This is a genomic window from Aliiroseovarius sp. (assembly GCF_030148435.1).
Lineage (GTDB): Bacteria > Pseudomonadota > Alphaproteobacteria > Rhodobacterales > Rhodobacteraceae > JASBTN01.
Genome location: NZ_JASBTN010000003.1, coordinates 1 through 55,593, shown reverse-complemented (window position 1 = coordinate 55,593; position 55,593 = coordinate 1). Strand labels below are relative to the sequence as shown.

General features: G+C 64.4%; 52 protein-coding genes and 1 tRNA gene (1 of these 53 only partly in view). 22 read left to right on the top strand and 31 right to left on the bottom strand.

What is annotated here, in order from left to right:
- Window positions 1-1,203 carry the 5' portion of a glucose-6-phosphate dehydrogenase gene (zwf, locus tag Q1V43_RS01270; RefSeq protein ID WP_300513123.1) on the bottom strand. Its footprint begins 252 nt before the window's first position, so 1,203 of the gene's 1,455 nt are visible here — the first part of the coding sequence; its start codon is at window positions 1,201-1,203; its stop codon lies beyond the left edge, outside the window.
- 160 nt (window positions 1,204-1,363) lie between these two features.
- Between zwf and Q1V43_RS01265 the strand changes: the two genes are divergently transcribed.
- Window positions 1,364-2,314, top strand: coding sequence for a radical SAM protein (locus Q1V43_RS01265; protein ID WP_300513121.1), 951 nt, complete (start codon window positions 1,364-1,366; stop codon window positions 2,312-2,314).
- Window positions 2,315-2,389: 75 nt separating this feature from the next.
- Here the strand turns inward: Q1V43_RS01265 and Q1V43_RS01260 are convergent, their stop codons facing one another.
- From Q1V43_RS01260 to Q1V43_RS01245, 4 genes are all read right to left on the bottom strand, one after another.
- On the bottom strand, window positions 2,390-3,337 hold the full coding sequence (locus Q1V43_RS01260) for an agmatinase (RefSeq protein WP_300513119.1): 948 nt from the start codon (window positions 3,335-3,337) through the stop codon (window positions 2,390-2,392).
- 267 nt (window positions 3,338-3,604) lie between these two features.
- A complete protein-coding gene (locus tag Q1V43_RS01255) occupies window positions 3,605-4,189 on the bottom strand; it encodes an HNH endonuclease (protein ID WP_300513117.1) in 585 nt (194 codons plus the stop codon).
- A gap of 243 nt (window positions 4,190-4,432) precedes the next feature.
- Window positions 4,433-5,116 (bottom strand): prolyl oligopeptidase family serine peptidase, encoded by a 684-nt coding sequence (locus Q1V43_RS01250; protein WP_300513115.1) that lies wholly within the window; start codon window positions 5,114-5,116, stop codon window positions 4,433-4,435.
- A complete protein-coding gene (locus Q1V43_RS01245; protein ID WP_300513113.1) occupies window positions 5,116-5,745 on the bottom strand; it encodes a DNA-3-methyladenine glycosylase 2 family protein in 630 nt (209 codons plus the stop codon). Before Q1V43_RS01245 ends, Q1V43_RS01250 begins: the two co-directional genes overlap by 1 nt.
- Before the next feature lie 74 nt (window positions 5,746-5,819).
- On the opposite strand from Q1V43_RS01245, the gene cobA reads away from it, so the two are divergent.
- The gene (cobA, locus tag Q1V43_RS01240) at window positions 5,820-6,683 is read left to right on the top strand and encodes a uroporphyrinogen-III C-methyltransferase (protein ID WP_300513111.1); all 864 of its coding nucleotides are present in this window, start codon (window positions 5,820-5,822) and stop codon (window positions 6,681-6,683) included.
- Between the two features lie 197 nt (window positions 6,684-6,880).
- Complete coding sequence (locus Q1V43_RS01235) at window positions 6,881-8,104, top strand: MFS transporter (RefSeq protein WP_300513109.1); 1,224 nt, start codon at window positions 6,881-6,883, stop codon at window positions 8,102-8,104.
- 157 nt (window positions 8,105-8,261) lie between these two features.
- Here Q1V43_RS01235 and Q1V43_RS01230 read toward each other — a convergent pair whose 3' ends face one another.
- Genes Q1V43_RS01230 through Q1V43_RS01220 form a run of 3 tightly spaced genes read right to left on the bottom strand, consistent with a single transcriptional unit; the run spans window position 8,262 to window position 11,809 of the window.
- Window positions 8,262-8,558 carry a hypothetical protein gene (locus tag Q1V43_RS01230; protein ID WP_300513107.1) on the bottom strand — a complete coding sequence of 99 codons (297 nt, stop codon included), beginning with the start codon at window positions 8,556-8,558 and terminating at the stop codon, window positions 8,262-8,264.
- A gap of 41 nt (window positions 8,559-8,599) precedes the next feature.
- Window positions 8,600-11,383, bottom strand: coding sequence for a glutamine-synthetase adenylyltransferase (locus tag Q1V43_RS01225; protein ID WP_300513105.1), 2,784 nt, complete (start codon window positions 11,381-11,383; stop codon window positions 8,600-8,602).
- A 51-nt stretch (window positions 11,384-11,434) separates the two neighbouring features.
- Window positions 11,435-11,809 (bottom strand): nuclear transport factor 2 family protein, encoded by a 375-nt coding sequence (locus tag Q1V43_RS01220; RefSeq protein WP_300513103.1) that lies wholly within the window; start codon window positions 11,807-11,809, stop codon window positions 11,435-11,437.
- 69 nt (window positions 11,810-11,878) lie between these two features.
- On the opposite strand from Q1V43_RS01220, the gene Q1V43_RS01215 reads away from it, so the two are divergent.
- Window positions 11,879-12,349 carry a YbaK/EbsC family protein gene (locus tag Q1V43_RS01215; protein WP_300513101.1) on the top strand — a complete coding sequence of 157 codons (471 nt, stop codon included), beginning with the start codon at window positions 11,879-11,881 and terminating at the stop codon, window positions 12,347-12,349.
- On the opposite strand, the gene Q1V43_RS01210 is transcribed toward Q1V43_RS01215, so the two are convergent.
- Window positions 12,325-12,780, bottom strand: coding sequence for a MarR family transcriptional regulator (locus Q1V43_RS01210; RefSeq protein ID WP_300513099.1), 456 nt, complete (start codon window positions 12,778-12,780; stop codon window positions 12,325-12,327). The two genes, Q1V43_RS01215 and Q1V43_RS01210, sit on opposite strands and share 25 nt — an antisense overlap.
- 101 nt (window positions 12,781-12,881) lie before the next feature.
- Between Q1V43_RS01210 and Q1V43_RS01205 the strand changes: the two genes are divergently transcribed.
- The 6 genes from Q1V43_RS01205 (at window position 12,882) to ilvN (ending at window position 18,433) form a co-directional block, all read left to right on the top strand.
- Complete coding sequence (locus Q1V43_RS01205) at window positions 12,882-13,415, top strand: cytochrome b/b6 domain-containing protein (protein WP_300513097.1); 534 nt, start codon at window positions 12,882-12,884, stop codon at window positions 13,413-13,415.
- A gap of 180 nt (window positions 13,416-13,595) precedes the next feature.
- Window positions 13,596-14,066 (top strand): DUF2852 domain-containing protein, encoded by a 471-nt coding sequence (locus tag Q1V43_RS01200; protein ID WP_300513095.1) that lies wholly within the window; start codon window positions 13,596-13,598, stop codon window positions 14,064-14,066.
- Window positions 14,067-14,157: 91 nt separating this feature from the next.
- Window positions 14,158-14,649, top strand: coding sequence for an RDD family protein (locus Q1V43_RS01195; RefSeq protein ID WP_300513093.1), 492 nt, complete (start codon window positions 14,158-14,160; stop codon window positions 14,647-14,649).
- A gap of 188 nt (window positions 14,650-14,837) precedes the next feature.
- Entirely contained in the window at window positions 14,838-15,665 is an 828-nt protein-coding gene (locus Q1V43_RS01190; protein WP_300513091.1) for an arginyltransferase, read from the top strand.
- A 424-nt stretch (window positions 15,666-16,089) separates the two neighbouring features.
- Window positions 16,090-17,847 carry an acetolactate synthase 3 large subunit gene (locus Q1V43_RS01185; RefSeq protein ID WP_300513089.1) on the top strand — a complete coding sequence of 586 codons (1,758 nt, stop codon included), beginning with the start codon at window positions 16,090-16,092 and terminating at the stop codon, window positions 17,845-17,847.
- A 13-nt stretch (window positions 17,848-17,860) separates the two neighbouring features.
- Window positions 17,861-18,433, top strand: coding sequence for an acetolactate synthase small subunit (ilvN, locus tag Q1V43_RS01180; RefSeq protein ID WP_300513087.1), 573 nt, complete (start codon window positions 17,861-17,863; stop codon window positions 18,431-18,433).
- 59 nt (window positions 18,434-18,492) lie between these two features.
- Here the strand turns inward: ilvN and Q1V43_RS01175 are convergent, their stop codons facing one another.
- The 6 genes from Q1V43_RS01175 to pdxH form a co-directional block, all read right to left on the bottom strand.
- Window positions 18,493-18,780 (bottom strand): hypothetical protein, encoded by a 288-nt coding sequence (locus tag Q1V43_RS01175; protein ID WP_300513085.1) that lies wholly within the window; start codon window positions 18,778-18,780, stop codon window positions 18,493-18,495.
- 452 nt (window positions 18,781-19,232) lie between these two features.
- A complete protein-coding gene (locus Q1V43_RS01170; RefSeq protein WP_300513083.1) occupies window positions 19,233-22,919 on the bottom strand; it encodes a vitamin B12-dependent ribonucleotide reductase in 3,687 nt (1,228 codons plus the stop codon).
- Window positions 22,920-23,466: 547 nt separating this feature from the next.
- Window positions 23,467-23,543: transfer RNA gene (locus Q1V43_RS01165), tRNA-Pro, on the bottom strand.
- A gap of 41 nt (window positions 23,544-23,584) precedes the next feature.
- Complete coding sequence (locus Q1V43_RS01160) at window positions 23,585-24,073, bottom strand: DUF192 domain-containing protein (RefSeq protein ID WP_300513081.1); 489 nt, start codon at window positions 24,071-24,073, stop codon at window positions 23,585-23,587.
- Between the two features lie 11 nt (window positions 24,074-24,084).
- On the bottom strand, window positions 24,085-24,621 hold the full coding sequence (locus Q1V43_RS01155) for a cold-shock protein (RefSeq protein ID WP_300513079.1): 537 nt from the start codon (window positions 24,619-24,621) through the stop codon (window positions 24,085-24,087).
- 112 nt (window positions 24,622-24,733) lie between these two features.
- On the bottom strand, window positions 24,734-25,351 hold the full coding sequence (gene pdxH / locus Q1V43_RS01150; RefSeq protein WP_300513077.1) for a pyridoxamine 5'-phosphate oxidase: 618 nt from the start codon (window positions 25,349-25,351) through the stop codon (window positions 24,734-24,736).
- A 128-nt stretch (window positions 25,352-25,479) separates the two neighbouring features.
- Here pdxH and fabI point away from each other — a divergent pair, with 128 nt between their 5' ends.
- Together fabI and gpt are read left to right on the top strand one after the other, a co-directional pair.
- Window positions 25,480-26,304: an enoyl-ACP reductase FabI gene (gene fabI, locus Q1V43_RS01145; protein ID WP_300513075.1), complete on the top strand. Its 825-nt coding sequence runs from the start codon at window positions 25,480-25,482 to the stop codon at window positions 26,302-26,304.
- Complete coding sequence (gene gpt / locus Q1V43_RS01140; RefSeq protein WP_300513073.1) at window positions 26,304-26,810, top strand: xanthine phosphoribosyltransferase; 507 nt, start codon at window positions 26,304-26,306, stop codon at window positions 26,808-26,810. The genes fabI and gpt overlap by 1 nt, the downstream gene beginning before the upstream one ends.
- A gap of 87 nt (window positions 26,811-26,897) precedes the next feature.
- Here the strand turns inward: gpt and Q1V43_RS01135 are convergent, their stop codons facing one another.
- The 3 genes from Q1V43_RS01135 to prfA form a co-directional block, all read right to left on the bottom strand.
- Entirely contained in the window at window positions 26,898-27,581 is a 684-nt protein-coding gene (locus tag Q1V43_RS01135; RefSeq protein WP_300513071.1) for a DUF4167 domain-containing protein, read from the bottom strand.
- Between the two features lie 227 nt (window positions 27,582-27,808).
- Window positions 27,809-28,642: a peptide chain release factor N(5)-glutamine methyltransferase gene (prmC, locus tag Q1V43_RS01130; protein ID WP_300513168.1), complete on the bottom strand. Its 834-nt coding sequence runs from the start codon at window positions 28,640-28,642 to the stop codon at window positions 27,809-27,811.
- Window positions 28,643-28,669: 27 nt separating this feature from the next.
- Window positions 28,670-29,725 carry a peptide chain release factor 1 gene (prfA, locus tag Q1V43_RS01125; protein WP_300513068.1) on the bottom strand — a complete coding sequence of 352 codons (1,056 nt, stop codon included), beginning with the start codon at window positions 29,723-29,725 and terminating at the stop codon, window positions 28,670-28,672.
- A 62-nt stretch (window positions 29,726-29,787) separates the two neighbouring features.
- Between prfA and Q1V43_RS01120 the strand changes: the two genes are divergently transcribed.
- Window positions 29,788-30,066, top strand: a complete 279-nt coding sequence (locus Q1V43_RS01120; protein WP_300513166.1) for a hypothetical protein — start codon at window positions 29,788-29,790, stop codon at window positions 30,064-30,066.
- On the opposite strand, the gene Q1V43_RS01115 is transcribed toward Q1V43_RS01120, so the two are convergent.
- The 3 genes from Q1V43_RS01115 to Q1V43_RS01105 all read right to left on the bottom strand — a co-directional run bounded on the left by Q1V43_RS01115 (window position 30,019) and on the right by Q1V43_RS01105 (window position 32,782).
- Window positions 30,019-30,429, bottom strand: a complete 411-nt coding sequence (locus Q1V43_RS01115; protein ID WP_300513066.1) for a DUF1499 domain-containing protein — start codon at window positions 30,427-30,429, stop codon at window positions 30,019-30,021. The genes Q1V43_RS01120 and Q1V43_RS01115 overlap by 48 nt on opposite strands.
- Before the next feature lie 162 nt (window positions 30,430-30,591).
- Complete coding sequence (speB, locus tag Q1V43_RS01110) at window positions 30,592-31,557, bottom strand: agmatinase (RefSeq protein WP_300513064.1); 966 nt, start codon at window positions 31,555-31,557, stop codon at window positions 30,592-30,594.
- 64 nt (window positions 31,558-31,621) lie between these two features.
- Window positions 31,622-32,782: a M20 aminoacylase family protein gene (locus tag Q1V43_RS01105; RefSeq protein ID WP_300513062.1), complete on the bottom strand. Its 1,161-nt coding sequence runs from the start codon at window positions 32,780-32,782 to the stop codon at window positions 31,622-31,624.
- A gap of 63 nt (window positions 32,783-32,845) precedes the next feature.
- Here Q1V43_RS01105 and mazG point away from each other — a divergent pair, with 63 nt between their 5' ends.
- Both mazG and Q1V43_RS01095 read left to right on the top strand, forming a co-directional pair.
- On the top strand, window positions 32,846-33,673 hold the full coding sequence (gene mazG, locus Q1V43_RS01100) for a nucleoside triphosphate pyrophosphohydrolase (protein WP_300513060.1): 828 nt from the start codon (window positions 32,846-32,848) through the stop codon (window positions 33,671-33,673).
- Window positions 33,674-33,769: 96 nt separating this feature from the next.
- A complete protein-coding gene (locus tag Q1V43_RS01095; protein ID WP_300513058.1) occupies window positions 33,770-34,783 on the top strand; it encodes a Fe(3+) ABC transporter substrate-binding protein in 1,014 nt (337 codons plus the stop codon).
- Between the two features lie 51 nt (window positions 34,784-34,834).
- On the opposite strand, the gene Q1V43_RS01090 is transcribed toward Q1V43_RS01095, so the two are convergent.
- The 3 genes from Q1V43_RS01090 to uvrA form a co-directional block, all read right to left on the bottom strand.
- A complete protein-coding gene (locus Q1V43_RS01090) occupies window positions 34,835-35,746 on the bottom strand; it encodes a hypothetical protein (RefSeq protein ID WP_300513056.1) in 912 nt (303 codons plus the stop codon).
- Window positions 35,747-35,906: 160 nt separating this feature from the next.
- Window positions 35,907-36,317: an NUDIX hydrolase gene (locus Q1V43_RS01085; protein WP_300513054.1), complete on the bottom strand. Its 411-nt coding sequence runs from the start codon at window positions 36,315-36,317 to the stop codon at window positions 35,907-35,909.
- Window positions 36,314-39,196: an excinuclease ABC subunit UvrA gene (gene uvrA / locus Q1V43_RS01080; protein WP_300513052.1), complete on the bottom strand. Its 2,883-nt coding sequence runs from the start codon at window positions 39,194-39,196 to the stop codon at window positions 36,314-36,316. Before uvrA ends, Q1V43_RS01085 begins: the two co-directional genes overlap by 4 nt.
- A gap of 164 nt (window positions 39,197-39,360) precedes the next feature.
- On the opposite strand from uvrA, the gene Q1V43_RS01075 reads away from it, so the two are divergent.
- On the top strand, window positions 39,361-39,729 hold the full coding sequence (locus Q1V43_RS01075) for a rhodanese-like domain-containing protein (protein WP_300513050.1): 369 nt from the start codon (window positions 39,361-39,363) through the stop codon (window positions 39,727-39,729).
- 82 nt (window positions 39,730-39,811) lie between these two features.
- On the opposite strand, the gene lpdA is transcribed toward Q1V43_RS01075, so the two are convergent.
- The gene (lpdA, locus tag Q1V43_RS01070; RefSeq protein WP_300513048.1) at window positions 39,812-41,206 is read right to left on the bottom strand and encodes a dihydrolipoyl dehydrogenase; all 1,395 of its coding nucleotides are present in this window, start codon (window positions 41,204-41,206) and stop codon (window positions 39,812-39,814) included.
- 267 nt (window positions 41,207-41,473) lie between these two features.
- On the opposite strand from lpdA, the gene Q1V43_RS01065 reads away from it, so the two are divergent.
- Entirely contained in the window at window positions 41,474-42,751 is a 1,278-nt protein-coding gene (locus Q1V43_RS01065; RefSeq protein WP_300513046.1) for a flavin-dependent oxidoreductase, read from the top strand.
- A gap of 78 nt (window positions 42,752-42,829) precedes the next feature.
- Here the strand turns inward: Q1V43_RS01065 and Q1V43_RS01060 are convergent, their stop codons facing one another.
- From Q1V43_RS01060 to Q1V43_RS01045, 4 genes are all read right to left on the bottom strand, one after another.
- The gene (locus tag Q1V43_RS01060; protein WP_300513044.1) at window positions 42,830-43,435 is read right to left on the bottom strand and encodes a DUF924 family protein; all 606 of its coding nucleotides are present in this window, start codon (window positions 43,433-43,435) and stop codon (window positions 42,830-42,832) included.
- Window positions 43,436-43,528: 93 nt separating this feature from the next.
- Window positions 43,529-44,803 (bottom strand): MFS transporter, encoded by a 1,275-nt coding sequence (locus Q1V43_RS01055; protein WP_300513042.1) that lies wholly within the window; start codon window positions 44,801-44,803, stop codon window positions 43,529-43,531.
- A gap of 302 nt (window positions 44,804-45,105) precedes the next feature.
- Window positions 45,106-46,158, bottom strand: coding sequence for a tRNA preQ1(34) S-adenosylmethionine ribosyltransferase-isomerase QueA (gene queA / locus Q1V43_RS01050; protein WP_300513040.1), 1,053 nt, complete (start codon window positions 46,156-46,158; stop codon window positions 45,106-45,108).
- Window positions 46,159-46,193: 35 nt separating this feature from the next.
- Window positions 46,194-49,484: an AsmA-like C-terminal region-containing protein gene (locus Q1V43_RS01045; protein ID WP_300513038.1), complete on the bottom strand. Its 3,291-nt coding sequence runs from the start codon at window positions 49,482-49,484 to the stop codon at window positions 46,194-46,196.
- A 123-nt stretch (window positions 49,485-49,607) separates the two neighbouring features.
- On the opposite strand from Q1V43_RS01045, the gene bcp reads away from it, so the two are divergent.
- The 4 genes from bcp (at window position 49,608) to Q1V43_RS01025 (ending at window position 52,851) form a co-directional block, all read left to right on the top strand.
- Window positions 49,608-50,093, top strand: coding sequence for a thioredoxin-dependent thiol peroxidase (bcp, locus tag Q1V43_RS01040; protein WP_300513036.1), 486 nt, complete (start codon window positions 49,608-49,610; stop codon window positions 50,091-50,093).
- The gene (locus Q1V43_RS01035; RefSeq protein WP_300513034.1) at window positions 50,090-50,917 is read left to right on the top strand and encodes a ferritin-like domain-containing protein; all 828 of its coding nucleotides are present in this window, start codon (window positions 50,090-50,092) and stop codon (window positions 50,915-50,917) included. The genes bcp and Q1V43_RS01035 overlap by 4 nt, the downstream gene beginning before the upstream one ends.
- A gap of 130 nt (window positions 50,918-51,047) precedes the next feature.
- Window positions 51,048-52,364 (top strand): M23 family metallopeptidase, encoded by a 1,317-nt coding sequence (locus tag Q1V43_RS01030; RefSeq protein WP_300513032.1) that lies wholly within the window; start codon window positions 51,048-51,050, stop codon window positions 52,362-52,364.
- Window positions 52,354-52,851, top strand: a complete 498-nt coding sequence (locus tag Q1V43_RS01025) for a polymer-forming cytoskeletal protein (protein ID WP_300513030.1) — start codon at window positions 52,354-52,356, stop codon at window positions 52,849-52,851. Before Q1V43_RS01030 ends, Q1V43_RS01025 begins: the two co-directional genes overlap by 11 nt.
- Window positions 52,852-53,045: 194 nt before the next feature.
- On the opposite strand, the gene Q1V43_RS01020 is transcribed toward Q1V43_RS01025, so the two are convergent.
- Window positions 53,046-53,834 (bottom strand): DUF2189 domain-containing protein, encoded by a 789-nt coding sequence (locus Q1V43_RS01020; RefSeq protein ID WP_300513028.1) that lies wholly within the window; start codon window positions 53,832-53,834, stop codon window positions 53,046-53,048.
- A 111-nt stretch (window positions 53,835-53,945) separates the two neighbouring features.
- Between Q1V43_RS01020 and Q1V43_RS01015 the strand changes: the two genes are divergently transcribed.
- Window positions 53,946-54,266, top strand: a complete 321-nt coding sequence (locus Q1V43_RS01015) for a DUF1992 domain-containing protein (RefSeq protein WP_300513026.1) — start codon at window positions 53,946-53,948, stop codon at window positions 54,264-54,266.
- Between the two features lie 59 nt (window positions 54,267-54,325).
- Here the strand turns inward: Q1V43_RS01015 and prfB are convergent, their stop codons facing one another.
- Window positions 54,326-55,450 carry a peptide chain release factor 2 gene (prfB, locus tag Q1V43_RS01010; RefSeq protein ID WP_300513024.1) on the bottom strand — a complete coding sequence of 375 codons (1,125 nt, stop codon included), beginning with the start codon at window positions 55,448-55,450 and terminating at the stop codon, window positions 54,326-54,328.
- Between the last annotated feature and the right edge of the window lie 143 nt (window positions 55,451-55,593).

The following is a 55,593-nucleotide window of genomic DNA, read 5'->3' as shown; positions in this document are numbered from 1 at the left end:
GGCCTCGGCGAATGTCATGTCCAGCGGCACGTCGATCAGGCGCATGCCGCCCGGTCCTGGCTCCTTGATCGTGACCCGCAGATCCATGCCCTCATTCGGCTGAAGACGGATGGACAGTTCGTTGGCGCTCTGCCCGGTATCGTCCTCGAAGATCGAATGGGGGGGCTCCTTGAACCGCACGACGATCTCGGAAACCCGTGTTTTCAAACGCTTTCCGGTGCGAAGATAGAAGGGCGTGCCATTCCAGCGCCAGTTGGCGATATGCACACGCATGGCGATGAAGCTTTCGGTGCGGCTGTCGGGGTTCTCCGCCTCGTCCACGTAGGCCTCCGTGTCAGCCCCCGACAAGTACTGGCCGCGCACGATGTCCTCCGGGTCAACCGGATCCAGCGCCCGGATCACCTTGAGTTTCTCGTCGCGGACAGCGTCAGGGTCGAATTTCGACGGCGGCTCCATCGCGGTCAGACAGAGAAGCTGCATCAGGTGGTTCTGCACCATGTCCCGCATCGCGCCGGACTTGTCGTAATAGTCGCCCCGCCCCTCGACCCCGACGCTTTCGGCGACGGTGATCTGGATGTGGTCGACATACTGAGCGTTCCACAATGGTTCGAACAGCATGTTGCCGAAACGCACCGCCATCAGGTTTTGAACGGTTTCCTTGCCCAGGTAATGGTCGATGCGATAAATCTGTGTTTCGTCAAAGTGTTGCGCGAGAGTGTTGTTCAATACGCGCGCCGTGTCCAGGTCGTGACCGAAGGGTTTTTCGACGACGATCCGCGCTTCGGCACCGGCGCATTCATGGGTGTGCAACCTCTCGGCAATCGGGCCAAACAGGCTGGGGCCGACCGAAAAATAGAAGGCCTGGACCATATTCTTGCGCATCTTGGTTTTCAGTTCTTCCCATCCGTCGGTGCCAAGGGCGTCGATGGTCACATAGGACAGTCGTTCGAGGAAATCGGCCAGCACGGCGGGGTCGCATTTGCGCTCCGATACAAATTCGCGCACGGCGCTGGCGACGAAATCGCGAAACCCCTGGTCGTCCATCTCGCTGCGGGCCGCACCGATGATGCGGGCCTCTTCAGGCATCTGGCCGGCCCAGAACCTGCGGTACAGGCCAGGCAGGATCTTGCGCCGGGCCAGATCGCCGGTGCCGCCGAAGATGACGAGGTCGAAAGGATCGACCGGAATGACGCGCGCAACCATGTGTTACAGCTCCCGTTAGCGCTAACGCAGCCCTTCTAGCCGAGTATGAAAACAAAGTCTAGCACCCTCGCGAAACTTCACAACCGCGTCAAACTGCGGGTTGGGGGTTTTCGATGGGAAAACACTCGGTTAGGTCTGGTCGTCACGAACAGGAGGACCGATGGACCAGCGTATCGCCAACCCGAATGCCGGCAAATTCATTGACCCGAAACTGACCGCCGACGGGTCGAAACGCGCCAGCGTGGAGCTAAGCAACCCACAGACGCTCTGGTTCAATACGGGTACGCTGTGCAACATCACCTGCGTGAACTGCTACATCGAAAGTTCGCCGTCAAACGATCGGCTGGTCTATATCACGGCGGGCGAGGTCGAAGCCTATCTCGACCAGTTGGACACCCGCAAATGGGGGGTTTCCGAAATCGGGTTTACCGGTGGTGAACCCTTCATGAATCCCGAGATCATTGCCATGTTGCGCGTCAGTTTATCGCGTAATTACAAGGCCTTGGTCCTGACGAATGCGATGCGACCGATGCAACGCAAATCGGTGCGCGAAGGGCTCTTGTCCCTGCGCGACGCCTATGGCGACCGGCTGACCCTGCGGGTCTCGCTGGATCATTGGAACGCGGCCAGACATGACGAGATTCGCGGCAAGGGGTCCTACGCAAAGACACTGGAGGGCATGATCTGGCTGCGTGACAACGGGTTTCGCATGGCGGTGGCGGGGCGTGCGCTCTGGAGCGAGGACGAGGCGGAAGCGCGGGCGAAGTATGCCGAATTCTTCGCTCGTCACGACTTCAAGATCGATGCACAAGACCCTGCCATGACAGTGATTTTTCCGGAAATGGATGACATGGTATCGGTGCCCGAGATCACCACCGCCTGCTGGGACATCCTTGGCAAGTCGCCCGACAGCGTCATGTGTGCAAGCTCGCGCATGGTGGTGAAACGCAAGGGCGCGGCGCGACCGGCGGTGCTGGCCTGTACGCTCCTGCCCTATGAGGATGAATTCGAGCTGGGCGAAACCCTGGAAGAGGCCGAAGGCCCGGTGGCCCTGAACCATCCGCATTGCGCGAAATTCTGCGTGCTGGGCGGGGCGAGCTGTTCGGCTTAGATGTTAAAGGCTTCACCGCCGCAACAGGCAAAGTTTAACGTCTTTAAAGGGCTCTAAGGGTCAATCTTAAAGTATTTAAACCATCACGCAGAGCAGTTCGAACATGATCGAGGCGCCCAGATAGGCGGTCGCCCCGGTCGGATCGAACGGCGGGGAGACCTCGACCAGATCGGCGCCGATGATGTTCACGCCTTTCAACTCGCGTACCACCTGAATCGCCTGCCACGAGGTCGGCCCGCCCACTTCGGGCGTTCCCGTGCCCGGCGCAAAAGCGGGATCGACGAAGTCAATGTCATAGCTGACATAGGTCCCGCCCTGCCCGACGATATCGCGGGCCTCGGCCATGACGTCGGCGACACCACGGGTATGAAACTCCTCGATCGCGATGACGCGGATGCCCTCGCTTTCGGCAAAGTCGCGGTCCTCGCTGTCATAGGCGGTGCCCCGAATGCCGATCTGCACCACGCGGGCCGGGTCCAGAAGCCCCTCTTCGACCGCACGGCGGAACGGGGTGCCATGGGTGAACATGGTGCCGTCGAAATAGCTGTGAAACAGGTCCGTGTGGCTGTCGAAATGCACCATGCCGACCGGCCCGTCCTGGGCCAGCGCGCGCAGGATCGGCAGCGAACAGAGGTGATCTCCGCCCCCGGTCAGGGGCCGGATCCCGGCCCGTTTCACGCGGCCATAGAAGGCCTGCATGCGTTCCAGCGAATCGAGCACATCGGCCGGGTTCGGCCCGACGTCGCCAAGGTCGGCGCAATTGGCCGCCTCGAAGGGGCGCACACCGGTGGCACCGTTCTGGGCGCGGATCATGGTGGACATGTCCCTGAGCTGCCGGGGCCCGTGGCGCGGCCCGGGCCGGTTGGTGGTGCCGCCATCCCAGGGCGCGCCGATCAGGCCGATATTCACCTCGCCGAAACGCGGATGATCGAAATCGACCAGCGGCAGGCGCATGAAGGTCGGGACACCGGCAAAACGCGGCAGGTCGAAACCGGAAACGGGGGTGAAGAACGGGTCGGACATGGGCGCTCCCTGGGTGTTTTGCTCAGGTCAGGGGAATTTGCGGGGCGGGTCAAGCGATAATCGATGGCGCAACGCCCTTCGAGCGAAGGCGAAGAAGACACTTACGCACCGCGCAGCGGGGCGGCGCCCGACCCTCCCCAAGGGAGGGCGCTTTTGCGACGTTTCAAACAGAAATGCTGGTTCGGGTGGGGCAATCCTGTCGCCCTACGTCCCGGTTCCCACGCGCCCACCCAGGGTCGGGCGCCACCCCGCAGCTTCCCATGGTGATCAAGCCTCCAGTTCGGCATCCCAATAGAGGAAATCCATCCAGCTGTCATGCAGATGCCCCGGAGGGAACTTGCGGCCCATGTTGCGCAGCTCCTCTGCCGTGGGTTGGCGGGGCGGTTTTCTGAGCGCAAGCCCGGTCTTGCGCAGCGGTTTCGAGCCCTTCCTGAGGTTGCAGGGCGAACAGGCCGCCACCACGTTTTCCCAGCTGGTCACGCCACCCGCCGCGCGCGGCACCACGTGATCGAAGGTCAGATCGCCGCGCGAGCCGCAATACTGGCAGCAGAATTCGTCGCGCAGGAAAAGATTGAAACGCGTGAAAGCCACGCGCTTTTGCGGTTTGACATAGTCTTTCAGGACGATGACAGAGGGAATTCTCATTTCAATCGAAGGACTTCGCACCAACTCGTCATATTCGGCGATGATATGGACCCGGTCCAGAACCGCCGCCTTGACCGCCTCCTGCCAGGGCCAGACCGACAGCGGATAATAGGACAAGGGCCTGAAATCCGCATTGAGCACCAGCGCGGGATGCTTGCGTATCCCGGCGGGGTTGCGTGTGAATTCGGTTCTGAAATCTCCGTCCATGGGTGCAGCCGTCCTCGCCCTGCTCTTGCCGTCAGGGCGGGGAACCCGCCCCGTCTTGCCTCAACCTTGACTATATATGGCGTGAGGCATCTGGCAACCCCCACGATCTGGGGCGCTCGGAGATGTGATACGGCGCGAAGCTGACGGGTGTGTGACGAACGGCAAAAGCCCGGCGCAAAGGCCGGGCTGTCTGGTTGGGTCTGGGAGCTGGCTTACCGGGGTTGCGCCTCGATCAGGCCCAGCTTACTGCGGCTGGGTCTCCAGAAGGCCCAGCTTGTCCAGCATGAAGCTCAGCGCGACGGACAGCCCGTCATTGGCGATGCCGTGGCCGGTGCCCTTCTGAATGTGGCCGTAGACCTCGAAACCCGCGGCCTGCAGCGCCTGGCCCGCCTCGTCGAAATGGGCGATCGGCACCATGTCGTCGGCGTCGCCGTGGATCAGGATGATCGGCAGTTTCGACACAACGGTCTCGCCAAAGCTTTCCGGGTCCAGCATGCGGCCCGAGAAGGCGACCAGACCGGCCACCGGTTCGGCACGCTTGGGCAGGGTGCGCAGGGACATCATCGTGCCCTGCGAGAAGCCGAAGATGATCAGCTGCGCGGGCGAGATGCCCTCGTTTTCCAGCACCATGTCGATGAAACCGTTGATGTCGGCCTCGGCCATTTCGGCGCCGCGCGCGGCGTCCTCTTCCGAGGAGCCGTCGAGCCAGGGGATCGGAAACCACTGGTAGCCCATCGGGTTGCCCAGGCTCTTTTCCGGCGCATCGGGGGCGTAGAACGCGGTGTCGGGCAGATGTTGCCCCAGCGGATCGGCAAGGCCCAGCAGGTCGGCCCCGTCCGCGCCGTAGCCGTGCAGGAAGATGACCACCGATTTCGTCTCGCCCGACTGGGCGGCGCGGTGTTTGAATTCGAGTGTGCGCGTTGTCATCAGCGGATCCCTTCCCTGGCTGTGCTGACCCGGTAATAGGCCCAGAGCAGCCGGGCCGCAACGGCCCTTTGCGGGGCCCAGCCGGCGGCGAGGCGGCGCAATGCGGTTTCGCCGGGACGTTCGGGCAGGTCGAACAGGCGGCGCGCGCTTTCCTGCAGCGCCACGTCACCGGCCGGAAAGACATCGGCCCGGCCGAGCGCCTGCAGCGCGTAGACCTCGGCGGTCCAGAGGCCGATGCCGGTGATGCAGGTGAGAGTGGCGAGCAGCTGCGCATCGGGCAACCCGGCCAGCCCTGCGTAGTCCAGCCGGGCCCCGGCCAGGGCCCGCGCATAGCGCATCTTGGGGCGCGACAGCCCCACCGCGCGCAACTCTTCGTCACCGGCCCTGCGAAGCGCCGCTTCGTCGCAGAGCCCCGCCATCTGCATCCGCGCCCGGATCGCCGCGGCGGAGGCGGTGGAGACCTGCTGGCTGATGATCGCATCAAGAAGCGTGACGAAGCCCTGCGGCTTACGGCGCAGCGGCAAGGGGCCGGTCAGGGCAAGCGCGGCGGCAAAGCGCGGCTCGGCCCCGGCGAGCCAATGCGCCGCGCGGTCCACGTCGGCCTGGGTTTCAATGATCGCCCGCGTCATGATCGGACCCTAGCGGGCCGAAAAGGCAAGGGAAAGCGCTTCCCCCTGCCCCCACTTCGCGCCATAACAGGCAGATGACCAGGACACCGACTTCTCTGCCGAAATTTCCCGAGGGCGACTGGCCCGAAATGCAACCCGGCTGGGTCTGGTTCTGCGGCGCCGGCCCGGGCGATCCCGGCCTTCTGACGCTGCATGCGCTGAACGCGATGGCCCAGGCCGATGTGGTCGTGCACGACGCGCTGGTGTCCGGGGGCATTCTGGCGATGGCCAACCCCGGGGCGCGGCTCATTCATGCGGGCAAGCGCGGCGGCAAGCCCTCGGCCCGGCAGAAGGATATCTCGCTGAAACTGGTGGATCTGGCGCGCGAGGGCAAACGTGTGCTGCGGCTGAAGGGCGGCGACCCGTTCGTGTTCGGGCGCGGCGGCGAGGAAGGCCAGACGCTGGTCCAGCATGGCGTTCCGATTCGCATCATTCCCGGCATTTCGGCCGGGATCGGCGGGCTGGCCTATGCGGGCATTCCCGTCACCCACCGCGACGTCAACCAGGCCGTGACCTTCGTCACCGGCCATGACCAGCGCGGCGAGACCCCGCCGGTCGACTGGGAGGCGATCGCGAAGGGCAGCCAGGTGATCGTGATCTACATGGGCATGAAGCACCTCGACAGGATTTCTGCCGCTCTGATGGCGGCCGGTCGCAGCGCCGATGAACCGGTGGCGCTTGTCACCAACGCGACCGGGCCGGACCAGGAGGTGCTGGAGACAAGCCTGGGGGCTTGCGTCGCCGACGTGGAAGCCTCGGGCATGCAGCCTCCGGCGATGATCTGCGTGGGCCGCGCGGCGCTTCTGCGCCAGGCGCTGGACTGGCAATCGATGGCGGCAGGCGAAGTGCCGCGCAATCCCGATCCGCTGGGGCGCGGGCGGCCTGCCGAGGAGAGGTAGCCCGGAATTTCCGAAAACCCCGATCCGTTCGCGCGGGAAACGGGTATCAGGTGGCGCGAAATCCTGACGACCTGTGACCGGATCAGCGTGAACGACGCCACCGGATGATGAGACCGGTCCTTCACGCTCGGTTTCCGACCCGTTCGCGCGGGAATTTGCCCCTTTCAAATCGCCCCGCCCCGCTATACGCATTCAGCATGAGCGATATTACCATGCCCCCCGCTGTCGGCCAGAAGGCCTGGCGCAACGTGACCATTCTGGTTTTGGCCCAGGCGATCCTGGGCAGCCAGATGCCGATGATCTTTACCATCGGCGGGCTGGCGGGGCAGTCGCTGGCGTCAAATGTCTGTTTCGCGACCCTGCCGATCTCGATGATCGTGATGGGGTCGATGATCTGGGCCACGCCGATGAGCGCGGTAATGCAGCGGTTCGGCCGGCGGGTCGGGTTCTTTGTCGGCACCGGGGGCGGGACGCTGGGCGCGATGATCTGCGCCTACGCGCTGATGCAGTCGAATTTCACGCTGTTCCTGATCGGCTCGTTCCTGACCGGGATCTACATGTCGGCGCAGGGCTTCTACCGGTTCGCCGCGGCGGATACGGCCAGCCCGGCGTTCCGCCCCAAGGCGATCTCCTATGTGATGGCGGGGGGGCTGGCCTCGGCGGTGATCGGCCCGCAACTGGTCAACGCCACGAACGAGGCCACCGTCGTGCCCTTTCTGGGCGCCTATCTGACGGTGATCGTGATCAATGTGGCGGGCTCGGCCCTGTTTCTGTTTCTGGACATCCCCAAACCCGCCGCGCCGGAACCCGACGCGCCCCGGGGACGCACGCGCAGGGAGATGCTGCGCGATCCGGTGATCGCGGTGGCGATCATCTGCGCCATGGTCTCCTACGCGCTGATGAACCTGGTCATGACCTCGACCCCGCTGGCGGTGGTGGGCTGCGGCTATGAACAGGACATGGCGGGCAATATCGTCACCGCCCATGTGCTGGCGATGTTCGCCCCCAGCTTCTTTACCGGACACCTGATCGCGCGGTTCGGAACCCGGGCGATCGTCGCCACCGGCCTGTCGATCCTGGCCGCCGCGGGAGTGGTGGCGCTGCAGGGGGTGGAGCTTGGGAATTTCTTCGTCGCGCTGATCCTGCTGGGGCTGGGCTGGAACTTCGGTTTCATCGGCGCGACCACGATGCTGGCCTCGGCCCACAGCCCGGAAGAGCGCGGGCGGGTCCAGGGGCTCAACGACATGATCGTCTTTGGCTGCGTGACCGTGGCCTCGCTGGCATCGGGCGGGCTGATGAACTGTTCGGGCGGCAATGCGGTGGAAGGCTGGAACGCGGTGAACCTGGCGATGATCCCCTTCCTGGCACTGGCGGGAGCTGCGCTGATCTGGCTGATGCTGCGCCCGAAGGAGGCGTTCTGAGCGGACCTGCGCGCGCCCCGTCGGGCGCGGGAGCCGCTGCGCGGCGTTTTCTTGCCTTCGGCGAGGATATTTCCGGCAAGATAAAAAGGTGTTGCGACAGGCTCGCCCCGGTCCATCCGGCGGAACAGGCGCGATGTGGCGGGCTGTCTGCCCGAGTTCAGACCCCAGTGCGCCCTGCCCGTCCGCCGCGGCGTTTGCGCGGGATGTCCTGTTCGGCCAGCCCTTCGCGCAGCAGGTCGGTCATCGGGTGGTCGGGGTGCAGCGGGCCGTAATGGTCCAGGAGCGCCTGGAGCCGTTCCTTCTGAGAGAACGTCACCTCGTCGAACAGCGCCCAGTCGAGAAAGATCGACCGGCATTCGCCCGGGTGGATCCCGGCAATGTTGTAGCTTTCACGGATCAGCCCGCGCGGATCGAAACGGTCGATCCCTTCCGGTGTTCCCACGCCGCGCGCCATGGCGCTCCTCCCTTTTTCACCGGCCCCTTCGGGCCGCCCGTTCAGACCGGCGGGCGGGCCAGCACCGCCTCGATCGCCGCTTCGGCCGCGCGCCCGCGGGCCTGGATTTCCGCGACCAGGGCCGCCTCGCCGTCAACGCCGGTTTCGCGCAGCACCAGCTCCAGCCCGCCACGCCCGACTTGCTCCAGGTCGAGCGGCCCGTCGGTCAGGAGCTTGGCCGTGGCCTGCATGCGCCACATCAGATCATGTGAGGCGGCAAGGGCTTCGGCTTCTGCGGCGTCGAACCAGCCAATTGCGACACCCTGGGCAATCTGATCGGCCGGCAGGCGCGGGGTTTCGGGGGCCAGCAGCGCGGCCGCCTGGGCCACCAGTTCGACATCCTGAAGGTGGCCGGGGCCGAGCTTTGCCTCCAGGGCGCCCCCTGCCCCCTTTGCCCCGGCAATGCGCGCGCGCATGTCGATGACGTCCTGAACCACCTTGGCGGCGTCACGGGGCCGCGACAAGAGGTCGAGGCGGAAGGTTTCCAGTTCCGCGCCCAGCTCCGGGTTGCCCGCCACGGCGCGCGCGCGGGTGAGCGCGAGGTGTTCCCAGGTCCAGGCCTCGTCACGCTGATAGGCGGTGAAACTGTCGATCGAGGTCGCCACCGGTCCCTGCCGGCCCGAGGGGCGCAGGCGCATGTCGACCTCGTAGAGCCTGCCCTCGGACATCGGCGCGGTCAGCGCGGTGACGAAGGCCTGGGTCAGACGGGCGTAATAGGGCCGTGTCGCCAGCGGGCGGCGGCCATCGGACATGTCCTGGCCATCCGGGTCGTAAACCACGATGAGGTCGAGGTCCGAGGTCGCCGACAGTGTCCCCGCCCCCATCGACCCCATGCCCAGAACCGCCGCGCCACGCCCGGGCTGCGGCCCGTGTTTGCGGGCGAAATTCACCGCAACGCAGGGCCACAGCGCGGCCACCACCGCGCGGGCAAGGTCTGAATATTGTGCCGAGGCTTCGCGCGCATGGGTCAGCCCGCGCAGGAAATGCACGCCAACGCGGAAGTGCCATTCCTTCATCCAGCGCCGCGCGGTGTCGAGCTGCGCCTCGTAATCGCCGGCAGCCTCCAGCCGGTGGGTCAGTTCGGCCTCAAGCGCCGCCTCGCCGGGCCAGTCGGCGAAGAACCCACCGCCGATCACCGCGTCCAGCACCTGCGAGTTGCGGCCCAGATAGGTGGCCAGCGCCGGGGCCGTGGCGGCAATGTCGACGATCAGGTCGACAAGCTGCGGGTTGGCGTCGAACAGCGAAAACAGCTGCACCCCCGCCGGCAGCCCCTTGAGAAACCCGTCAAACTGGATCAGCGCATCATGGGGCCGCGCGGCCTCGGAGAGGCGGGTCAGGAGCTCGGGTTTCAGACGGTCGAAGATCTCGACAGCCCGGGCCGAGCGCAGCGCCGGGTAGCTTTTCCAGCGGGTAATGACCTCTTCGGCATCTTCGCCGAGGCTGGGGGCCTGTTTTGTCGAGGCATCCGGCGCGAAGAAGCCTTCGGTCACGTCATGAACCTCCGACAGCGCGCTGTGGATGCGGGTTTTCAACGTTTCGGGATCACCTTCGGCCATCATGCAGGCCAGACGGCGGAACTCGTCGTCCGTGGTGGGCAGCTTGTGGGTCTGGGCGTCCCGGAACTGCTGCACCCGGTGTTCGACTTCGCGGTGGAACCGGTAATGGCGGATCAGCACCTCGGCGGCCTGTTCGGGCACCCAGCCCTTGGCGGCCAGCGTGGCCAGCCCGGGCACGGTCTGGTTCGATCTGAGCTCCGGGTCGCGCCCGCCCGCGATGATCTGGCGGGTCTGGGTGAAGAACTCGATCTCGCGAATGCCGCCGCGGCCGAGCTTCATGTCATGGCCGGGCAGGGTAATGTCGCCATGCAGCCCCTTGTGGCTGCGGATGCGCAGGCGGATGTCATGGGCGTCCTGGATCGCGGCAAAGTCGAGATGCTTGCGCCAGATGAAGGGGCTGAGGCGTTTCAGATAGGCCTCGCCTGCCGCGATGTCGCCGCCGCAGGGGCGCGCCTTGATATGGGCGGCACGTTCCCAGGTGCGGCCCAGGCTTTCGTAATAGCGCTCGGCCGCTTCCATGGCCACGCAGACCGGGGTCACGGCGGGGTCGGGGCGCAGGCGCAGGTCGGTGCGAAACACGTAGCCGTCGGCGGTCAGTTCGGACAGCATCGCCGACATGCGCCGGGTCGCGCGGATGTGGCTGGCGCGGGCCTCGTGGTAATCGTCATCGGAAAACCGGCTGTCGTCGAACAGCATGATCAGGTCGATGTCGGAGCTGTAGTTGAGCTCATGCCCGCCCATCTTACCCATGGCCAGCGCAACCATGCCGCCCGCTGTCGCAATATCGTCTACGGTGGCGCCGGGCAGTTTCTTGCGGCGGATTTCCTGCCCGACCTGGAATTTCATCGCGGTGTCGGTGGCGTGGTCCGCGAAATCGGTCAGCGCGCCTGTTACCTGCTCCAGCCCCCAGACCCCGGCCACATCGGCCAGGCCGGTGAGCAACGCGATCCGGCGCTTGGCGATGCGCAGCGAGGTCCGCAGGGCGCTGTCGGTGTCGCCCTCGACCCGCATGGCGGATTTGAACGCGTCTTCGGGGGTGCCGGAAAGCGCCTCGCGCAGCCAGTCCGGTTCCTGTTCCATCAGCCCCTTCAGATAGGGGCTGCAGCCGGCGGTGCCTTCAAGAACCGCGACCAGCTCGGGCGGCAGGTCCGCAAAGGCGGCGGCGATGTCAGCGCCCTGATCGGTGTCGAAGGGGATCGGCGTGCGGGTGATGCGGCTGGCGAAATTCATGTCGCGAAGATGCGGCGGCGCGGCATGGGGGTCAAGCGGCGAAATGGTCGGTCAGACCGGCGCAGCGGCTTCGGTGGAGCTGTCCTGGCTGAACGTATTCAGCCATTGGCCGTCGCGTTCCTCCCAGATCGACGAGACATACATCGCCTCCGCCGCATGCGCCCCCTTGCGCAGGTAATCGGCGCGGTAGGCCAGCAGGACGCGGCCTGGACCAAGCTCGATCAGCCGGGCTTCGGAGAGCAGGAAACGTATCACCGTGGGACCGCCCGCCAGTTGATCGGCATGGTCCGCGCGTTTGGCGAAGCCGGTGGAATAGACGCCCAGAAAGTCCGGCGCCAGCAGGGCGCGATCGGCGGTGGCATCGCCCGCCACCAGCGCCTCCCAGACCCGGGTTTCCAGCGCGGTGAAGAAAGTCAGATCAGCCATGGGACAAGCTTGCACCGGGCGGGCACATGCGTAAAGTGCCTTCGACCCAAGACGTTACGGAACGACAAGATGAGCAAATCCCTGAAGCGCGTGCGCGCGGCCCTGGAAGCGGCGGGCGAGCCGGTGGAGATCCTGGAGATGGCCGAGGGAACGCGCACGGCCGCAGATGCGGCGCAGGCGGCGGGGTGCGAGATCGACCAGATCGTCAAGTCGATCATCTTCAGGGGCGAGGCGGACGGGCGCGTGGTGCTGTTCCTGACCGCGGGCGGCAACAGGGTCGATGGCGCGAAGGCCAGCCATGTGGCCGGCGAGGCGCTGGGCAAGGCGGATGGCAAGCTGATCCGGGCGCAGACCGGGTTTGCCATCGGCGGGGTCGCGCCGATCGGCCACACCAGCCCGATCCGCGCCTTCATGGACCCGCGCCTGATGGAGTTCGCCATGGTCTGGGCCGCCGCAGGAACGCCACGCCATGTCTTTGCGCTGAGCCCCGGCGAAATCCACCGCCTGTCCGGCGCTCAGCTCGCCGAGTTCACCAGCTGAGAAAGCACCCGGGCGAAGGCGTCACGGTCCTCTGGCGGCAGCGGGGCCAGAACCTCGTCATTGACCGCTTGGACCGCGTCGAACAGACGCGGCGCCAGCGCCCTGCCCCGGTCGGTCAGGAATATGCGCCGCGATCTGCGTGACGCCGCATCGGCGCGCCGTTCGACCAGCCCGAGTTCCTCCAGCCCGTCCAGCGCACGAGTCACCGCATAGTTGGCAATACGCACGCGCTGACCCAGCTCCGTCTGGGTCTGGTTTTCGGCCTCGGCAATCGCCATCATCAGGATGAATTGCTCCAGCTTCAGGCCGAGCGGGTCGAACTGACGCCGGGCGACCTCGTAATATCGGGACGAAAGCTGCTGGATCATCCAGCCGCAGCTGGTGGTGCGGGTCAGGAAGGCCTGTTCGGCCAGGGAAGGCGTGTTGCTCATGACGCAGCTTTATCACGCGATATTTGCGCTTGCAACTATTGCTGGTGCAATTTACTACAGTTGCAGATGCAAGTATTACGGCCGCAGCAAGGAGCCCCGCCATGACCCGCTATCATCCCCTTCTTGTTACCCTGCACTGGCTGATGGCCGTGCTGATCATTGTCGCCCTGCTGGCTGGCAATTTCATTCTGGCCCCGGTCGAAAACAGCGACCCGGCCAAGATGTTCAGCTTTCGCGCCCATATGTCGATCGGCCTGACCCTGGGGCTTTTGGTCGTGCTGCGCCTGATCACCCGGCTGACCACCGCCAAACCGCCCCATGCGGATACCGGCTCGCCAGGTCTGAACCTCGCCGGACAGGCCGCGCATTGGGGGCTTTATCTTCTGATCTTCGTCATGGTGGGCAGCGGTGTGACCCTGTCGCAGATGTCGGGGCTGGGTGAGATCGTGTTCTTCGGCGCCGACACCCCCATGCCCGCGGATTTCGACACCTATGCCTCGCGCCGGGTGCATGGCGCCGCCTCGACCCTGCTCGGGCTTCTGATCCTGGCCCATGTGGCCGGCTGGGCCTATCACCAGATCGCCCTGCGCGACGGGTTGATCCGGCGCATGTGGTTCGGAAACCGCGGAGCCTGACCACCGAAGATCAAAAAAAACGCCCCGATCCATCTGGGCGTTTTTCTATTAGGTACAGACTCTTACGCAAGTAATGTAAAAAACATTCACATCACCTCTTGTACCACGGCCACCAATCCCCATCTGCTGTAATGTGAAGCGCATTCACATTGAAACAGACACACCAGACCGGAGAATACCATGAGCACCGTTGCCTATACCGAAACCTCCCCCCGTTCCGGCGGTTGGTTCTCGCGGGCCGAGGCATGGCTGGACGACCGTGGCAAGGGCGCCTGGATCGCCGCCATGGTTCTCGGCTTCATCCTCTTCTGGCCGATCGGCCTTGCCCTTCTTGCCTACATGATCTGGAGCAATCGCATGTTCTCGAAATCCTGCCGTTCCCACCGCCATGGCCACGAGGCCGCCCGCATGGGCCGCCGCCACGGGTTCCGCAGCTCGGGCAATACCGCCTTCGACGCCTACAAGGCCGAGACGCTGAAACGCCTGATGGACGAGCAGGAGCAGTTCGAAGCCTTCCTCGAACGGCTACGCGCCGCCAAGGACAAGTCGGAGTTCGACGAGTTCATGGACGAACGCGCCACGGCTGCCCGTGCGACCGATGACGAGGAGGATGAAGGAGACGACGCGGACGAGGTCGAGCTGAAGGCCTGATCCCGCCCCCTGCCCTCCTTGACGGCCCCCTCGTCCCGGGGGCCGTTTTCCCTTGTTGCCATTTCCCGGACCGAACCACACAATGAACACCATGCACAGCAACCATGACCCTGACCGCGACGCCCGCGGGGCGACCCACAGGGAAGCTCTCTGGGGCCTGCCGGATCCACAGTACCAGGCGGAGTTCTACGAGGACGTGCCCCTGAAACGGGCGCTGGCCTGGTTGATCGATACCGTCATCGTCTTTGCCCTGACCTTCCTGGCGGTGGTGTTCACCGTCGGCATCGGCCTGTTCTTTGTGGCCTTCCTGTTCATGGTAATCGGCTTTGCCTATCGGGTGATCACGATCACCAACTCCGGCGCGACCATCGGCATGCGCCTTGTGGCGATCGAGCTGCGCACCCATCGCGGCACCCGCCCGGGGCTGGCCACGGCCACGCTGCACACGCTGGGCTATTCCATCGCCTTCTCGATGGTCTTGCTGCAGCTCGTGTCAATCATCCTGATGCTGACCACCCCGCGCGGTCAGGGCCTGCATGACATGGTGCTGGGCACCGCGATGGTGAACCGCGCCTCAGCCTGAACGGGGGCCAGAACGGGGTGCTTTTTTCCCGGACTGATCGCAGGACGGTGGCGCGACGGAGGGGGTTGCCGTCCGTCGCCCCAACGCGGTCCGGTTCCCCGGCCCGTTTACCCTTTCGCCAACAGGCCCTTGGCGGATGGTTTATCGCTTGTTAACCTGAGGGGGATCAGGATGACCCCGGACCCTTCATGCGCCACAGCCTTCCTCTTGCCCCGCAGTTCTACGTGACGGCACCGCAACCCTGCCCCTACCTTGAGGGGCGGATGGAGCGCAAGCTGTTCACCGCCCTGCAGGGGGACCATGCGCACACGCTGAACGACACGCTGTCCAAACAGGGGTTCCGCCGCTCGCAGAATGTGCTTTACCGGCCCAGTTGCGCCGAGTGTTCGGCCTGCCTGTCGGCGCGCATCCGGGTCGCGGATTTCAGAACGACCAAAAGCCAGCGCCGCGCGCTGAAGCGCAACGAGGAACTGGTCCGGCGCACCCGCGCGCCCTGGGCCACGGAGGAACAGTTCGACCTGTTCCGCACCTACCTGGACACGCGCCATTCCGATGGCGGCATGGCGGACATGGATGTGTTCGAGTTCTCGGCAATGATCGAGGAAACGCCGATCCGCACCCGCGTGATCGAATATTCCGAGCCCCCGCAAGCGGGGCACGGGCGCGCAGAGCTGGCCGCGGTCTGCCTGACCGATGTGCTCGAGGACGGGCTCAGCATGGTCTACAGTTTCTATGCGCCGGAACGCCAGGCGGACTCGCTGGGCACCTATGTGATCCTCGATCACATCCGGCTCGCGCAGGAGGCCGGCCTGCCCTATGTCTACCTGGGCTACTGGGTGCCGGGCTCGCCCAAGATGGATTACAAATCCCGCTTCTCGGCGCTGGAAATCTATCGCGGCGGGGTCTGGCAACCGCTGAACAGGAACGAGGATTTCAGCCCGGAAACCCATCCGCTGTCCACCGATCCGATCGCCGAACAGGTGGCGCGGATCACCCTGCCCGATACGGCGAGCTGAGCCGTCCCCGCCGGGATCCGACGACCGCCATTCCCCGCAGAGCAGCGACCCGATGGGTCGCCTTCGCGCCGTGGCATGGGCCCTGCCGGACGGTCTTGTTGTCCGCGACGGAAAACGAACCGGATTTTCCAAAAATTCCGAACAACCCCGGCTCTTGCGCAACAAGATTACAAAAATCGACCCCCTGCGACATTTTCTTCACGAAAAACATATGCTGCAGTTGCATTTTGACGTTGACGGCCCCTGCCCCCGCTCATAATGTCCCGCCCACGAAGTAAAGGAGCCCCAGGGATGCAGAGCATTCTCGTAGTAGTGGACGATTGGCGCATGGGTCGGTAACGACATCCTGTTGGATACCCCCTGCGCCCCCGAAACTCGGGGGCTTTTTTTTGGACGAACGATGCACGTGGAACGGAGACAGAAGATGACACGTCAGATGACCGGAGCGAAAATGGTGGTTCAGGCCCTGAAGGATCAGGGTGTGGACACGGTATTCGGCTATCCGGGGGGCGCGGTCCTACCGATCTATGACGAGATTTTCCAGCAGAACGACATCCGCCACGTGCTGGTGCGCCACGAACAGGGCGCGGTGCATGCCGCCGAAGGCTATGCACGGTCGACCGGCAAGCCGGGCGTCGTGCTGGTGACGTCGGGCCCCGGGGCGACCAATGCAGTCACCGGGCTGACCGATGCGCTGCTGGACTCGATCCCGCTGGTGGTGCTGTCAGGCCAGGTGCCCACCTTCATGATCGGCACCGACGGGTTCCAGGAGGCCGACACGGTCGGCATCACCCGCCCCTGCACCAAGCACAACTGGCTGGTGAAAGATACCGACGCGCTGGCCGCGACCATTCACGAGGCGTTCCATATCGCCACCACGGGCCGTCCCGGTCCGACCCTGGTCGACATTCCCAAGGACGTGCAGTTCGCGGGTGGCACCTACACGCCGCCGGGCAAGATCGACACCTCGCATTACCAGCCGAAGATGAAGGGCGATGTTGCGGCGATCACCGAACTGGTCGAGATGATCGAAACCGCCGAACGCCCGGTCTTCTACACCGGCGGCGGCGTGATCAACTCGGGTCAGGCGGCCAGCCAGCTTTTGCGCGAACTGGTCGGCGCCACCGGCTTCCCGATCACCTCGACCCTGATGGGTCTGGGCGCCTACCCGGCCTCCGGCAAGGAATGGGTCGGCATGCTGGGCATGCACGGGCTTTACGAGGCCAACAAGGCAATGCATGGCTGCGACCTGATGATCTGTATCGGCGCCCGTTTCGACGACCGGATCACCGGGCGCATCGATGCGTTCAGCCCGGGGTCGAAAAAGGTGCAAATCGACATCGATGTGAGCTCGATCAACAAGATCGTCCATGTCGACCTGCCGATCGTCGGCGACGTGGGCCATATTCTGGAAGACCTGCTGCGCATCTGGAAATCGCGTGGCCGCAAGACCAATACCGAGGCCCTGGCCAAATGGTGGGAGCAGATCGACGGTTGGCGCGCCAAGGAATGCCTCTACTATCGCAACACCGATGACGTGATCCAGCCGCAATACGCGCTGGAACGGCTGGAGGCGCTGACCAAGGACAAGGACCGCTATGTCGCGACCGAAGTGGGCCAGCACCAGATGTGGGCGGCGCAGTTCCTGGGCTTCGAGGATCCGAACCGCTGGATGACTTCGGGCGGTCTGGGCACGATGGGTTACGGCCTGCCGGCCTCGGTCGGGATCCAGATGGCTCACCCCGACGCCTGCGTCATCAACGTGGCGGGGGATGCCTCGTGGCTGATGAACATGCAGGAAATGGGCACGGCGGTGCAGTACCGCCTGCCGGTCAAGCAGTTCATCCTGAACAACGAACGCCTGGGCATGGTGCGCCAGTGGCAGGAGCTCTTGCACGGCGAGCGATACTCGCATTCGTGGAGCGAAAGCCTGCCGGACTTCGTGAAACTGGCCGAGGCCTTCGGCTGCAAGGGCCGCGTGGTCTCGGACCCGGCCGAGCTGGACGATGCGATCCAGGAAATGCTGGACTATGACGGGCCGTTCATCCTGGACGTTCTGGTGGAGAAACACGCCAACTGCTTCCCGATGATCCCCTCGGGCAAGGCGCATGACGACATGATCATGGGCCCGGATGTGGACACCCGCGGCGTCATTGACGCCGAAGGTTCGAAACTTGTGTAAGGAGGGCTGAGAGATGTCTGCACTACGACTGAAGAAAGGCGCCTCGCGCAAATCCGCCTATGACCTGCGGGATCCGAACACGGATGTGATCGAAAGCCACACGCTGGCGGTTGTCGTCGACAACGAGGCGGGGGTTCTGGCCCGCGTGATCGGGCTGTTTTCCGGCCGGGGTTACAATATCGACAGCCTCACCGTGGCCGAGATCGACCACACCGGGCACCGGAGCCGCATCACCATCGTGACCACCGGCACGCCTGCGGTGATCGAACAGATCAAGGCGCAGCTGGGCCGGATCGTGCCGGTGCACGAAGTGCATGACCTGACGGTCGAGGGCACCTCGGTCGAACGTGAACTGGCGCTGTTCAAGGTGGCGGGAGAGGGCGAGAAGCGCGTCGAGGCGCTGCGTCTGGCCGATATCTTCCGGGCCAATGTGGTGGATTCGACGCTGAACAGCTTCATCTTCGAGATCACCGGCACGCCGGAAAAAATCGACGCCTTTGCCGAGCTGATGCGGCCCCTGGGTCTGGTCTCGCTGGCCCGGACCGGCGTGGCGGCCCTGTCGCGCGGGGACGTGCAACTGCCCTGAACCGGTATCCGGCTGAAATCCGACCGCCCCCCTGCTTCGGTACGGGGGGCGGTTTCATTTCAGGCCACGACGCGCAACCCCTTGCCGCCTGCATTCTCGTGATAGGCTGCCAGAACCGATTGCGGATCTGCCGCCGTGCTTCCGGTCTCGACCCGTTCGATCGAGGTCACGTAGCGCACCCTGTCGCGTACTTCATGCAGGAAGGAAATCTGGTCGCCGCAGCCCAGCGGGCGGGCCTTGTTCGGGACCGCGATCTCGGGTCCGATATAGGCCAGAGGGCCCTGATCTTCGCACCACACCAGACCAACCTGCTTGTCGGTGTTGTACCACAGAACGATTCCGATCACGTCACTGCTCCTTTGTTCTGGCTTGGAGTGTAGTCGAGTGCACCAATACAACCAAAGGCAAAATGACCTGCCCGGTGCTGCTTGTTGACCTATCCGAACGGAGAGTTGACGCCAATCAGCGTCAGTTCGGTCAGGTTCGCCTAAAAATCTGGCTAAGTCATTGCGACTGGTACTGAATTGCAGGCATCCGCCGGCGGATTGATTCGTGGGGAAAAAGAAAAGGGGCACCCGAGGGCGCCCCAGTTTCGCTGACAAGGCTCGTCATTTGGTACCGCCCGTGTTTTTGCCTGCGGCCCTGTCCGCGTCGGGGGCGAGCGCACCCGCCCCGTGTGAGAGTGAGAGGGCCAGGAACCGCCCCACTCTGTCTGATTGGCTGCGCAAGTCGGCCCCAAAACCGGTGCCCACTATTGGGCTTGCGCGCGCCGTCCCTCCCCAATCGGGGAGGGAATTCCTCAGCTGCAGCCCGTGGTCGAGCCGCAGGTGTTGCACTTCATGCAGGTGCCGTTGCGCACCAGCGTGTAGTTGCCGCATTCGCCGCAGGGATCACCCTCATACCCCTGCATCTTGGCCTTGGTGCGGGCGTCGATCGACGTCGCCCCCGCCGCAATCGCGGTCTCGCTCACGACCGTGGTGGTGGTCGCGGTTTCCGGCACCAGCGTATTCAGCGCGCCGACCGGGTCGGAGGCGTCCAGCGAGGTCGCCCCGGCGGCCCCGCCCTGCAGCACCATCAGCTCCTGCGGCACACGTTTGCGCAGGTAGCCGGTCGAGCTGATCTGCTTGAGCACTTCGATCGACTTGGCGGTGGTGCTTTCCGACGGCTCCTGCACGTTCGACACACCCTCTTGCTGGCCGCCGCCCAGATCGTCGAAAGCCGCGCCTTCGGGTTTCACATGGGCAAGGTCGGTCCGGTCCAGGTAGGACACGGCCAGTTCGCGGAAGATGTAATCCAGGATCGAGGTGGCGTTCTTGATCGAGTCATTGCCCTGCACCATGCCCGCCGGTTCGAACTTGGTAAAGGTGAAGGCATCCACGAATTCCTCCAGCGGCACACCGTATTGCAGCCCCACGGATACGGCGATGGCGAAGTTGTTCATCATCGCGCGGAAACCGGCACCTTCCTTGTGCATGTCGATGAAGATCTCGCCCAGCTGGCCGTCTTCGTATTCGCCGGTGCGCAGGTAGACCTTGTGCCCGCCGACGATGGCCTTCTGGGTGTAGCCCTTGCGGCGCTCGGGCAGTTTCTCGCGGCCGCGGGCGACCTCCTTGATGACCACCTTCTCGATGATCTTCTCGGCCAGAACGGCGGCTTTTTCCTGCGGGGTGCCGGTCGCCAGCACCTCTTCGGCCTCCTCGTCATCCTCGACCAGGGCGGCGGCCAGCGGTTGGCTCAGTTTCGAGCCGTCACGGTAGAGCGCGTTGGCCTTAATGCCCTTCTGCCAGCTGCGTTCATAAGCAGCCTGGCAATCCTCGATCGTGGCGTCGTTCGGCATGTTGATGGTCTTGGAAATCGCGCCGGAGATGAAGCTCTGCGCGGCGGCCATCATGTCGATGTGGCTGTTCACCGAAAGGAAGCGCTTGCCCTTCTTGCCGCAGGCATTGGCGCAGTCGAAAACGTTGTAATGCGCTTCCTTCAGGTGCGGAGCCCCTTCCAGGGTCATGGTGCCCAGCACGTGGTCGTTCGCCGCCTCGATGTCCTGGCGGGTAAAGCCCAGGTGACGCAGCAGGCTGAATTCCGGATCGTTCAGCTTTGCGGCGGGGATGCCCAGCACATTGGTGCAGAATTCCTCGCCCAGGGTCCACTGGTTGAAGACGAAGCGGATGTCGAAGGCGGACGGCAGGGCGGCCTCGATCTTGGCGATCTCGTTCTGGCCGAAACCGTGGCCGATCAGCGTGGTGTGGTTGATCGCGGGGGCGTTGCCCATGGTGCCGTGACCGACCGCATAGGCGACGATCTCCTCGATCTGGGCGCTGTCATAGCCCAGTTTCTCAAGCGCCGCGGGCACCGAGCGGTTGATGATCTTGAAGTAACCGCCGCCGGCCAGTTTCTTGAACTTCACCAGCGCGAAGTCGGGCTCGATCCCGGTGGTGTCGCAATCCATCACAAGGCCGATGGTGCCGGTCGGCGCAATCACCGAGACCTGCGCGTTGCGGTAGCCGCTTGCCTGGCCCAGCTCCAGCGCCTCGTCCCAGGCGGTCATGGCCAGGTCGATCAGGCGCGGGTCGGGGCAGTTGGCGTGATCCAGCGCGACCGGGTTGATCGACAGATCCTCATAGCCTTCCGTCGCACCGTAAGCGGCGGTGCGGTGGTTGCGGATCACCCGCAGCATGTGGTCCGCGTTCTTCTCATAGCCCGGGAAGGTGCCCAGCTCGGCGGCCATCTCGGCCGAGGTCGCATAGGCCACACCGGACATGATCGCGGTCAGCGCGCCGCCCAGGGCGCGGCCTTCATCCGAGTCGTAGCCATAGCCCATGTTCATCAAGAGGCCGCCGATATTGGCATAGCCCAGACCAAGGGTGCGGAAATCGTAGGACCGCTGCGCAATCTCCTTCGAGGGGAACTGCGCCATTGTCACCGAGATTTCCAGCGTGATGGTCCAGAGCCGCGTGGCATGCATGTAGTCCTCGGCCTGGAACTGCCCGTCCTTCAGGAAGGTCAGCAGGTTCATCGAGGCCAGGTTGCAGGCGGTATCATCGAGGAACATGTATTCCGAACACGGGTTCGAGCCGCGGATCTCGCCATCTTCCGGGCAGGTGTGCCAGGCGTTGACCGTGTCGTGATACTGGATGCCCGGATCGGCGCAGGCCCAGGCGGCGTGGCCGATCTGCTCCCACAGGTCGCGGGCCTTGATCGTCTTGGCGACCGTGCCGTCGGTGCGCCGGATCAGCTCCCAATCGGCATCCGAGTCGACCGCCTCGAGGAAGGCGTCGGTCACGCGCACCGAGTTGTTGGAGTTCTGGCCCGACACGGAGGCATAGGCCTCGCTGTCCCAGTCGGTGTCATAGGTCGGGAACTCGATCGAGGCATAGCCTTGCTTGGCATAGTCCAGCACGCGTTTGATATAGGCTTCGGGGATCGAAACCTTCTTGGCGGCACGCACGGCGTCCTTCAGGGTCTCGTTTTCCTTCGGATCGGTCGCGGCCTCCTCGACACCTTCCCAGGCGCGGATGGCGGCAAAGATCGCGTTCAGGTGGGTTTCGTGCATCTTGGAGCCCGCCACCAGCGAGGCCACTTTCTGCTCTTCCTTCACCTTCCAGTTGATGTATTCCTCGATATCCGGGTGATCGGCGTCGACGATGACCATCTTCGCCGCGCGACGCGTAGTGCCGCCCGACTTGATCGCCCCGGCCGCCCGGTCGCCGATCTTGAGAAAGCCCATCAGGCCCGACGACTTGCCGCCGCCCGACAGGTTTTCATTTGCCGCGCGCAGCGACGAGAAATTGGTACCGGTGCCGGAGCCGTATTTGAACAGGCGTGCCTCGCGCACCCACAGATCCATGATCCCGCCGTCACCCACAAGGTCGTCACCGACCGACTGGATGAAACAGGCATGGGGCTGCGGGTGCTCGTAAGCGCTGCTCGACCGTGTCAGCTTGCCGGTCTTGAAATCCCCGTAGTAGTGGCCCGGCGAGGGGCCGTCGATGCCATAGGCCCAGTGAAGCCCGGTGTTGAACCACTGCGGCGAGTTCGGCGCGGCGCGCTGCGCGGCCAGCATGTGGCGCATTTCGTCGAAATAGGCGCGGGCGTCTTCCTCGGTGGTGAAATAGCCACCTTTCCAGCCCCAGTAGGTCCAGGCGCCGGCCAGACGGTCGAACACCTGCTTGGCCGAGGTTTCGCCGCCGAAACGGTCCTGTTCCGGCAGTTCGGCCAGGGCTTTTTCATCCGGGACCGAGCGCCACAGGAACTGCGGCACGCCCTTTTCGCGCACCCGTTTCAGGGCGGCGGGCACACCGGCCTTGCGGAAGTATTTCTGCGCGATCACGTCCGAGGCCACCTGGCTCCAGCCACCGGGCACTTCGCAGTCGTCCAGCTTGAACACCACGGTGCCGTCCGGATTGCGGATTTCGGACTGGGTCGTGATGAAATCCAGATCGGCGTATGCGTCTTGGCCTTCGGTGGTGAACTTTCGTGCGATCTTCATGGGTGCCCCGTCCGGTTTTTTTGCGCTGTGGCGGCACCGCGTTCCTGGCTTGGCACCGCCGTCTTGAAATTCGTGCCGATCGGAGGACGAAAAGCAGAACGGTATCGGCCGGAGCCCTGCCTTTTCGGCCTGTCCCCGTCACCTGGCCCCAGGGGCCGCGGCTTTGATGCGTTTTCCTATCACCTCCGGCCCGGCCACTATATATTGTGGCGCTTCCGACCGGCTCCCACAAACTGGCGTATGGACCCATACAGCGTCAACGGAAATTTCAGGTTTTTCCCCAGCTCTTTTGTGTTGACCCGACGGGCGTCTTCTGGTGGCGGGATGTTAACCAATTGATTCATCCACAGGGTGATTTCCGGAATTTTCGAATGTCTCGGCGGGCTTAGCGCGAGAGGCTGCAAAACGGGTTGAAGGGGGCTGTGGAGAACATGCTGCGCATGCAGTATTGTTCTTCTTATGCGTGTAGTAGGAATAGCTACTCTCTTGCTGCGCGCGCACCATACGGAAACGACTCGAATGCCCGATTCTCTTGCGATGTGGAGAGTGGTCGGGGCGGCGAGATTCGAACTCACGACCTTCTGTACCCAAAACAGACGCGCTACCAGGCTGCGCTACGCCCCGAACCGGGTCTGAATAGCCGCAGGCGCCAGTGATGGAAAGAGTTAATTGGCCGGGGCACAGGGCCAGGCGGCAATTTCCGGATCAAAGCCCGGATGGCGCAGCTCGCTGCCTTCTTCGATCCCCAGGATGCGCGCCATGCCACCCTTGATCTCAAGCACCGCGATCACGCCATCCCCCCCGCTGATCGGGGTCAGGTCCTGGGGAATGGCGTTTTCATGCACATACTGCACCACGCCTTCCGGCGTGATGAAGATCATGTCGAGCGGGATGAGGGTGTTCTTCATCCAGAAGGCGTGACGGTCGGGCCGGGGGTAGAGAAACAGCATGCCCTGGGAAGCACCCAGGCTCTCGCGAAACATCAGCCCGCGCGCACGTTCCTGCACCGTTTGGGCCAATTCGACGGAGAACTGCGCCTGGCCCCAATCGCCGCGAATATCGAGCCGTTCCGGGGCGCAGCTGTCACTGTCGGCCAAGGCGCCCTGCCCTATCAACGCGCCGCACAGCGCCAGTACTGCCCCAATCCGTCTCATGCCTCGTCCTTTCACTCGTCCTTGCCCTGAACAACCGAATCCCAAGCCGTGACCACGGCGGCCATGCGTCCGCGTTTGCCGTCGATCACGCGCAGGCAAATCGCCTCGCCGGGCTGAAGATCGGCCAGACCCGAACGGCGCAGCACCTCGACATGGATGAACACGTCGTCGGGGCGGCCGAACACATTGGCAAAGCCGAACCCCTTGCCCTTGTCGAACCATTTCACGCGGGCGGGCTCCACCGGGCCGGCCTCGCTCAGGTCCGGGGCGGCGCCATTCTCGCCCGGTTCGACCTCACCCTCTGCGGGCGGGTCGATCGACAGAACCTCGGTGGCCTGCATGCCACGCGTGGTTTCCTGCACGATGATTTCGATCCCGGCCCCGTCCGCGACCGAGCCCTGACCGAAATTCCTGAGCACGTTCGCGTGCAACAGAATATCCGGGCCACCACTGTCGGCCACTACGAACCCGAACCCCTTGGCCGGGTCAAACCATTTGACCTGACCGCGCAGAACGGTCCCCGTCTGCGCGTTGTTTTCTTCTGTCATTCAAACACCCGTGTGTTCGCATCCCCACCTAAGTTGTGTGCCAGAACATCAGGAGGTGCAAGGTTTAAAAAACCTATACTTTTGGACGTGTTGGAAAGCGCCCGAAAGAAGCTCACGGGTTCAGGCGGTCCACATGCCACGGCGCAGAGACGGAATCGCGGGTCCAGCGGAACCGGTCGTGCAGCCGGAACGCCCCATCGGCCCAGAACTCGATTTCGAGCGGGTGAATGCGGTAGCCGCCCCAGAACGGAGGCCGGTCGGGATTGGGTCCGTGTTCGGCCGTCACCCTGGCCACCTTGGCCATCAGGGCCGCGCGGGAGGACAGCGGCTGCGACTGGTCGGATGCCCAGGCGCCAAGGCGACTCTTGAGCGAGCGCGAGGCATAATATTCATCCGCCTGTGGCCCCTCTTCGCGGCTCACCAGCCCGCGCACCCGGATCTGGCGGCGCAGGCTTTTCCAATGCATGACGAAGGCGGCCTTGCCCGCCCCGAACCCTTCGCGTTCGATCTCGCCGGCCTTGGTGGAACCGTAGTTGGTATAGAAGACGAAGGCGTCCTCCTCGATTTCCTTCAACAGCACCATGCGCGCGTTGGGCAGCCCGTCCCCGTCCACCGTGGAAAGCGCAATCGCATTGGGGTCGTTGGGTTCGCTGGCCTCGGCCTCGGTCAGCCAGGCGCGGGCGATCACGAAAGGGTCCCGGCCTGCGAATTTACCACCTCGATCTGTCATGGCGCGCTCCTGTTTTTTCGCGATACCATATTCCGCGCGCCCCGGCCCATAAGCCCGGCAAGACTTGCGGGGTCAGGCGCAATCGCCTAAAGGGGCATAACGCAGATAGACGGGACGGGGAACACAGAATGTCGACCGGTTTGATGAATGGAAAGCGCGGCCTGATCATGGGCCTTGCCAATGACAAATCCATTGCCTGGGGCATTGCCCAGGCCCTGCACGGGGCGGGCGCCGAGCTGGCGCTGTCCTACCAGGGCGAGGCGATGAAGAAACGCGTGGGGCCCCTGGCGGCGAAGCTGGACAGCGATTTCATTGTCGATTGCGACGTCAGCGACGAGGCCTCGGTCGACGCGCTGTTCACCGAGATCGAAGCCCGCTGGGGCAAGATTGACTTCATCGTGCATGCCATTGGTTTCTCGGACAAATCCGAACTTCGCGGGCTCTATGCCGAGACCAGCCGCGACAACTTCCTGATGACCATGGACATTTCGGTCTACAGCTTTACCTCGGTGGCCCGCCGCGCCGCCGCGCTGATGCCCGAAGACGGCGGGTCGATGCTGACCCTGACCTATTACGGCGCCGAACAGGTGATGCCGCATTACAATGTGATGGGCGTCGCGAAAGCCGCGCTGGAGGCCTCGGTGCGCTACCTCGCCGAGGACTATGGCAAGCGCAATATCCGTGTGAATTCGATCTCGGCCGGGCCGATCAAGACTCTGGCGGCCTCGGGCATCGGCGATTTCCGCTATATCCTGAAGTGGAACGAGCTGAACTCGCCGCTACGCCGCAATGTGACAATCGACGACGTGGGCAAGTCGGCGCTGTATCTGCTGTCCGATCTGGGCTCGGGCGTGACCGGGGAAACCCACCATGTCGACGCGGGCTATCACGTGGTCGGCATGAAGGCGGTGGATGCGCCGGACATCGACGTCGTGACCGGGAGGAAGTCGTGATGAGCGACCATCAGCTCCCGCATGAGAAAGGGTTTCACGTCAGCTGGGACCAGCTGCACCGCGACAGCCGCGCCCTGGCCTGGCGGCTGGACGGCAAGGGGCCGGATGCCGGCGCCTGGCGCGCCATTGTCGCCATTACCCGTGGCGGCATGGCACCGGCGATGATCATCGCCCGAGAGCTGGACGTGCGTGTGGTCGATACGATCAGCGTGAAGAGCTACGACCACCAGAGCCAGAGCGACGCCGTGGTGCTGAAGGCCCCGGATCCGGCCATCATCGGCGACGGCGCGGGCGTGCTGGTGATCGACGACCTCGTGGACAGCGGAAAAACACTGGAGGTGGTGCGCGCGCTCTACCCCAAGGCTCATTTCGCCACCGTCTATGCCAAGCCCAAGGGCGAACCGATGGTGGACACGTTCATCACCGGGGTCAGCCAGGACACCTGGATCTTCTTTCCCTGGGATATGGCGCTGCAGTACGTCGAACCCTATCGCGGCAAGGATTAACCTCCCGCGGCAACAGGTTGAAAAGAAAAGGCCCCGACCGATTGGCGGGGCCTTTTCTTTGGCGGGGTGAAATCCGCCCCTGCGCTGTTATTCGGCAGCTTCCGGCGTCTCGGGGCCGTCGGCGGTTTTCTCCGCATCCTTGGCCTTGGCCACGGGCTTCGCCCTGGTCTTGGGTTCGGGTTTGGGATCGTCTGTCATCTCGGCCTTCGGCGCGCGGGGCTTGCGCGGGCGGGGCGCACGTTTCTTGGGTTTGCTTTCCGGGGTCTCGACCAGCCCGCTGTCCGCTTCGTCTCCGGCGTCGATGACGTCACCGCCCATCGCGGGCTGCGGCGCGTCGCCCGGATCCATGCTGGTCTGCCGGGCGGGCCGGGGCGGCTCGCCCTCGCCTTCGCCGCCGGCCTGTTCGACCTTCTGGGCGTCGCGTTTCTCGGCCTTATGCGCCTCGCGGGCTTCGCGTTCCTCGCGCTGCTGCTGCTGGCGCTGGCGGTTCTGTTCCTCGGCCGCGGCCCGGCGGGCGTCGACCTCGCGCTGCGCCTCGCCCAGAAGACGTGTGTAGTGTTCCGAGTGCTGCTGGAAGTTCTCTGCCGCCACCCGGTCATTGCCGAGAGCCGCATCGCGCGCCAGTTGCGTGTATTTGTCGATAATCTGTTGCGGCGTACCGCGCACCTTGCCTTCCGGCCCGGAGCTGTCGAACACCCGGTTGATGATATTGCCGGGGTTGTTGTTGCGGTTGCGGTTCTGCTTACCGCGCGATCGTTTCGAAGATCTCATGAGCTTTGATGTCCAGCCTTTGTGGCTTGTCTCTTTCGCGGACCCGGCGCAAGTGGCGCCACAACATCCGACATTTTGGGCTTGCGCGCAGCGGGGGTCCGGGGGACCAGCATCCGATGCCCGTACCCATGAGTTGCCATGCCGTGTCGGGCAAGACAAGGGTTAATTGGGATTTTTCCGGCGTTTCGGCGAATTTCCCGCGATTTTGCCCGGAATTCCCACCCGGTTCAGGGCGCGTTGCCCATGACCACCCGGTCCCGCCCGTCCAGATCCGGCAGCAGGCGCACCTCGGTAAAGCCGGCGGCTTCGAACATGGCGGCGACCGCATCGCCTTGGTCGAAGCCGATTTCGACCATCAGCCGGCCGCCCGGTTCCAGATGCGCCAGCGCGCCGGCGGTGATCAGGCGATAGGCGTCCAGCCCGTCCCCCCCCGGGGTCAGCGCCAGGTGCGGCTCCCAGTCGCGCACCTCGGGTTCCAGCGAGGCCATGGCGGATTCGGCGATATAGGGCGGGTTGGAGACGATCAGGTCGAAGGGCCCTCCCTCGACCGCGTCCCACCAGCTGCCCTCGCGCAGAACGGCGGGACCGTCCAGCCCCAGCGCCGCGCGGTTGGCGCTGGCCACCTCCAGCGCCTTGCCGGACAGGTCGGTGCCCAGCCCCCAGGCGCCGGGCATTTCCTTCAGGAGCGTGAGCAGGATACACCCCGAGCCGGTGCCCAGGTCCAGCACACGTTCGAAGGGTTCGGCCAGCGCTGCTTCGACCAGGATCTCGGTGTCCGGGCGCGGGTCGAGCACGGCGGGAGTGACCTGAAACCGGCGGCCATAAAACTCGCGATATCCGACGATCTGCGACAGCGGCTGGCGTTTGCAGCGTTCCTGCACATGAAGGAAGAAGGCGAATTCCTCCTGGTCCGTGATCACGTCATGCAGATGCAGGGTCAGGCGCGACGGGTCGAGCCCCATGACCATGGCCATCAGACGGCGCGCATCGCGGGACGGGTCGGCCACCCCGGCGCCTGCAAGGTCCGCCACGGCAATACGGATTGCCTCGGCGCCGGTCATGGTCCCGGCTTTGGCGTCGCTCATGGATCAGCCCTCCATTTCGGCCAGCTGCGCGGCCTGGTCGGCGGCGGTCAGCGCGTCGATGGTCTCGTCCAGGTCGCCCTGCATCACCTTGTCGAGCGCATAGAGCGTCAGGTTGATCCGGTGGTCGGTCATGCGGCCCTGCGGGAAGTTGTAGGTGCGGATGCGTTCCGAGCGATCGCCCGAGCCCACCTGGCTGCGCCGGTCGGCGGCGCGTTGATCATGCACGCGCTGGCGTTCGGCATCGAACAGGCGGGCTTTCAGCACCTGCATGGCAATTTCGCGGTTGCGGTGCTGGCTCTTCTCGCTGCTGGTCACGACGATGCCGGTCGGCAGGTGGGTGATGCGCACCGCTGAATCGGTCGTGTTCACGTGCTGCCCCCCTGCCCCCGAAGCGCGCATCGTGTCGATGCGGATGTCGCCGGGGTCGATCTGGATGTCCACGTCCTCGGCTTCGGGCAACACGGCCACGGTGGCGGCCGACGTGTGGATCCGCCCGCCGCTTTCGGTTTCCGGCACACGCTGCACCCGGTGCACGCCGCTTTCATATTTCAGCCGGGCAAAGACCCCCTCGCCCTTGATGTGTACGGTGGCGTCCTTGATGCCGCCCAGTTCGGTTTCGGTCGCATCAATCACGTCGAAGCTCCAGCCCTGCGCCTCGGCATAGCGCTGGTACATGCGCAGAAGATCACCGGCGAAAAGCGCCGCCTCGTCGCCACCGGTGCCGGGGCGGATTTCGATCATCGCCGGGCGGGCGTCGGCGGCATCCCTGGGCAGGAGCGCGAGCCGCATGGCCTGCTCGGCCTCGGGCAGGGCGTCGCGCAGGCCTGGCAGTTCTTCCTCGGCCAGCGCCTTCATTTCCGGGTCCGCGAGCATCGCCTCGGCCTCGGAAATGTCATCGAGAAGCTGGCGATAGGCCGCAATCCCGTCGACCACCGGTTTCAGCTCGGCATATTCGCGGCCCACGGCGGCGATTTCATCGCCGGACAACCCCTCGGCCATGCGGGCTTCAAGGAATTGGAATCTCTGGGTGATCGCGTCGAGTTTGTCCAAGGGCACCATGGGTCCGGTTTGCCTGCGCGGGTGGATTTGGTCAAGGGCGGGTTTGATGCTAGGCTATGGCCATGTTCCGCGCGGCGATGATATTGGCGCTTGTCGCCAGCACAGCCACGGCCGATGTGACCGGCCCGGGCGGCAAGGTGATTGACTGCTACTGCACCGACACCCAGGGCGCGCGGGTCGAACTGGGCGAAACGATCTGCCTGTTCGTGGACGGCCGTGCCTTCATGGCCCGATGCGAAATGTCCCTGAACGTGCCGATCTGGCGTGACACCGGCGAGGGCTGCGTCTCGTCGCTACTCGACCGTTTGAAGCCGCTGGAGCCAGTCGGAGACGCGGGCTGAATTCACCCCCATATCGCCGCGCCCGAAGCGTAGCCGGGCATAGATCACGATCTGGTCATCGCGCTGCTGCACGGTCGTGAAATCCGGAAATCCCCAGAATGCCGTGCGGGTGATGTAGGTCACATGCCCCCCGGTGGGCGAGCCCGCGAAAAGCCGCGTGCGCGGGGTGGCACGGGCAATGCGGTCAAGCGCCTGCACGGTTTCGGCGTCGCCCGGGATCACTTCGATCACCCCGCCCGCCATGCGTTGCGGCGTGGCGGCAACCTCAACGTGGAAGCGCGCCGGATCATTCGGGGACAATCGGACATAGGCCATCAGCACAAGCAGAACGATTGCCAGCCCCAGAAGAATTTTCACCACCATGCCCCTGTCCTTCTCCGATTGTGCGACCAGGCTTCCCATTGGTGGGTTCACATAGGTTTGGAGACAGGGAAACGCGAGTTTTCCTTTGCGTCACCCTTCCGGCCGCCGCTCCGGTGCCGGCCACGCGCCATGGAGCGCGGTTCCCGGGCGCGCCGTCCCCGGTCAGCCGTGACGGCGGGTCCAGCACCACAGGCACAGGATCTCCATCGCCACATGAGCCCCGGCAATCGCGGTGGCGCCGGAGGTGTCATAGGGCGGCGAGACCTCGACGATATCGCCCCCCACCAGGTTGATGCCCGCCAGATCCCGCATCATGATCGAGACCTGGGCCGAGGTCAGCCCGCCCCAGACCGGCGTCCCGGTGCCGGGCGCGTAAGCCGGGTCCAGCGCGTCGATGTCGAAGGTCAGATAGGTCTTGTGGTCGCCAAGGATCGACTTGATCTTCTTCGCGGTTTCAACCGGCCCGCGTTCATGCACCTCGCGCGCGTCGATGATATTCACGCCCAGGGTGTCGTCATTCTGGGTGCGGATGCCGACCTGGACGGATCGCGCCGGGTCCACGATGCCTTCCTTCACCGCCTTGTAGAACATGGTGCCATGGTCCACGCGGGTCAGGTCGTCGTCGGGCCAGGTGTCGGTGTGGGCGTCGAATTGCAACAGGCTCAGCGGCCCGTGTTTCCTGGCATGGGCGCGCAGGATCGGGAAGGTGATGTAGTGATCGCCGCCCAGCACCAGAGAGGCCGCATTCTGATCGAGAATGCCGGTGATATGCGCCTCCAGCGCGGCGGGAAACTCGTCCACATGGGCATAGTCGAAGGCCAGGTCGCCATAATCGGCAATGGCAAATTCCGACAGCGGGTCAAATCCCCATCCATAGGGGGCATCGGGCGATTGCAGCGCCGAGGCTTCGCGGATCGCGCGCGGACCCAGACGGGTGCCGGGGCGGTTCGTGACGGCCTGATCAAAGGGAATGCCGGTCACGGCCAGATCGACGCCGGTCAGATCCTTGGTCAGCGTGCGGCGCAGAAAGGAGGTCACGCCGCCGAAGGTGTTTTCGAACGACAGCCCCCTGAATCCCTCGCGGGTTATTGCCGTGTCGACCTGCTGTTTTGCGTCTTCCAGTGCCATGGGGCCCTCCAGATTCCCTGTTCGGACCCCATGTTGCGAAATTTGATCAAATTTGCAAGTGCTGTTACACCGGCTGCGCGATCTCGACCAGCCGTGCAAAGAAACTGGCCCCGACCGGCGCGGCCTCGTCGTTGAAGTCGTATTTCGGATTGTGCAGGCCCGCGCCCTCGCCAATCCCGAGGAAGAAATAGGCGCCAGGGCGTTCTTCGAGCATATAGGCGAAATCCTCGGCGCCCATTTCCGGGTTGCGGTGCAGGTCCACCGAGGCTTCGCCGGCCACGTCCACGGCGGCCCTGCCGGCCAGCGCAACGCCGGAGGCATGGTTCACCGTGGCCGGGTAGCCGCGTTCATAGTCGATCTCGACCGCCACATCGAACGCGGCCGCCTGACCCTCCAGCACCGCGCGGATGCGGCGTTCGGCCATGTCGCGCACCTCGGGGCTGAAGGACCGCACGGTGGCCTGGATCCAGGCGCTGTCGGCGATCACGTTCTCGGCCGAGCCGCCGTGGATCTGGGTCACGGAAATCACCAGTTGATCGAGCGGATGCACATTGCGGCTGACGATGGTCTGCAACGCCATGGCCATGCCCGCCGCCGCGATCACCGGGTCGCGGGTCTCCTGCGGATAGGCGCCGTGGCCGCCCTGCCCCCTGATGGTCGCGGTCAGGGTGTCGACAGCGGCCAGTGCCGGACCGTCGCAGGCAAAGAACGCGCCGAAATCCTGATCCGGCACATTGTGGATGCCATAGACCTGATCGATGCCGAACCGGTCCATGAGCCCTTCGTCGCACATGACCTTGGCGCCGCCGCCATTTTCCTCGGCGGGTTGAAAGATCAGCACGACCCTGCCCGCAAAGCGCCGCGTTTCGGCCAGGTATTTCGCGGCGCCCAGCAGCATCGTGGTGTGGCCGTCATGGCCGCAGGCATGCATGCGCCCATCGACTTTGGAGGCATATTCCAGCCCGGTTTCCTCCGGCATCGGCAGTGCGTCCATGTCGGCGCGTAGCCCGATTGTGCCGCCCACACCCTGCCCCTCAATCACCGCGACCACGCCCGAGACACCGATCCCTTCGTGAATTTCGTCCACGCCGAACTCGCGCAGGCGCGCGACCACGTAGGCGGCGGTTTCATGACACTCCAGCCCCAGTTCCGGATGCATGTGCATCCAGCGCCGCCAGGTTTTCATCTCCTCGGCGTAATCGGCGATGCGGTTGATGATCGGCATGGGTTGCTCCTGTGCGCTCGCATGGTATCCCGGGAAGAGTTCACCGAAACGAGGCAGAGCGCAATGACAGAATCTGACCGGTTGGTTCACAACCCGAAGGGCGGCATGCCGCGCCTGCTGGAGATCATGCGGCGGCTGCGCGACCCCCGCTCCGGCTGCCCATGGGACATCGAACAGGATTTCTCCACCATCGCGCCCTACACGATCGAGGAAGCCTATGAGGTCGCCGACGCGATCGAGCGCGAGGCCTGGGGCGAGCTGAAGGGCGAGCTGGGCGATCTGCTGTTCCAGTCGGTGTTTCACGCGCAGATGGCCGAGGAGGCCGGGCTGTTCAGCTTTGACGAGGTGGCCGACGGCATGTCCGACAAGATGGTTGCCCGCCACCCGCATGTCTTCGGCGACGAGACCCGCGACAAGTCGGCCGAACAGCAGACCCGAGACTGGGAAACGATCAAGGCCGCCGAACGGGCGGCCAAGGCGGAACATGGCGTGCTGGACGGGGTGGCCATCGGCCTGCCCGCCCTGCTGCGCGCGGTAAAGCTGCAAAAACGCGCCGCGCGAGTCGGGTTTGACTGGCCCGAGACCGCGCAGGTTCTGGACAAGATCCAGGAAGAGGCGCGCGAACTTGTCGAAGCCCGCGACAGGTTGACGCAGGAAGAAATCCGCGAGGAGATGGGCGATCTGCTGTTCGTCATGGCCAACCTGGCCCGCCATCTGGATGTGGAACCGGAAGAGGCTCTGCGCCATTGCAACGCCAAATTCGAACGTCGTTTCAATGGGATAGAGGACCGGCTTGCCGCTGAGGGACGCCGACCCGAAGACGCCAGCCTGGAAGAAATGGACGCCCTCTGGAACGCGGTGAAAGTCGCGGAAAAGGCGGGCAGAACCTAGGCGGATCCGATTTCCAGAATGTTTTAGTCAGGTATTGACCTGAGAAAAAAACTCGGGTTTATGGCGTTCAAACATCGCTTACGGAGATACCGCGTTATGAAATCCACAATTGCCGCCCTTCTGGCCCTGTCCACCGCCCTGCCCGCCGCCCAAAGTGCCGTGGCACAGGAGGTGAACGTCTATTCCTACCGTCAGCCCGAACTGATCCAGCCGCTGATGGACGCCTTTACCGAAGAGACCGGCATCGCCGTGAACGTGGCCTTTCTGAACAAGGGCATGATCGAGCGCCTGAAAGCTGAAGGCACCCGCACCCCGGCCGACGTGATCCTGACCACCGACATCTCGCGCCTGGCGGCGATCGTCGATGCCGGCGTGGCCCAGCCGGTCGAAAGCGACATCCTGGCCGCCAACGTGCCCTCGGCCTACCGTGACCCGGACAATGAATGGTTCGGCCTGACCACCCGCGCCCGTGTCGTCTATGCCTCGAAGGACCGCGTCGCCGATGGCGAGCTGACCAGCTACGAGGACCTGGCCGACCCGAAATGGGCGGGCCGCATCTGTACCCGTTCCGGCACCAACGCCTATACGCTCGCCCTGGTCGCGGCCTTCCTGAACAACAACGGCGAAGAGGCCACCATCGCCTGGCTGGAAGGCGTGAAGGCGAACCTGGCCCGTAAGCCCCAGGGCAACGACCGTGCGCAGATCAAGGCGATCTGGGCCGGTGAATGCGATATTTCGCTGGGCAACACCTATTACATGGGCGCGATGGTCAACAATGACGAACAGAAGGAATGGGCCGACAGCGTGCGCATCCTCTTCCCGGTGTTCGAGGGCTCGGGCACCCATGTGAACGTCTCGGGCATGGCGCTGACCAAATATGCGCCGCACAAGGAAGACGCGATCAAACTGATGGAATTCCTGGCCTCGGAAAAGGCGCAGGGCATCTATGCCGAGATCGTGCATGAATACCCGGTGATGGAAGGCGTCGCAGCCTCAGACCTGGTCGCCTCCTGGGGCGAATTCACCGCCGATGACGTGAACCTCATGGATGTCGCCGCCCAGCGTCCGGCGGCCCTGAAACTGATCGAAAGCGTCGATTTCGACGGATGAACTTCAGATCGGAACAGTTTGAAAACGCCCAGCTTTCCCGCCGGGCGTTTTTCATGCGGGCGCGGGCCGTTGCTGCGGCGGCTCGATGACCTCAAGGCCCATCATCAGGCGCAACGTATCCAGATCCTGATGGTAGCGCACCCGCAGCTTTTCTGTCTGCGCCTCGGTAAACCCCGCGTAGGGCCGGTCCGCCTTCACCCCGGCATATTGCACGCGCACCTGCTCGATCATCGCCCGGTCCGGAGCCACCGCGTCCCGGTAGCGGCGCTGCAGCTCGAACAGCCCGGCATCAGACAGGCTGGCATTGACCGGCAGCTCGGGCTCCCGCAGCGAGGCCGGGTCCAGAGCCGGTACCAGCGCGCGGGCCAGATCCAGCTCGCGGCGCGGGCGCTGGTAGGGAATGACCACCAGCTTGCGCGGTTGGAGCTCCTCGATCAGGGTCAGCGCGACCTCGGGCCAGCCATCGCCTTCAAACAGCTCCATACGGTCGCGTATCCCGTTGAAATCGCCCATTTCATTGTCCTCCGACCGCTTGCGAAAGGCGGATAGGAACAGGCTGTCATAGGGGCGCACCACCAGCAGGATACGCCCGACCGGACGCCCGTCCAGCACCCGGGCCATGAACCGCGCGCGGGCCCGCAGGAACGGGTAGAACTGGCCGTGATAGAACGGGTCCATGCGCCCCAGGATGTTCTCCTCGGACAGGATCAGCGCGCGCGACGGATCGGAAACCTGACGGGCCAGATTGTGCCGCGCTTTCTTTACGCGCCAGTCGACCGTGTCCGGCGTGTGGCGTGGCGCGGGGAGAAACAGTTTCAACCGCCCGCCCTCGGCGCCATCGCGGTCGGGATAGGCCAGATCGAACCCCTGCGCGCGCAGGGCAGCGGCGTTGATATCCAGAAACATCTGGAAGGCGCTCGACCCGGTACGATGGGCGCCGACGTGTATATGGACCTTCGCCATGACCTGCCTCTCTTTTGAGCCTGTCTAACCCGCGCGCCGACGGAAATCCATCATGACGTCGCCGTGCAGAGCTCGCGGTTCAGCGCACCCATGGAACAGCCCGCGACCAGGTCCGGGCGCAGGGCCAGTTCGTCCAGGGCCTATCCGGGACGCGGCGCGGTCATGACGCCGCCAGCGCCAGTTTCAGCACCCGATCCACATCCGCGCTCATCGGCAACTTCCCTTGCAGAACAACCTCATGCGGCACCCATCTGGCGTCCGCTGCGTCGTCGGCGGCCCGGGGATCGCCCGAGACATATGTGCACAGGGTCGCGGCGAGGAAATAGTGATGCGTGACCAGATCGCCCTCGTACCGGATCACATCGGAATGACCGATCAGCGGGCCGGGGGTGGCCTTGACGCCGGTCTCTTCGGCCAGTTCACGCACCGCGGCCTCGGCAACGGTTTCACCCCATTCGACCCCGCCGCCCGGATAGCCCCAGAGCCCGCGGTCGGGCGCCTTGCCGCGCTGCACCAGCAGCACATCGGCGCCCCGGATCACCACCGCGATGGCGCCCAGCAGAGGGGTCATTCCGCCGCCGCCCGGCTGGGGTTCAGCATCTCCTTGAGGTAGTGGCCGGTGTAGCTTTCGGCGACCTCGGCCACCTCTTCCGGCGTGCCGACGGCCACGATGCGCCCGCCGCCATCGCCTCCTTCGGGGCCGATGTCGATGATATGGTCGGCGGTCTTGATCACGTCGAGATTGTGTTCGATCACCACCACCGTATTGCCCTGATCGACCAATTCATGCAGCACTTCCAAGAGCTTGCGCACGTCTTCGAAATGCAGGCCCGTGGTGGGTTCGTCGAGGATGTAGAGCGTCCGCCCGGTCGAGCGTTTGGACAGTTCCTTCGACAGCTTGACCCGCTGCGCCTCGCCGCCCGAAAGCGTCGTCGCCTGCTGGCCAACCTTGATATAGCCCAGCCCCACGCGCATCAGCGCATCCATCTTGTCGCGGATCGCGGGCACGGCCTGGAAAAAGCCCTGCGCCTCTTCAACCGTCATGTCAAGAACGTCGGCTATGCTCTTGCCTTTGAACTGGATTTCCAGAGTCTCTCGATTATAGCGCGCACCCTTGCAGGTCTCGCATTCGACATAGACATCGGGCAGGAAGTGCATCTCGATCTTGATGACGCCGTCGCCCTGGCAGGCCTCGCAACGCCCCCCCTTGACGTTGAAGGAGAAGCGACCGGGCTTGTAACCACGGGCCCGGGATTCCGGCAGGCCCGCAAACCAGTCGCGGATCGGAGTGAAAGCCCCGGTGTAGGTCGCCGGGTTCGAGCGCGGCGTGCGCCCGATCGGCCGCTGGTCGATATCGATTACCTTGTCGAGCAGTTCCAGCCCCCGGATCGTCTCGCAGGGCGCAGGGGTCTGGCGCGCGCCGTTCAGCCTCATCGAGGCGGTCTTGAACAGGGTTTCGATGGTCAGGGTCGACTTTCCACCGCCCGACACACCCGAAACACAGACGAATTTTCCCAGCGGAAAATCGGCGGTAACTTCTTTAAGATTGTTCCCTGTAGCATTGATAACGCTTACTTTTTTGCCATTGCCGTCGCGGCGTTCCAGCGGTACGGCGATCTCTCGCACCCCGGTCAGATATTGGCCGGTAATGCTGTCGGCATGGGCGGCAATGTCGGCGGGCGTGCCCTGGGCGATGATCCGTCCGCCATGCACCCCGGCGCCGGGGCCGATGTCCAGCACATGGTCGGCCTCGCGAATGGCTTCCTCGTCATGTTCGACGACGATGACGGTGTTGCCCTGGTCACGCAGGTTCTTCAACGTCTCGAGCAGCCGCCCGTTGTCGCGCTGGTGCAACCCGATCGAAGGTTCGTCAAGCACGTAAAGTACGCCGGTCAGACCGGAGCCGATCTGGCTGGCCAGGCGGATACGCTGGCTTTCGCCGCCCGACAGGGTGCCGGAATTGCGGCTGAGCGTCAGGTATTCCAGCCCGACATTGTTCAGGAACCCAAGCCGTTCGCGGATTTCCTTGAGGATGGCGCGGGCGATCTCATTCTTCTGTTTCGAAAGGCTCTCCGGCACCTCCTTGCACCAATCGTAGGCCTCGCGGATCGACATTTCGACCACCTGCCCCACATGCAGACGCTGGTCTTGCCCGCCTCCGGCGGGACCGATCTTCACCGCCAGCGCCTCGTCGCGCAGACGGTAGCCACCGCAGGCGCCGCAGGGGCGGTTGTTCTGATAGCGTTCGAATTCCTCGCGAATCCAGTTGCTGTCGGTCTCGCGGTAACGCCGTTCCATGTTCGGAATGACCCCTTCGAAGGGGCGCGTGACCTCGTAGACACGGCCGCCTTCGTCGAAGCGGAAGGCGATTTCCTCCTTGCCGGAGCCGTAAAGAAAGACCTGCTGCACATGTTCCGGCAAGTCTTTCCAGGGGGTGGATTTGTCAAATTCGTAATGACGCGCGATGCTTTCGATGGTCTGCAGGAAATAGGGCGACTTGCCCTTGCGCCAGGGGGCAAGCGCCCCGTCATAGATCTGCAGGGTGGCGTCGGGCACCACCAAACGTTCGTCAAAAAACAGCTCTTTGCCCAGCCCGTCACAGTCCGGGCAGGCACCGAAGGGCGCATTGAATGAAAACAGCCGCGGTTCGATTTCCGGGATGGTAAAACCGGATACCGGACAGGCGAAGCGTTCCGAGAAGGTCGTGCGTTCGGGCTCCGCATCCTTCGGCGCGGTTTCCAGAATGGCGATGCCGTCGGCCAGATCCAGCGCGGTGCGGAAACTGTCGGCCAGCCGGGTTTCCATCCCCTCGCGCACGATGATGCGGTCGACCACCACGTCGATGTCATGGCGCAGCTTCTTGTCCAGCGTCGGCGCGTCCTCGATCTCGTAAAACCCGCCGTCCACCTTGACCCGCTGGAAGCCCTTCTTCTGCAGCTCGGCGAATTCCTTGCGGTATTCCCCCTTGCGGTCGCGCACGATGGGGGCAAGCAGATAGGCGCGGGTGCCCTCCTCCATGCCCATCACGCGATCGACCATGTCCTGGACCTGCTGGGCTTCGATCGGCAGGCCGGTGGCGGGCGAATAGGGCGTGCCCGCGCGGGCGAAAAGCAGGCGCATGTAGTCGTAGATCTCAGTCACCGTGCCGACGGTCGAGCGCGGGTTCTTCGAGGTCGTCTTCTGTTCGATGGAGATCGCGGGGCTGAGTCCCGAGATGTGATCCACATCGGGTTTTTCCATCATGTCAAGGAATTGCCGGGCATAGGCCGACAGGCTTTCGACATAGCGCCGCTGCCCTTCCGCATAGATCGTATCGAAGGCCAGCGAGGACTTGCCCGAGCCCGACAGCCCGGTGATCACCACCAGCTGGTCGCGCGGGATATCCACGTCCACGGATTTCAGATTGTGCTCGCGCGCGCCGCGCACTTCGATATGTTTCAGATCGGGCATGAGACCACCAGTTAACAAGCCCCTAACAGATAGGCGATCCGGGCCGGATCGCCAATCGAAAAGTGAGAACGAAACGGGAATATTCGCACATCTCCGCCGAATGCTTGTAATATCATGTTTTCGAAATATATTGACTGAACCGCAACGCAGAGCAGGATCCGACCATGTTAAACTTTCTGTCCGGGGGCCGCAGCTCCGGCCCCAAGCTGACCCCGCACGAAATCGTCGAAAAGGCCTCCAAGGGCGAGATGACGGTGATCGACATCCGCGATGGGAGCGAGGTCAACACAACCGGCAAGGCGGAGGGTGCGTTGACCATCCCGATGGTGGCGCTGAAGCTCCAGGCGGACCGCAACGGGCCCGGCTACAACCCGAAGATCGACCCGTCGAAACCGATCGCGCTCTATTGTGCTTCGGGCGCACGATCCGGCATGGCGGTGCGCATGATGAAGGCGCTGGGCTATGAAGAGGTGCACAACCTTGGTGGCCTGGGTCACTGGCACATGGGCGGCGGCAAGATCGTGCGCGCGTAACGCCGGGCAGCCCCCGCCCCCACGAAAAAAGGGCCGAGGCAGATGCCCCGGCCCTTCCCATCCGATCCGCGAGTGGCGTGGTTCAGATGTGAATTGCGCGATTGTAGGCGGCCAGCACCGCCTCGTGCATGCTTTCCGAGACCGTCGGGTGCGGGAACACCGTGTGCATCAGGTCTTCCTCGGTGGTTTCCAGCTGGCGGCCGATGACGAAGCCCTGGATCATCTCTGTCACCTCGGCGCCGACCATGTGGGCGCCCAGCAGTTCGCCGGTCTTTTCCTCGAAGATCACCTTGACCATGCCCTCGGCATCACCCATGGCGATGGCCTTGCCGTTGCCGATGAAGGGGAAGCGGCCGACCTTGATCTTGTAGCCCAGCTCCTTCGCCTTGGCTTCGGTGTAGCCCACCGAGGCCACCTGCGGGGGGCAATAGGTGCAGCCGGCGATGCTTTCGGGTTTGACCGGATGGGTGTGCAGCCCGGAGATCAGCTCGGCCACCATGACGCCTTCGTGCGACGCCTTGTGCGCGAGCCAGGGCGCGCCGGCGATGTCGCCGATGGCATAGAGACCTTCGACCCCGGTGCGGCAGAACTCATCCGTGACCACATGGGTGCGGTCGACTTTGACGCCCAGCTCTTCCAGCCCCAGCCCTTCGACATTGCCGACGATGCCGACGGCGGAGATGACCGTGTCGAACTTCTGTTTCTCGACCTTGCCGCCCATTTCGATATGCGCGGTGACTTCACCTTTCGCGCGGTCGAGCTGCTTGACCATGGCTTTTTCCATGATCGTGAGCCCCTGTTTGACAAAGGCTTTCTTGGCGAAGGCGGAAATCTCGGCGTCTTCCACAGGCAGCACGCGATCCATCACCTCGACCACCGTCACATCGGCGCCCAGGGTATTGAAGAAGCTCGCAAATTCGATACCGATCGCGCCGGAGCCGATGACCAGAAGCTTTTTCGGCATTCGCGGCGGGTTCAGTGCGTGGCGATAGGTCCAGACCAGATCGCCGTCGGCCTCAGGGCCGGGCAGTTCGCGGGCACGGGCGCCGGTGGCCAGGATGATGTTCTTGGCGGTCAGCTCCTCTGTGCCCTTGTCGCCTTCGACGCGCACCTTGCCCTTGGCGGGAATGCTGGCCGAGCCCATCACCACGGTGATCTTGTTCTTTTTCATCAGGTGGGCCACGCCCGAGGACAGCTGCTTGGCCACCCCGCGCGAGCGTTTCACCACGGCGTCAAGGTCATAACCCAGGCCCGACGCCTTCAGGCCAAACTCGGCGGCGCGGTGCATCAGGTGGAACACTTCGGCCGAGCGCAACAGCGCCTTGGTCGGAATGCAGCCCCAGTTCAGGCAGATGCCGCCCAGGTTCTCACGTTCGACGATGGCGACCTTCTGGCCCAGTTGGGCCGCGCGGATCGCGGCAACGTATCCCCCGGGGCCCGCCCCGATGACGATGGTATCGAAATTCTGTGCGGCCATTTGGGTGCCTCCTCCGGATTCTGAACAGCGGTCCAATTCAAGATAGTTTGGCCTTAAACTATTTTGTTCAACGCATCAATGACCTTGCGGAAACCCCGCCATGCGGCCTGCGAATGGCCGTGATGAAGCGCGGAACCGCCCGCGTCCCCCCAATGCTGCCGGGCAAACCTGCCCCGGATCAAGGAAAAATCCGGTCGCTCGCTTGATCCGGGCCGGGCTTTGCGAGAAAGTTGCATCCATCAGGTCCGGCGGCAGGAAGGAACGCGCATGACGAATACTGGCCCCGAGGCACATGTCTTGATCGCAGGTGGCGGAATTGGCGGCATGTCGCTGGCGCTGACGCTGCATCAGATTGGCGTGCCGTTCACCGTGTTGGAAAGCGTGCGCGCGCTGCGCCCCCTTGGCGTCGGGATCAACCTGCAACCCAATGCGGTGCGAGAGCTCTATGATCTGGGCATTGACGCGCGTGACCTTGAAGGGGTCGGGGTGCAGGCCCGGGAATGGGCGCTGGTCGGGCGCAATGGCGCCGAGATCCACGCCGAGCCGCGCGGGCTGGAAGCCGGGTATGACTGGCCGCAATATGCGGTGCATCGCGGCGCCTTTCACATGCTGCTCTATCGCCGGCTGATGGAACGCTGCGGCCCGGATGTGCTGAAGCTGAATGCCCGCGTCACCGGCTACCGGCAGGAAGGCGGCACGGTCACGGCCTATCTGGACGAGGGCGAGCCGGTGTCCGGCACGATCCTGATCGGGGCGGATGGCATTCATTCCAGGGTGCGGGCGCAGATGCACCCGGACCAGCCACCGATCCACTGGGGCGGCGCGCTGATGTGGCGCGGCTGCACCCGGGCCGAACCGGTGCGCACCGGATCGAGCTTCATTGGCCTGGGCGGCGCGAAACAGCGCATGGTGATCTATCCGATCTCGCCGGTGGGCAAGGATGGCAAGGCGGATATCAACTGGATCGCCGAAGTCACCCATGACGACCCGGACGCCCGTGATGGTGGCTGGTTCCGCGACGCCGAGGTCAAGGACGTGATGCCTCATTTCGCCCACTGGACCTATGACTGGCTGGATGTTCCCGCGCTGATCCGCGAAACCCAGGTGCTTTACGAAAATCCGATGATCGATCGCGACCCGGTGTCCACCTGGCAGGAGGGGGCGGTGGCATTATTAGGTGACGCGGCCCATGCGATGTACCCGACCGGGTCGAACGGGGCGAGCCAGGCCATCATCGACGCGCGCACCCTGGGGGCACAGATGCTGACCCATGGGGTGACGACCGACGCGTTGACCGCCTATGACGAAACCCTGTGCGGGCCGGTGTCCGAACTGATCCTGCGTAACCGCAGCTCGGGCCCATTCGGACTTCTGGACATCGTCGAAGAGCGCTGTCACGGGATTTTCCGCAATATCGACAGCGTGATCCCGCGCGCGGAGCGGGAAGAATTCATCGCGGGCTACAAAGCGGCCGCGGGCTTTGCCGTGAAGGAGCTGAATGCCAGCCCGCCGATCATCGCCCCCGGCGCGCGGGTAACGGGCTGACAGACAGCCGGAAATCGTCCCACACGCCCCGGGAGGGTCGGCCAGCGCCCCTGCCCTGCGGTTCGAATGACGGCCCGTTCAGGCCGCCAAAATCTGTTCCAGCACGGCGCCGTAGCCGCCTTCGGCAACAAAGTCTGCCTCGGGCGGGGTCGTGGCCCGCTCAAGCGCCTCGTTGCGATAGGGGAACCGGCCGAAACGGCGAATGACCTCGCGATGCACCTTGGCATGCAACAGGTTGCCGTCTCCGGTATCGGTCATGCGCGCCTTCATCAGACGTACGCAGCGTTCCTGATCGGCCAGGTTTTCGCTGTGCATCATCGGCAGGTAGAAAAATTGCCGTGCCGGCTCGTCGATACGCAAATCCCACCCCTTGTCCACGGCACATTTGGCCGCTGCCAGCGCCGCCTTGTCGGTGGCGAAGGCTCGGGCTTCTCCGCGGAACATGTTCCGCGGGAACTGGTCCATCAGGATCAGATAGGCCAACGCGCCGCTGGGATAGGTCAGCCAGAGGCTGAACGCGCCCTCGCAGGCCCTTTCCCAGGTGGTCAGGAACTTCTTTGTAATATCCGCATCCAGCGCCTCACCGCCATTATACCATCCCGACGGTCCGACCTCATCAAGCCAGAACGCAAGGATTTCCTCCGGCGTCACACAGCCTGCAATGCGCGTCTCTGTTTTAAGCATGGGACCCTCCTTCCCATAAGCGCCCCCTAAGGACATGGCTGTCCCTAAGTCAAGCGTTACAAAAGATTACCCGTGCCGCAAGGGGAATTAAGATCATTGCCCGCCAGATGTGGCGGTTTCGTCAGTGTCTTCCGAGGCGGTTTCGATATAGACCTCCTGGGCCATATCGACCGCGACGGGCGAGGCGGAGGGCGAAATCGCGACGTAATCGCCGGTGTCCTCGATCGAGGGCGCGGCCCGCCGGGTCGATCGCCAAAGGCCGTAGATCAACAGCCCGATCATCAGAATGCCGATGAAGGCGAAGAACCCGTTCGGCCCCAGGAGTCCCATGGCCCAGCCGGTGACGACCGGCCCCGCGATGGCACCGATCCCGTTGATGAAGATCAGCCCGGCCGAGGCCGCCGCCATGTCGTCGAGCTCCAGAAAATCATTCACATAGGCGATCAGCAGCGCGTAGAGCGGGTTCGACGTGCCGCCGATCACGAAGGCGGTGATCAGCAGAATCTGGAAACTGCCGGGGACCAGAAGCGGCAGCGCGGCCGCCAGCCCGCCCAGGCCCGTCACCATCAGGATCAGGGCGCGACGGTCCATGCGGTCCGACATCCAGCCGATCGGGTATTGCAGCACCACGCCCCCCACGTAGATCGCCGAGACGAAGATCGAGATCTGGGCCACGCTCAGGCCGGATTCGGTGCCGAAGACCGCGGCCATGCCGAACTGGGCCGAGAACACGCCACCCAGAACGAACAGGCCGACGCAGCCCAGCGGCGAGATTCGGAACAGCTCTTTCAGGCTCATGCCCTTGGTGCGTTCGAAGGCCGGCGTCGGGCTGACCGACAGAAGGATCGGCGCAAAGGCGATCGACACCAGCACCGAGGGCACGATGAACAGGATGAACCCGGCCGGGTCCGCCAGCACCAGCAGGCCCTGCGCGGCGATGATCCCCACCATCTGCACGATCAGGTAAAGCGAAAGCGCCTTGCCACGGTTTTCATTGCTGGCGGCGTGGTTCAGCCAGCTTTCGGCGGTCACGTAGACGCCGGAAAAGCAGAAACCGATCACGACCCGTTCAAGCGTCCAGATCCAGGGGTCGGCAAAGGTCGGATACAGGATCAGCACCGCCGAGATGAAACTGCCGAGCGCGGCGAAGACCCGCACATGCCCCACCCGCCGGATCATCAGGGGCGCCATGCGCGACCCGCCCAGGAACCCGACAAAGTACCCGGACATGACGATCGACATCTCGAAGGTGCCGAACCCTTCCAGCCCGCCGCGGATCCCCAACAGCGTGCCCTGCACACCATTGCCGACCATAAGAAGCATCATGCCCAGAAGAAGGGCCCAGGAGCTGGACAGAACCTGAATCATTGGGGTCTCCGCGCGTGAGGGGTTTTCCCCCTGATAGCATGAGAATTTCCCCGTTAGCGAACAAACACGACGCGCAAGAGTCGTGTTCCGGCGCTTCTGCGCGCGCCGCGCAACAGGACTGGACGATGGCGGACCCCATTGCCGCGTCTGCCGTGTTGACCGGGATTGCGCCGGGAAACGCACGGGCAGAGCCGCCGCCGGCCTGCCGCGGCATCCTGACAGAGGGCGACGTCGATGCCCTGGTCCGTTACATTCGCTTGCTGGCCTTCCGAGCCAGGGCGGATGCGCCGCGGGCCACCGGGTCACGGCAGCAGAAGCGAACTGTCCCCGTAGGAAAAGAAGCGATAGCGCGCGGCGATCGCGTGGGCATAGACCTCGCGCATGCGCTCGGTGCCCATCAGGGCCGAGACCAGCATCATCAGGGTTGATTTCGGCAGGTGGAAATTGGTCATCAGCCCGTCGGCGATGCTGAATTCGAACCCCGGCGTGATGAAGATGTCGGTCTCGCCGGTCCATGCGGCGATCCGGCCGCGCGCTTGCGCGGCGCTTTCCACCAGCCGCAGGGCGGTGGTGCCGACCGGGATCACGCGGCCGCCCGCCTGTTTGGTCGCATTGATCTGGGCGGCGGCTTCGTCGGAAACCCGGCCCCATTCGGCGTGCATCCTGTGCTCGGACACGTCATCGACCTTGACCGGCAGGAAGGTGCCCGCGCCGACATGCAGGGTGACGCGGGTGAATTCGATCCCCTTGGCGGCAAGCGCGTCAAGCAACGATTTGTCGAAATGCAGCGACGCGGTGGGCGCGGCCACGGCGCCGGAATGTTCGGCCCAGACGGTCTGGTAATCAATGCGGTCCCGCGCGTCCGCGGCACGTTTGGCGGCGATATAGGGCGGCAGCGGCATTTGCCCGGCGGCGTCCAGGGCGGCGTCGAACGCCTCGCCTTCGAGGTTGAAGCGCAGCGTTGCCTGGCCCTCGTCCTTCGACAAGAGCGTGGCATTCAGCGCGTCCGAAAACTTCACCACCTCGCCCTCGCGCAGCTTGCGCAGGGGCTTGACCAGGGCGGTCCAGTCGCCGGTGGGGGTCGGCGACAGGAGCGTGACCTCCAGTTTGGCCACCCCCTCGCCCGGCGCGCCGCCCGCGCGGGTGCGGGTGCCGAAAAGCCGCGCGGGGATCACCTTTGTGTCGTTCAGAACCAGCCGGTCGCCGGGCTTCAGCCAGTCCGGCAGCTCCGTCACCCTGGCATCGGTCAGCCGGTCGGGCCGGGCCACCAGCAGCCGGGCGGAACTGCGCGGGTTGGCGGGGCGGGTGGCGATCAGATCCTCGGGCAGGTCGAAATCGAACTCGGAGAGTTTCATGGGCGTCTCGTAGCGGGCTGGTGCGGCGGGTCAGGTCATTCTGCCGGCCGGGAGGGCGGCGAGCGGCGGAAAATCTCACGAAACATGCCCGGTGTGAAGAGCGAAAGCGGATTGACCGAGACTTTCGGACTGTCCGGGCTGCCACGCAGGCGGAAGGTGAATCCTACCAGCCCCTCGCCCTTGCGCGAGAAGATGCGGCCGATCATGTTGACCGCGTAGAACGGCGAGACCACGCCCTGCATGTCCATGCGCGAATCCGCAAGGTTGTAGAACCCGTCAAGGGAAATGCCCAGGCTGGGCCCCACCGCCGAGCTGCGAAACAGAGTGACCTTGTCCGGGTCGAGCCGGAAACGGGCCTCGACATCATTGAACATCAGCCCCTCACCGTCGAGCTGCTCCAGCAGACCGATCACGGATATGGCCGACAGCAGCTCGGCCATGGCGGGCGCATCCCTGACCCGGGTGTTCTTGATGTCCAGAAACCCTTCGTAGACCCCTTCGCCCGGACCCGGCGCAAGTGTCAGGACCAGATCGCCGCCCCGGCCGTTCTGGAACACGCCCGCACCCCGCAGCACGGCGCCCGCGTCGGCGCTGGTGATACGGAAGGCAGAGCCCTCGGGCTGCGGGGCGACGGTGCCCCGGATCGGTCCACCGCCCTGCACGGCGGCGGTGAATGTGCCCTGCAAGCCGCCGCGCCGGTTCAGGTCGGCGGCAAAGCCAGTCAGCACGATGCCCTCGGAGATGGTCAGCCAGTCGAACGCCAGGGTGATCGGCGTGTCCTGCGTCTCGACCGGGCCGCCACCGCCCTCGGCGAAGGTCGCCCGGCGCATATCGGCCGATCCGCCCCGCACCGCGATGGCGACCGGCTGTCCGGGGCCGCGGGCGCTGAAGGTCACGGGCGCGTCCAGCCAGCCGCCCAGTTGCACCCGGTCGAAGATGGCCGCCCGGAACTGGCCGGCCGCATCGGTGCTGACCCGACCGGTCGCGGTCAGGCCCGGCGCCTCCAGCTCCAACCGGTCAATGCGCGGGCTGGCGCCCAGCACGCCCTCCGCCAGCAGCCGCCCGGTGCGCTCGGCCGGTTTCCTCCAGCCCACCGGCGCCGCTGCCAGTGCCAGGTGATCAAGGTCCGAGGTCAGGCGAATGCGCGGCGGCGCATCGACCGGCAGGTCGAGCACATAGTCCCCCACCGCCTCGCCCGAGACGGTGCCGGGCGGCAGGCCGATGTTGAATTCGTCCAGAAAGGTCTGCGACAGCGCAACCTGGCCCTCGACCCGCGACCCCTGCCCCTTGTCCGCAGGCCTGAGCGACATAGACCAGGTGCCCGAGGCCGGAACCGCGCCAACACGCGCATCGCCGGTGATTTCGATCCGGTCCTGGTTGGCGTGCAGATGGGCCACATCCGCTGCCAGCCGCTTTCCGGGCACGAGCCTGTCCGAGTTGAGCCCGGTCAGGTCAGCGGTAATGTCGAAATTCACGTCTTCGAATTTCACTTTCGGGCGCAGCTCAAGGCTGAGCATTCCGCGACCCACCGCCCGGCCCCGCGCCAGATCCGGTCCCAGGTTGCGCGAGGCCTTGAAGATCCGGAACGGTTCGCCGTCCAGCACCGACAGGATGCCCGGCACCTCGCCCGCCACGGCCAGGCCGACTTCGGCCGGGGTCGGTTTCAGGCGCATGTCGGGTATTGTGAACGTGGTGCCCGCCACGGCGATGCGGTGGCCCGAGAGGGCCTCGATCTGTCCACCCTCCGCCACGGCGACCATCCGGTTGCCTTCGATCGAGAAATAGCCCGTGAGATTTTTGATCGGCGGCATTTTCGGCACCACCCGTACCGTGGCCCCGCTGACCCGGGTGCCGAGGGACAGGCGAAGCTCTTCGCCCGGCACGCTGCGCAGGGCGAAGCGGGTCTCGGAGGCCGTGCCGCCGGCAATGTTCTTGCGTACCCAGTCGCGCGGTTTGGGGGCCACGCTGAGCGGCCAAAGCGCCAGAAGCTGGTCGCGGTCGATCCGGTCGGCACGAGCGTCCGCGGCAACCGACCACCCGGCGCTGTCGGCCCGGATACGCCCCTTGGCGGAATAGGTGTTGCCGGCATGGGCCAGGACCAGCTGCCCGATTTCCAGCGTGAAAGGATCGAGCCGAAGCCGCAGGTCCGCCGCGCCGGACGTGATCCGCACCGGTTCGCCGAACCAGCCCTGCGGGTTCAGCGCGGCCTCGGTGATGCGATACTGGCCCAGAAGGGTGGTGGGCCAGCCACTGACCCAATCCTGCAGATAGGATGTGCCCTCGCCCCGCACGGTGCCCCACTCGGTTGACAGCGAGATCTCGGCCAGGTCCACGCTCTGTTGCGCCGGGTCGTAGGTCATGTAGACGCGCCCGCCCTCGAACCGCACGGGCCGCGCCCCCGGTGTGGGCGACAAGGCACCGGCACCGAAGGACAGGGTGCCGGCCAGATCCGACGTGTTGCCATCGGCGTCAATCACCGCGCGCAGGGCGCCCGAGATCGGGGCATCCACCACGGACAGGAAGGCCAGGGCGGGCGATTGCGCCGCAATGTCGGCAGCCCGCGCATTGGTGAAACTGGCCCCCATCGAGGCCTCGGAACTGCTCTTGTCCATGCGGAACCCCAGCACGGTTTCGGCAAGTTCCTCAGTCTGGTTGAACACGTCGAAGGATACGGTGATGTCCACCACCTTGTCGGTCTGGGTCAGTTTCAGCGTCCCGTCAGTTACCTGCCACAGGCGCCCCGAGCGGGCGTCCTCGAGCGTGATGGTCAACTGGTCGGCCTCGATCAGCTCGGCGGTGGACAGGGGGCCGGTGAGAAAGACGCCGTCGATCGCATCAAGAATGGTGCCCAGGTCGCCAGAGGCCCCGGCCGCCTGCCCGAAACTCAGGTCGAACTCGCCATTCGCGCGCCGGCGCACCGTTACCTGCGCGCCGGAAAGAAAGAAGCCCGAAGGTTCCAGCTTGCCCTGCAGCAGCGGCCAGAACTTGACCCCCCCTTCGACCGCATTCAACTGGGCCACCTCCAGCCCGGTCTGATCCTTCACCCCCACGTTCACCAGACGCAGGCGGGGACGGCCTTCGGGTGTCACGCCCAGCTCGACCCGGCCCAGCGAAATCCCGGCCCGGTCAAGCCGTGCGTTGATGCGGCTGGAGATCCGCTCCGTCACCCCTTCGGGCAGGGCCACCACCCGGCCGGTCAGCGACATGGAGGTCAGCACCATGAAAAGGCCGAACAGCAGCACCGACAGCACCATCCAGATGCCGAGGTGCCAATGCAGCCGCCTGCGCCGCCGCCTGGGTTTCTGGGGGCCGATGCCCTCGGTCATGATACCCGGTTCATGATGACGGTTGCCTGTGTCCTTTGGTCTATGCCCTCGCTCGGGTTCCATTCTCCTACGAACCGGCCTAGAACGAAAGCCCTAGGCGACAATTTGTGGGAATCCAAGACGATGAGCAGCCCCTTGCCCCTGCCCGGCGAAATTGCGCCGGGGTTCACCCTGCCCCAGGATGGCGGCGCTGACATAAGCCTGGCGGAGCAGCGGGGCGGCCGCGTTCTGCTGTTTTTCTACCCCAGGGACAATACCCCGGGCTGCACCACAGAGGCGTTGGAATTCACCGCAAGGGCGCAGGCTTTCTCGGATGCGGGGGTTCGGATTTTCGGCATTTCCAAAGACAGCCTGAAGAAACACGAGAACTTCCGCGCCAAACATGGGCTGGGCGTCCCGCTGCTGTCGGATGCGGACAGCGACGTCTGCGAACGCTACGGGGTCTGGGGCGAAAAAAAGAACTACGGCCGCAGCTACATGGGCATTACCCGCACCACGGTCCTGATCGACGCCGAAGGCCGGGTCGAACGGGTCTGGGCGAAGGTGCGCGTGAAGGGCCACGTGGACGAGGTGCTGGCAGCGGTCCAGGGCAAGGTCGCGAGCGAATGAGCACCCTTGCCGAGCTGGCCGTAGAGGTTCTGACCTGCCCCGACGGGCACGAGAAATGCGCGATTTCGCGTCGCAATGCCGCCAGGTGGTTTGCCGCGCGCGAGGCGGGCGAACCGCTGGAGATCGGTCAGGCCAGCCCGCCGGATTTCCCGGCCCGCCCGGCCAGACCCGAGCTTCTGGACCCGCGCGACGTGCCGCGCCGCCGTCCGGGCAGCCCCGAGGGGCGCAAGGCATTGCTGCATGCGGTGGCGCATATCGAACTGAATGCCGTCGATCTTCATTGGGACATCGTCGCGCGGTTCACCGACGTGAAGATGCCGCTGGGCTTCTATGACGACTGGGTAAAGTCGGCGGACGAGGAATCGAAACATTTCGGCCTGGTCTGCGCAGCGCTGGAGGCGCATGGCTCCTTCTACGGCGACCTTGCCGCCCACGCGGGCATGTGGCGCGCGGCCGAGGATACCAGGACCGATCTGCTGGGCCGTCTGGCGGTGGTGCCCATGGTGCTGGAGGCCCGTGGGCTGGACGTGACACCGGGCATGATCGAAGTGTTCAAGAGAGCCGGCGACGACCAGACCGTCGCCGCGCTGGAGGTGATCTATGCCGAGGAAGTCGGTCACGTCGCCTATGGCTCCAAATGGTTCAATTTCCTGTGCGGACGGGGCGAGCTGGACCCGAAAGCGGAATTCCACCGTCTGGTGCGACACTATTTCCACGGCGCGCTGAAACCGCCTTTCAACGAAGAAAAACGGGCAGATGCGGGCCTGCCTCCGGATTTCTACTGGCCGCTCGCGGAGGGAATGCCGCCGCCCTACGCACGCTGAGCCTGAATAATCTTGCGCGAAAAGCCCCTGCGGGCTAATCACTTGCAACGCTCCGGCCACGGGGGCCACGGGGGCCACGGGGGCATTGCGGGGCACTGGGGATGACCATGGGACAACGGGTGGGGGTTGCGTGTTCGAACGGATGAGCTACAGGATCAATCACATTCTGGAACCCGCGTTCCCCGAACAGCGGCTGTTTCTGCGTTCGGAGGACGGAACCCGGTTCATTCGCCTGTCCCCGCTGACGCAATTCCTGGGCTGGACCGGCTCGGCGGGTTTCGTCGCCTGGGCGATCATCGCCACCGCCGTTCTGCTAATGGATTCGATCGGCTCGGGAAGCATTCGCGAGCAGGCGCAACGCGAACAACAACTCTACGAGGAACGCCTGCAGGTGTTGTCGGCCGAACGCGATGCGCGGGCCACCGAAGCGCTGGCGGCGCAGGGGCGATTCAACCTGGCGCTGGCGCAGATATCGGAAATGCAAAGCGAGCTTCTGGCCTCGGAAGACCGCCGCAAGGAGCTGGAGACCGGCATCGGCGTGATCCAGACCACCCTGCGCCGCACCATGGCCGAACGGGACAATGCGCGCGCCAGCCTGGAGGACATGCTGGCGGCCGCGCGCGAAGAAGCTCAAGGCCCGTCAATTGCAGCCGGGGAAGAGGCCTCGGACATGCTGACCTTCATGACGGCCGCGCTGGAGCGCACCGCCGGCGAACGGGACCGCATGGCACAGGAGGCGCTGGACGCCGAGGAACTTGCCAGGGAAATGATCTTCGAGGGTCGGCTGCGCGACGAACGCAACGACCAGATCTTCCAACAGCTCGAAGACGCGGTCAGCGTCTCGCTGGAACCGCTCGACGCGATGTTCCGCGCCTCGGGCATCCCGGTCGACACTATCCTGGACAGCATTCGTGCCGGGTACAGCGGACAGGGGGGCCCCCTCACCCCTTTGGTCCTGTCGACAATGGGGGGTGAGCCCGACGCGGACACGATGCGCGCAAACCAGATCCTGAGCGAGATGGACCGCATCAGCCTCTATTCGGTCGCCGCGCAGAAGATGCCCTTTGCCAACCCGGTCAAATCCGCCGTGCGCTTTACCTCCGGTTTCGGCATGCGCTGGGGACGGTTGCACGCAGGTTCGGATTTCGCAGGCCCGGTCGGCACGCCGATCTACGCCACCGCCGACGGTGTCGTGGTACACGCTGGCTGGTCCTCGGGCTATGGGCGCCTGATCAAGATCCAGCACGAATTCGGCATCGAGACGCGTTTTGCGCATCTCTCCGCCATTCGCGTGCAAAAAGGCCAAAGGGTCTCGCGCGGAGAAAGAATAGGTGATATGGGAAATTCCGGTCGCTCTACCGGGCCCCATCTTCACTATGAAGTGCGGATCGATGGTGAAGCCGTGAACCCGATGATCTATATCAAGGCAGCAAACAATGTTTTCTAAAAGCAGGATCAACGAACCGGGCCCCAAGCAGGCCGGTGAAACCGAAGCAAAACCGGACGCCGCGGCGCCCGCAACGCCCAAGCCCGCCTCTGGCGCGACGCCCCCGGCCCCGGCAGCCAAGCCCAAGCCCCCGGCTTCGGCGCTGTCGAGCGACCTGGTGATCAAGGGCAACCTGAAGTCCACCGGAGACATCCATGTGGAAGGCACCGTCGAAGGCGACATCCGCGCCCACCAGCTGGTGGTCGGCGAAGGCGCCACGGTAAAGGGCGAAGTGGTCGCAGACGACGTGGTGATCAACGGCCGTATCATCGGCCGGCTGCGCGGCCTCAAGGTGCGCCTGACCTCCTCGGCCCGTGTCGAGGGCGATATCATCCACAAGACCATCGCGATCGAAAGCGGTGCGCATTTCGAAGGCTCGGTACAGCGCCAGGACGACCCGCTGAACAGCGGCGCCAAACCGGCCGCGAAAGCCGCCGCGAAAGAGTAAGACCGCGTCAGGCTCTTAACGATCCATGACCGCGAGAGGCCGCCCGATCGGGCGGCCTTTTTCATTAAGGTGATCGCGCATGCCGTTGTCCTGGAGTGAATTTCTCGGCTCGCCGGACTCCCTGTACCTTTCCGCTGTCAAAAATCCGGGTTTCCGGATTTCCGGGCATCCGGTTTGACAGGGCCCAACAGGCCCTACCCCTCGAAACTCATGGCATGGCGATAGAGATGCCAGGTCGCATGGCCCAACACGGGCAGCACGATGAACAGCCCCAGGAAAAAGGGCAGCATGCCCAGCACCATCAACGCCGAGATCAGAAGCCCCCAGCTGACCATCGGCAGGAGGTTCGCCAGCACCAGCTGGAAGCTCGAAATCATCGCGGTGATGAAATCCAGCTCGCGGTCCAGCAACAGCGGCAGGCTCATCACCGTGAGCGAAAACAGCACGAAGGCACAGGCCGCCCCGACCGCCGTCCCGACCGCCAGCATGGTCAGGCCCTTCTGGCTGATGATCGTATATTGCCAGTCGCTGAGAATGTTGGTCATCGGTTCGAGCCCCAGGAACAGGGCAAAGATCATATGCGCGATGAACAGCCAGAACAGGAAGATGAAGACCATCACCGCCGCCATGGTCGGAAACTGCCGGTCCTTCTGGCGCAGCATCACCCCCAGGATCGCCGCCCAGTCCAGGTCGTCTCCCTGCTCCAGCCTGTGGCTGACCTCATAGAGCCCGACCGCAAAGAACGGCGCCAGCAAGGGAAACCCGGTGGCCATGGGGATGATCCAGAAGCTCTGGCCGATCACGTCCAGCTGCAGAAAGATCAGAATCCCGCCCAGAACGTAGAAGAACGAAAAGAACAGCCCGAAGGCGGGCGCACGTCTGAAATCCCGCCAGCCCGCTTTCAGGGCATTGCCAAGATCGTCGAACCCTACGGTTCCGATGATCGGTGGCGGTGATGGGGCAAGCTCGGTTGCCTGGGTCATGTATCCTCCCTGCACGTCTTTTTTTGTGTTTCGCGCCGGTGAGTGTTGCGACAGAATGTCGCGTCGTCAAGCGCCACGAAGGGCCCAGATCAGAAGAAGGAGGTCAATGCGATGAAATGGCGTGAACTGGCAGAACATCAGATCCGCAAAGCCCAGGCCGACGGGCAAATGGACAACCTCAAGGGGGCGGGCAAGCCCCTGAAACACGAGGGTGGCAACGGGGTGGACGCGGCCGGATTTCGCATAATGGCCGAGGCGGGCGTGCTGCCGCGCGAGATCGAGTTGAAGAAGGCGGTCGACGCCCAGCAGAAAATATTGGCGCAGACCCACGCGCCGAAGGAACGCAAACGGGAGATGGCCAGGCTGGCCGATCTGCAGCTGCGCCTGTCGATCGAACAGGAGGCGCGGCGCAAATATTACCGGACCGGCTGAGCGCGCGGGCCGGGTGCCTGCCCGGGGGACTTGAAGAAGCGTCGTCGGTATACGACTGTTTACTCTTCCGCGTTGGCGTCGGCGCGGCTCTTGCCGGCCACATTCTGGGCCAGCACGGAGGCCATGAACCCGTCCAGGTCGCCATCCAGAACCCCGCTGGTATCCGCAGTTTCGTGCCCCGTGCGCAGATCCTTCACCATCTGGTAGGGCTGCAGCACGTAAGACCGGATCTGCGTGCCCCAGGCGGCGTCGCCCTTGGCCTCGTGCAGCGCGTTCACCTCGGCGTTGCGCTTGTCCAGCTCCAACTGGTACAGCCGCGATTTCAGCGCCTTCATGGCGATGTCGCGGTTCTGGTGCTGCGACTTCTCGGACGAGGTAACAACGATGCCGGTCGGGTGGTGGGTGATCCGCACCGCCGAGTCAGTGGTGTTCACGTGCTGCCCGCCCGCGCCGGACGACCGGTAGGTGTCGATCCGGATATCGGCCGGGTTCACCTCGATCACGATATTGTCGTCGATCACCGGATAGGCGCCGACGGCGGCGAAAGACGTCTCGCGCGTGCCCTTGCCGAAGGGCGAGATGCGCACGAGCCGATGGGTTCCGCTTTCCGACTTCAGCCAGCCATAGGCGTTGTGGCCCTTGATCTGGTAGGTCACGGACTTGATGCCCGCCTCGGTGCCCGGAGTCTCTTCCTGCAGCTCGACGGAATAGCCGCGCTTTTCCGCCCACCGCACATACATGCGCGCCAGCATCGAGGCCCAATCGCAGGCCTCGGTGCCGCCGGCGCCCGACTTGATCTCGAGGAAGGCGTCATTGGCGTCAGTCTCACCCGACAGAAGCGCTTCGAGTTCGGCCTTGGCGGCGCGTTCAACCAGCGCTTCGAGCGTCTGTTCGGCCTCGGCCACGACCTCGGCGTCGTCCTCCATCTCGCCCAGCTCGATCAGGTCGACACTGTCCTGTTTCTCCTGGTCCATGGATTTGTAGCTGTTCATCGCATCCAGAAGGGACTGGCGTTCGCGCATCAGCTTCTGGGCACGCTCCGGATCGTTCCACAGGTCCGGGTCCTCGGTCATGGCGTTGAATTCTTCCATACGGTGCTCGGCCGTCTCCCACCCCATGCGCTCGCGCAGGAGGGCCAGGGATTTGTCGATCGCGTCCACGTGTTTCTGGATTTCGGCGCGCATGGGGCACCCTTTCGTCAGCTCGATTTCACCGTTCGGGACAGATACCCTGCCCGCTGAGGCTGTGCAAGCCGCGAGGGGAGCTCTCAGACGTCCTCGGGAACCGGGCCGCTTTGGCCAAAGTCCTGCGCGCGCAGCTCATCCAG

Excerpts from the sequence above, each read along its gene's own strand:
- Q1V43_RS01265 (WP_300513121.1), top strand. The coding sequence starts at position 1,364 with ATGGACCAGCGTATCGCCAACCCGAATGCCGGCAAATTCATTGACCCG.
- Q1V43_RS01260 (WP_300513119.1), bottom strand. The coding sequence starts at position 3,337 with ATGTCCGACCCGTTCTTCACCCCCGTTTCCGGTTTCGACCTGCCGCGT.
- Q1V43_RS01255 (WP_300513117.1), bottom strand. The coding sequence starts at position 4,189 with ATGGACGGAGATTTCAGAACCGAATTCACACGCAACCCCGCCGGGATA.
- Q1V43_RS01250 (WP_300513115.1), bottom strand. The coding sequence starts at position 5,116 with ATGACAACGCGCACACTCGAATTCAAACACCGCGCCGCCCAGTCGGGC.
- Q1V43_RS01245 (WP_300513113.1), bottom strand. The coding sequence starts at position 5,745 with ATGACGCGGGCGATCATTGAAACCCAGGCCGACGTGGACCGCGCGGCG.
- cobA (WP_300513111.1), top strand. The coding sequence starts at position 5,820 with ATGACCAGGACACCGACTTCTCTGCCGAAATTTCCCGAGGGCGACTGG.
- Q1V43_RS01235 (WP_300513109.1), top strand. The coding sequence starts at position 6,881 with ATGAGCGATATTACCATGCCCCCCGCTGTCGGCCAGAAGGCCTGGCGC.
- Q1V43_RS01230 (WP_300513107.1), bottom strand. The coding sequence starts at position 8,558 with ATGGCGCGCGGCGTGGGAACACCGGAAGGGATCGACCGTTTCGATCCG.
- Q1V43_RS01225 (WP_300513105.1), bottom strand. The coding sequence starts at position 11,383 with ATGAATTTCGCCAGCCGCATCACCCGCACGCCGATCCCCTTCGACACC.
- Q1V43_RS01220 (WP_300513103.1), bottom strand. The coding sequence starts at position 11,809 with ATGGCTGATCTGACTTTCTTCACCGCGCTGGAAACCCGGGTCTGGGAG.
- Q1V43_RS01215 (WP_300513101.1), top strand. The coding sequence starts at position 11,879 with ATGAGCAAATCCCTGAAGCGCGTGCGCGCGGCCCTGGAAGCGGCGGGC.
- Q1V43_RS01210 (WP_300513099.1), bottom strand. The coding sequence starts at position 12,780 with ATGAGCAACACGCCTTCCCTGGCCGAACAGGCCTTCCTGACCCGCACC.
- Q1V43_RS01205 (WP_300513097.1), top strand. The coding sequence starts at position 12,882 with ATGACCCGCTATCATCCCCTTCTTGTTACCCTGCACTGGCTGATGGCC.
- Q1V43_RS01200 (WP_300513095.1), top strand. The coding sequence starts at position 13,596 with ATGAGCACCGTTGCCTATACCGAAACCTCCCCCCGTTCCGGCGGTTGG.
- Q1V43_RS01195 (WP_300513093.1), top strand. The coding sequence starts at position 14,158 with ATGCACAGCAACCATGACCCTGACCGCGACGCCCGCGGGGCGACCCAC.
- Q1V43_RS01190 (WP_300513091.1), top strand. The coding sequence starts at position 14,838 with ATGCGCCACAGCCTTCCTCTTGCCCCGCAGTTCTACGTGACGGCACCG.
- Q1V43_RS01185 (WP_300513089.1), top strand. The coding sequence starts at position 16,090 with ATGACACGTCAGATGACCGGAGCGAAAATGGTGGTTCAGGCCCTGAAG.
- ilvN (WP_300513087.1), top strand. The coding sequence starts at position 17,861 with ATGTCTGCACTACGACTGAAGAAAGGCGCCTCGCGCAAATCCGCCTAT.
- Q1V43_RS01170 (WP_300513083.1), bottom strand. The coding sequence starts at position 22,919 with ATGAAGATCGCACGAAAGTTCACCACCGAAGGCCAAGACGCATACGCC.
- Q1V43_RS01160 (WP_300513081.1), bottom strand. The coding sequence starts at position 24,073 with ATGAGACGGATTGGGGCAGTACTGGCGCTGTGCGGCGCGTTGATAGGG.
- Q1V43_RS01155 (WP_300513079.1), bottom strand. The coding sequence starts at position 24,621 with ATGACAGAAGAAAACAACGCGCAGACGGGGACCGTTCTGCGCGGTCAG.
- pdxH (WP_300513077.1), bottom strand. The coding sequence starts at position 25,351 with ATGACAGATCGAGGTGGTAAATTCGCAGGCCGGGACCCTTTCGTGATC.
- fabI (WP_300513075.1), top strand. The coding sequence starts at position 25,480 with ATGTCGACCGGTTTGATGAATGGAAAGCGCGGCCTGATCATGGGCCTT.
- gpt (WP_300513073.1), top strand. The coding sequence starts at position 26,304 with ATGAGCGACCATCAGCTCCCGCATGAGAAAGGGTTTCACGTCAGCTGG.
- Q1V43_RS01135 (WP_300513071.1), bottom strand. The coding sequence starts at position 27,581 with ATGAGATCTTCGAAACGATCGCGCGGTAAGCAGAACCGCAACCGCAAC.
- prmC (WP_300513168.1), bottom strand. The coding sequence starts at position 28,642 with ATGACCGGCGCCGAGGCAATCCGTATTGCCGTGGCGGACCTTGCAGGC.
- prfA (WP_300513068.1), bottom strand. The coding sequence starts at position 29,725 with ATGGTGCCCTTGGACAAACTCGACGCGATCACCCAGAGATTCCAATTC.
- Q1V43_RS01120 (WP_300513166.1), top strand. The coding sequence starts at position 29,788 with ATGTTCCGCGCGGCGATGATATTGGCGCTTGTCGCCAGCACAGCCACG.
- Q1V43_RS01115 (WP_300513066.1), bottom strand. The coding sequence starts at position 30,429 with ATGGTGGTGAAAATTCTTCTGGGGCTGGCAATCGTTCTGCTTGTGCTG.
- speB (WP_300513064.1), bottom strand. The coding sequence starts at position 31,557 with ATGGCACTGGAAGACGCAAAACAGCAGGTCGACACGGCAATAACCCGC.
- Q1V43_RS01105 (WP_300513062.1), bottom strand. The coding sequence starts at position 32,782 with ATGCCGATCATCAACCGCATCGCCGATTACGCCGAGGAGATGAAAACC.
- mazG (WP_300513060.1), top strand. The coding sequence starts at position 32,846 with ATGACAGAATCTGACCGGTTGGTTCACAACCCGAAGGGCGGCATGCCG.
- Q1V43_RS01095 (WP_300513058.1), top strand. The coding sequence starts at position 33,770 with ATGAAATCCACAATTGCCGCCCTTCTGGCCCTGTCCACCGCCCTGCCC.
- Q1V43_RS01090 (WP_300513056.1), bottom strand. The coding sequence starts at position 35,746 with ATGGCGAAGGTCCATATACACGTCGGCGCCCATCGTACCGGGTCGAGC.
- Q1V43_RS01085 (WP_300513054.1), bottom strand. The coding sequence starts at position 36,317 with ATGACCCCTCTGCTGGGCGCCATCGCGGTGGTGATCCGGGGCGCCGAT.
- uvrA (WP_300513052.1), bottom strand. The coding sequence starts at position 39,196 with ATGCCCGATCTGAAACATATCGAAGTGCGCGGCGCGCGCGAGCACAAT.
- Q1V43_RS01075 (WP_300513050.1), top strand. The coding sequence starts at position 39,361 with ATGTTAAACTTTCTGTCCGGGGGCCGCAGCTCCGGCCCCAAGCTGACC.
- lpdA (WP_300513048.1), bottom strand. The coding sequence starts at position 41,206 with ATGGCCGCACAGAATTTCGATACCATCGTCATCGGGGCGGGCCCCGGG.
- Q1V43_RS01065 (WP_300513046.1), top strand. The coding sequence starts at position 41,474 with ATGACGAATACTGGCCCCGAGGCACATGTCTTGATCGCAGGTGGCGGA.
- Q1V43_RS01060 (WP_300513044.1), bottom strand. The coding sequence starts at position 43,435 with ATGCTTAAAACAGAGACGCGCATTGCAGGCTGTGTGACGCCGGAGGAA.
- Q1V43_RS01055 (WP_300513042.1), bottom strand. The coding sequence starts at position 44,803 with ATGATTCAGGTTCTGTCCAGCTCCTGGGCCCTTCTTCTGGGCATGATG.
- queA (WP_300513040.1), bottom strand. The coding sequence starts at position 46,158 with ATGAAACTCTCCGAGTTCGATTTCGACCTGCCCGAGGATCTGATCGCC.
- Q1V43_RS01045 (WP_300513038.1), bottom strand. The coding sequence starts at position 49,484 with ATGACCGAGGGCATCGGCCCCCAGAAACCCAGGCGGCGGCGCAGGCGG.
- bcp (WP_300513036.1), top strand. The coding sequence starts at position 49,608 with ATGAGCAGCCCCTTGCCCCTGCCCGGCGAAATTGCGCCGGGGTTCACC.
- Q1V43_RS01035 (WP_300513034.1), top strand. The coding sequence starts at position 50,090 with ATGAGCACCCTTGCCGAGCTGGCCGTAGAGGTTCTGACCTGCCCCGAC.
- Q1V43_RS01025 (WP_300513030.1), top strand. The coding sequence starts at position 52,354 with ATGTTTTCTAAAAGCAGGATCAACGAACCGGGCCCCAAGCAGGCCGGT.
- Q1V43_RS01020 (WP_300513028.1), bottom strand. The coding sequence starts at position 53,834 with ATGACCCAGGCAACCGAGCTTGCCCCATCACCGCCACCGATCATCGGA.
- Q1V43_RS01015 (WP_300513026.1), top strand. The coding sequence starts at position 53,946 with ATGAAATGGCGTGAACTGGCAGAACATCAGATCCGCAAAGCCCAGGCC.
- prfB (WP_300513024.1), bottom strand. The coding sequence starts at position 55,450 with ATGCGCGCCGAAATCCAGAAACACGTGGACGCGATCGACAAATCCCTG.